This is a genomic window from Zhouia amylolytica AD3, assembly GCF_000511935.2.
Classification (GTDB): Bacteria; Bacteroidota; Bacteroidia; order Flavobacteriales; family Flavobacteriaceae; genus Zhouia; species Zhouia amylolytica.
Genome location: NZ_AYXY01000031.1, coordinates 1 through 57,671, shown reverse-complemented (window position 1 = coordinate 57,671; position 57,671 = coordinate 1). Strand labels below are relative to the sequence as shown.

Genomic DNA, 57,671 nt, shown 5'->3' with positions numbered 1-57,671 from the left:
TTCTCTCTAACAGGCGGTGATTCATATACCTTAGGCGAAGAAAGCAGATTAAGCTTTTTTGCATCGGCTAGTTTCGACAACAATTACAACTTTAAAGAGGGAGTTGCAAGAGGGGCTGTTAATACTCAAGGTGTTCCGAGAAAGGATCTTGATTATGAGGCATATGAATACAAAACGAACTCTACCTTGTTAGGTAACGTATTTTACAGAATTAACAACAACAACTCTCTTAAGTTCAACTCTTTGTTTATTAATTCAACAGGACAAAGTCATGACGAATACACAGGGGTTATAGACATTTTTGACAACGCTCCAAATGGAGGAGGTTACGTAAGAAGATCTACTTTTGACAGAACGTCTTTATTTGTAAACCAATTACTCGGTGATCACAAACTAAATGAACGTTTTGACCTAAACTGGGGTGTTTCTTATAACATTATGAAAAATGTTATTCCAGACAGAATGCAAAACACCTTAGTTCCGATCGATAATGATAATTTCGATGCAGGACTTACCGTTTCTGATTTAGCAACATCAGACAACCACAGATTCTATCAGGATCTTAAAGAGGATGAGTTAGCGGCTAATATTGAAACCTCTTATAAGTTTCATAAAAATAATGACGGTGAATATAAAGGTAAGCTATCTGTAGGTTATAGTGGGCGTTTTAAAAACATTGGATTTGAAGCAACTCAATTCAACTTCCGAATCAACAGAAATATTCAGCAACCACAGGTATTCACAGATAACCTTGATGCTTATTTTAACCAACAAAGCATCGATGCCGGATATTTTGACATTGTAACCTTTAGAGGTAGTGCGGGCATTCCTGGAGTTTTAGACCCACAAACCTATGACGGTGTGCAGTTTATCAATGCAGGATATGGAGCAGTTGAGTATAACTTCTCTCCTAAATTTACCGCTGTATTTGGACTTCGTGGAGAATATATTTTCCAGGAGATTGAATGGGAAACATCATTAGATCCGGAAGGTGATGATAGTGACTTTGACAGAATAGAAATTTTACCAAGTACTTCTTTGAAGTATAGTCTTAACGAAAAGCAAAACCTAAGATTTGCTGCTAGTAAAACATATACATTGCCTCAATTTAAAGAAAGAGCCCCTTTCCAATATGAAGAGGTAACCCAGGTGACTTTTGGTAACCCTGACCTGTATCCATCAACGGATTACAATGCAGACATCAAATGGGAGGCATTTCCAAATAATGACGAACTGATATCTGTTACTGGTTTTGGTAAGTATATCCAGAATCCGATTAATGAAGTAACTGTAGCATCAGCGACAAATGATGTGTCATATGTTAATACCGGGGAGTCTGCTATTGCCTTTGGTGGAGAATTAGAGATCCGAAAGAACATTATCAAATTCTCAGATGAGAATTTAAACAATAAGCTTTCATTCGGTTTCAATGCATCTTACATGTACACCAATCAGGATTTTGATGAACAAAAGGTAATTGACGAAACTAATCTTAGCGTTGGATTTTCAGATGAAGAAGGGAAACTAACCGGAGCTTCTGATCTTTTACTTAATGGAGACATTAGCTATTTAAAAGATTTTTCAGAGGATAAGAACCTTCTTGCTACACTTTCTTATAATTATTTTTCTGACAGACTTTATGCTATCGGGACAAATAACAGAGGGAACCTTGTAGATAAGGCTGTCGGAACATTAGATTTCATTGTCAAATCGCAATTAAACAAGAATATTGGCATTGGTTTCAAGGCACGCAACCTGTTAAATCCTACCGTAGAACGTATTCAGGAAACTCAGGATGTTACTGTATTATCCTATAAGAAGGGTATTGATCTAAATCTTTCTTTAACCTATAAATTTTAATTACAGTTAGTTAACATTAAGGTATTAACACGGCTGTTTAATTAATACTAAGATAATAGTTGCATAAGCACTAAGTAAAGTAAATACAATTCATTTGCACTTATAAAATACAACTAAATTAAATTAAGAAAAACATGAAAAAATTAGTTCTATCATTAATGGCTTTTTCAGCCTTATTCTTCACATCATGTAGTACTTCTGATGATGATAACACTGGAGGAGAAAATGTTGTAATTAATCCAGGTGATTTTAAAGGTGAATTAAAAGACGGTGAATCTTTAACTTTAAATCCAAGTGAAACTTATAACCTGACAGGTGCATTCATCGTAAGAGGTGGTGCGACTTTAACCATTCCTGCAGGAACAACCATCGAAGCATCGGGAGGTACAAGTTCTTATATTGCAGTTGCACAAGATGGACAGATATTTATTAATGGGACTGCAAACGATCCTGTTGTAATGACTTCTGCTGCTGCTAGCCCAGCTGCTGGAGACTGGGGTGGTTTAGTAATCTGTGGTAGAGCAAACACTAACAAAGGTGGTTCTACTGGACAAACTGCTACTGCTGAAGTATCTGATTTAACATACGGTGGTACTGTTGATAATGACAACTCTGGTATTATTAAGTATTTAAGAATTGAATATACCGGAGCTACATTTAACGGTGAAAAAGAATTTAACGGTCTTTCATTATTCGGTGTTGGTTCTGGAACTACAATTGAATACGTACAATCATTCGAAGGTGGAGATGACGGTATTGAATTCTTTGGAGGTTCTGTTAACGGAAGATACCTAGTGTCTACTAACAGTGGTGATGATTCTATTGACTTCGCTGACGGATGGAGTGGAACAGGAGAGTACTGGTATATCTCAGGAGGAGCTAAAGCTGGTATCGAAGGTTCTAACAACGGAGATGACGCTGCTGCTACACCAACTACTACTGCAACTCTTAAAAACATTACAGTTGTAGGGCCTGGATCTGAAGGTGGTATCTATGTTAAAGAAGGTGGTGGAATCTGGACTGTAGAAAACTTCTACATCTCTGATTTCGAAACTGGAATACACGTAAAAGGTGCAGCTGACGATGCCGTAGCTAACGGACATATTGATAATGACGAAATAAGTTTTACTAACGTTATTTTTAACAATGTAACTACTGAAACTTCTTATCAAGGTGCCAATACTGACTTTTACACTGTAGGCACTGGTATGGGTGCTGGTAACGGTGCTGACGTTCCTAACTGGGCTAACGGATGGACAAGATTCTAAGACGACCTTAATTTTAATATAAAAAAACCCGGCTAATGCCGGGTTTTTTGTTTTTAAATATTTTTTAAAATCTACTCAGGGTTTTCAACCGTAAATACATTCATATCATTCTTAAAATCTACAACAAACTACACAAAATTGAACTTTATTATTTATTTAACTGTTCATTTCATCGAGTTTTTTAACGAACAGTATATTATTTTATTATATTAGTATGCCCCAAAATTTAATCGCGTATGAAAAAACTTTACACCTTAATCATTTTTTGCATGTTTTCATTCATAAGCTACAGTCTCAATGTAGTTTATATTGAAAATGATGTTTCTTATGCTCCAGGTCATTATTACGACGACATCTACACTTTTATTGAAATCCCTGAAATACTTAAAACCAATTCAGGCTATACCAATGAAATAGATGGCTTTAAACTTTATCCTAACCCCGTTAAAAATGGAAAAGTTTATATCTCTTCTAAAAAGGACCTTCCAAAGTATATCACCATATATGACGTATTGGGAAAAGTTGTGATGAAAGAAAAACTAACCTCAAAAACGCTTAGTGTAAATGAACTCAACAAGGGTGTTTACATACTGAAAGCTGTGGAAGAGGATAGAGCAACGACAAGAAAGCTAGTAATCGAATAAAACTCAAACCTCAGACACATCTAAAAGGGATAGTAATATTGATAAAAATTTACTGATATTTGCCATGTAAATTATTCACATGGTAAGCAATGCTATTTTTAACATACAAACAGCAAAAGATTTTGAAAACGTCGCCCTTGATGTTTTTAATTTTCAATACCTGAATAATAGCGTATACCAACGTTTTTGTGATTACCTGAACACCAAGCCCGAAAAGGTTGAAAATCTTGAAGATATTCCCTTTCTACCTATCCAATTCTTTAAATCTCAAAAGGTAACCACCGACCTTCAACATACAGACATTATCTTTAGTAGCAGTGGAACAACCGGAACCGTCACCAGCAAGCATTTTGTCAAAGACCTTTCAATTTATGAAAAAAGCTATCGGAAAGCCTTTCAACACTTTTACGGCAACATTGAGGATTATGCTGTATTAGCCCTGTTACCTGCCTATTTAGAGCGCAAAGGATCATCCCTGATCTACATGGCTAACGACTTCATTAATCGCTCAAATAATGAACATAGTGGCTTTTATTTAAACGATCTGAAGCATCTTAAAGAAAAACTCGATCTACTGGAATCAAGAAATCAAAAAACACTGCTTTTGGGGGTATCATTCGCACTTCTCGATCTTGTAGAAACCTATTCATTACATCTAAAGAATACTATTGTAATGGAGACGGGAGGGATGAAAGGACGACGAAAAGAAATCATAAGAGCGGAATTACATCAAATTCTATCAAATGGTTTAGGGGTTCAAAAAATCCATTCAGAATATGGCATGACGGAATTATTATCTCAGGGATACTCTAAAGGGGATGGTATTTTTGAATGTCCACCTTGGATGAAAATCATTACCAGGGATACGGACGACCCGCTGAGCCTTCAAAAACCTGGTAAAACAGGCGGCATCAATGTCATTGATCTGGCCAATATTAATTCATGTTCGTTTATTGCCACGCAGGATTTGGGAAAAGTATTTTCAGATGGTAGTTTTGAAATAATTGGAAGGTTTGACAACTCGGATATCAGAGGTTGTAATCTCATGGCCCTTTAATCGCTATACTAATCTACCCGCTGACCAGTCAGAACCACCCATTTTCAATAAAAAAAAGCCTGATTTTCATCAGGCCTCTTATTAGTTTACTACCAAAACAAAGTAATTCTTCTTACCTCGTTGCAGGAGCACAAATTTGTTGTTAATAAGATCATCCGAAGTAATTCGATAATCTTCTTTCACTTTATTTTTATTTACTGAAATAGAATTTTGCTTCAATTCTCTTCTGGCATCACCATTGGACTTTAAAAAACCTGTTTTTGCTGACAAAGCTCCAATCATATCCAGACCTTCCTGAATCTCTTCTTTTGAAACCTCAGCCTGAGGAACACCTTCAAAAATATCTAAAAATGTTTTTCCATCCAGCGTTTTTAAATCCTCAGAGGTTGATTTCCCGAACAAGATATCAGAAGCCTTAATAGCATTTTCAAGATTCTCTTCACCGTGAACCATTTTAGTAATTTCTTCAGCTAGTGTTTTCTGTAGCCCTCTCAAATGAGGAGCTTCCTGATGAGAAGCTACCAAGCTCTCAATCTCCTCTTTTGACAAGAAGGTAAATATCTTTATATACTTCTCTGCGTCATCATCACTTGTGTTTAACCAGTACTGGTAGAATTTATAAGGCGAAGTTCTTTCTGCATCAAGCCAAACGTTACCACCTTCTGTTTTACCAAATTTGGTTCCATCAGCTTTGGTTATCAGCGGACATGTAAGTGCAAAAGCCTTCCCTGATGCAATTCTTCTGATGAGTTCGGTACCCGTGGTTATATTCCCCCATTGATCACTACCACCCATCTGCAGCGTACAATTGTTTTCATTGTACAAATGAAGAAAATCATACCCTTGAACCAACTGATAGGTGAACTCTGTAAAGCTCATACCCTCGGCAGATTCTGAAGACAATCGTTTCTTTACAGAATCCTTTGCCATCATATAGTTTACCGTAATATGCTTACCAACATCACGAATGAACTCAAGAAAAGAAAAGTTTTTCATCCAATCGTAATTATTAACCAACACAGCAGCATTTGGTTCAGCCGCATCAAACTCCAGGAATCTGGCCAACTGTCCTTTAATTGCATTTTGGTTATGTAGCAAATCATCTTCTGTCAAAAGATTACGTTCTTTTGATTTTCCTGAAGGATCTCCAATCATTCCTGTTGCTCCACCTATCAGGGCATATGGTTTATGACCACAAGCTTGAAAATGCTTAAGCATCATCACCCCTACAAGATGCCCAATGTGCAAGGAGTCGGCTGTTGGATCTATTCCCACATAAGCAGCGCGCATTCCTTCTAACAAATGCTCCTCTGTACCTGGCATCACATCATGTATCATGCCTCTCCATTGTAATTCCTCTATAAAGTTTTTGGCCATTGTTTTTATAATTTTACGGTAAAACAGCTGCAAAGATAAAGAATCGAACGATTTAACAAGAACGAAACCAAAAAAAGGAATCTTAAGATTTTCTTATCTCTAAGCGTACTGAACGTTAAAAAAAGCATTAATTTCGCCTTATGAATTTAGTTACCGGTGCTACAGGATTGGTTGGATCGTTTACGACTCTGGGCCTTCTAAAAAAGGGTGAAAAAGTACGCGCTCTGTATAGAAATAAGGATAAACAACTCCTTACCAAAAAAGTTTTCGAAATGCATAATGCCATTGATCTTTTTGACGCGATTGAATGGTACCAATCTGATATTACCGATATTCCACGTTTAACTAATGCCTTTATTGGCATAGATCATGTTTATCACTGTGCTGCCCTTATAAGCTTCAACCCAGGTGACCGAAGGAAACTTAAAAAGAGTAATATTGAAGGCACTGCCAATATTGTAAACCTATCTATCGATCATCATATAAAAAAACTGTGTTATGTAAGCAGTATTGCCACGTTAGGAAAACCCATAAAGGAAACTGCTGTTACGGAGAAAAATCACTGGAATCCTGAAGCTCCTAATAATGTTTATGCTGTGAGCAAATACCGGGCAGAAATGGAAGTATGGAGAGGTTCTCAGGAAGACTTAGATGTAATAGTTGTTAATCCGGGGGTAATTCTGGGGCCTGAGCATTTTGAAAGTGGCAGTGGAGCATTCTACAAAATACTTCGTAAAGGCGTTTCTTTTTATCCCCAAGGCGGTACTGGTTTTATCGATGTTGAAGATGTTGCTAAATACATGATCGCCTTAATGCATTCGAATATTAAAAATGAGCGTTATATATTAGTTTCTGAAAATACTACCTACAAAGAGGTTATCGATAGAATTGCTAACAAAACCAAAACAAAGCCACCTCATAAACCTCTTAAAAACTGGATCTTAAAGGTGCTTTGGAGGTTAGATTGGCTTAAAGCTGTATTTGGAGGTAAACGAAAACTAACTAAAAACACAGCACATTCCTTAAATTCAAGCACTTACTATTCGAGCGAAAAACTTAGAGAAACGCTTTCCAAAATAGGTTAATCCTCTTCAGAAAGTTCAGCTGGTGTTAAGCTATCATTCTTTTTAATAACTGGCGCATTTTTCTCCATCTCTATGGTTCGTTTATTACGCATAAGACTATCGGCCAAAGCCTTTTCTTCTTTTAGGCGTTCTTCGACTCTCTGGAATATTCGAAGATGAATATTGGGTTTTGAAGCATAATAAACACTACTCCTGGCCAATTGCAGGCTATCTATTTTATGCTTTTCATAAATAAACTCTTCAGGCTGGATCTCATTTTCTCTTAATACTTTCACATTTGAAGAACGAGCAGCGTTTAAAACCGCTATATCATAAAAAATAGCAACCATTTCATCTTCCTCTATCAAGTTTTCTGGTTTTTCTACCACATTCGTCTCACAAGAAACAAGCAGTAAAACAGTTCCAAAAACAATCAATATATTTTTTAGTATACTCATTTACGCAGTATTAATCTCTGTTAAAAGTCAGTCGCTTAGCATTTCTGTTTTCAGAAACCTGTCCTTCCTTATACGCCAAATAACCATTTACAAAGGTATGTGTTATTTTAGATTTAAACGCAGTTCCTTCGAAAGGAGACCATCCACATTTGTATAAGATATTTTCCCTGGTTACTTTCCATTCATCATTCAGGTCAACCAATACCAAATCAGCATAATATCCCTCACGAACGAAACCACGATCTTTTATTTGAAACAGCTTTGCAGGATTATGACACATTTTCTCTACAATCTTTGTCAAACCTACCTTCCCCCTGTGATAATTCTCCAACATAGCCGGCAACACGTGTTGCACCAATGGTCCGCCTGACGGGGCTTTGGTATAAACATTTTGTTTTTCTTCAAGGGTATGTGGCGCATGGTCAGTTGCTATGACATCGATACGATCATCGAGCAGCGCTTTCCATAATTCATCTCGATCTTCGGCAGTTTTTACAGCCGGATTCCATTTAATCAAAGTCCCCTTTTCTTCATAATCCGCATCAGAAAACCACAAGTGATGCACACATACTTCTGCGGTAATCTTCTTTTCTTCCAAAGGAATATCATTCACGAACTGATGAGTTTCCTTTCCGGTGGAAAGGTGAAATATATGCAATCTTGCACCGGTTTTCTTAGCCAAGGCTATGGCTTTTGAAGACGACAAATAACAAGCTTCTTCACTTCTTATTATAGGGTGATATTTAATTGGAATATCATCTCCATAAATACCTGTATAATGCTCTAAATTTCTTTTAATGGTGGCCTCATCTTCACAATGAGTACAAATAACCATATCAGTATTTGAAAATATAGTCTCTATGACCTGCTCATTATCTACCAACATATTCCCTGTGGACGATCCTAAGAACAGTTTTACTGCGGCACAAGATTTATTATCTAATTTTTTTAATTCTTCGAGATTATCATTAGTTCCTCCAAACATGAAAGAATAGTTCGCATAGGAAGAATTGGCGGCGATACTAAACTTCTCTTCTAACTTTTCTATGGTAGTTGTTTGGGGATTTGTATTTGGCTGCTCCATAAAAGTGGTAACTCCACCTGCAACGGCTGCTCTACTTTCGGTTGCAATATTTGCCTTATGGGTTAATCCGGGCTCACGAAAATGAACCTGATCATCTATAATCCCCGGCAACAAATAGTTCCCTTTGGCATCAATAACATTGGCATTTAAAGCACTAATTCCAGTTTCAATTTTAACAATTCGCTCTCCTTCAATCAAAACATCTACTTCCAGGATCTGCCCTTCATTTACAACCTTTGCATTCTTAATTAGTGTTTGCTGCCCCATTTTAATTAAATTTTTCTTTTCTGAATAAACTATTAAACTTCATTTTCAGCACGCCCCAGATAGCTTCGTATATAATCTTGCCATCCATTTTAGACGTACCCTTTACCCTATCGGTAAAAACAATCGGCACTTCAACCAATTTAAACTTCTGCAGGTGTGCCTTGAACTTCATTTCTATTTGAAAAGCATACCCTACAAACTGGATCTTATCCAGATCCAGACGTTCGATAACACTTCTTTTATAACAAACAAATCCTGCGGTTGGATCATTAACACGCATTCCCGTTATCAACTTCACATAAAACGAAGCCCCATAACTCAATATTATCCTTCCCATTGGCCAATTTACTACATTAACCCCCTTAATATACCTGGAACCGATAGCCAGGTCAGCGCCCTTATTAATACAGGCATCCAATAATCTTGGCAGGTCTTTTGGGTTATGAGAAAAATCAGCATCCATTTCAAAAATATAATCATAGTTGTTTTTAAGTGCCCACTTAAAACCATGAATATATGCGGTTCCTAATCCTGTTTTTTCCTGACGAACCTCCAAAAATAATTCGTCTTTAAATTGCTTTTGAAGCTCTCTAACTTTATCGGCGGTACCATCGGGTGAATTATCATCGACAATGAGTACATGATAATTTTGCTTTAAATCAAATACCGCTTTTATAATGGCTTCAATATTCTCTATTTCGTTGTAGGTCGGTATAATGACCAAACATTCTGATGTCATCTATTTGCTCTTAATGAATGCAAAAATAGTATAATTAAACTGATCGATTCAGATAATCGTTATTAATCAGTCTATAAAGAGAAGAAAGTTGAAATAATACCTATTTTTGTCACAAATTTATTTTGAATGCAACAAACAAAAAAGTCTGATCAAATCGTCTTGATTTTTTTAGCGGCTTTAACAGGTATCAATCTTTTACAGAGCCATTTAACTGAGCTTATTTTCGACGAAGCTTATTACTGGTATTTCGCAAAGGATTTAGCATGGGGATACTTTGATCACCCACCTGCGGTAGCATTTTTTGTAAAACTTGGCTCCTTGTTGTTTGATGGAGAGTTGGGAGTTCGTTTTTTCGCTCCATGGCTATTATCAGGGTCTATTTATTTTATTTGGAAGCTCATTGAGTCGCCCAAAAAACATGAACATGTTTTACTTTTTTGTCTGATTTCTTCTTCATTAGCTTTATTAAACGCTTACGGATTCTTTATGCTTCCGGACACCCCTTTAATTTTCTTTTCAACTTTATTCCTGTTTGCTTACCAGGGATTCCTGAAAAAAGAGCGTGTTCAAAATATTTTTTTACTGGCATTGAGCATGGCTTTAATCATGTATAGCAAATACCATGCGTTTCTGTTAATTGTTTTTGTAATCCTCGGTAATATAAGGATCTTATTAAACCTAAACTTTTGGAAAGCTATTGGTCTTTCCTTGCTATTTTACACACCTCACTTGGTGTGGCTTTTCGAAAACGATTTTGCTCCTTTACGTTATCATTTTTTTGACAGAGCTGATAGTTATTATAAAATATCATATACCACCGAATATCTTCTTGGGCTTATTGGCATTATGGGGTTTGCCTCGCCATGGATATACTATTCGCTGGTAAAAACTCACAGTCAAAACAAATTTGACAAAAGCTTAAAATACACTGTTTGGGGTATTATCATATTCTTTTTGTTCTCTTCTTTTAACCGGAGAACACAAGCTCAATGGCCAATGCTCATTATCATTCCTTTGTTCATATTCGTGTTTCGATATGCCATTAACCATCCGAAATTTAAAAAAGGACTGACCGTCGCCTCTTCTGTTTCATTAGTTGTTATTTGCTACTTGAGATTTGCAATGCTTTTTCCTTCGCTAATACCGTTCAGTTATGAAACCCATGGCAATAAAGCCTGGGCGATGGAGCTAAAAGAAAAAACAAATGGCCTCCCGGTCATATTCACCAATTCGTACAGAAATGCAAGCATGTACAGCTTTTACTCCGGGGTCGATGCTTATTCTTTAAATGATCTTAAGTTCAGACTCAATCAATACGATCTCGACACCTCTGAACTCAGGTTTCAAAACAAAAAAGTTGCTTACATTACTAATTCTGAAGCGTATTCTCCATCCTTCTCGGTACAACAAGCATTTAAAAACAGGACTTTAAAAGGTATTATAGTAGCTAATTTTAGTTCTTGGCGTAAATTGAAAATTGAGACAGAGACCCAGAACATTAAATCTTTTTCACAGCCGCAACCGATCACTATCATTAACCCTTATAATGTGAATATCCCTATTGAAAAGCTGGAACTTCACGGGGTCACATTAGATGAGAAAAAGCGTATTATTGACACTTTAAAAATTAAAGTAAATGACTATGATGCTCCAATCATAAAGGCTAATTCTTTTATGAATTTAAAGATTTCAATACTGGATCATACACCTGAAAATATTGAAAAATATTTTAGATTGAGTATATCCGAGAACGAGCTACCTTATGGATTTAATGGCGAAATTATTCCAATAAAATAGATGGAAAGTATTTTAAGACATACCACCGACTTAACTATTGAAAGTTTTTTACTCGTGGGCTGCCTTGTCTTAATGACGTTTGCCAAAGCAACAGATGAGGGTCGTTTTCCTCTATTTATCAGTATTTTTTATTCTGAAAAATACTTCAAAGTTTACAGCAAAGAAAAATCACACACCCATAATTGGTTTAATATATTTTTACTTCTTGTTCAGGTGATCACCCTGGGCTTTCTTTGCAAAATCTCTATCGACTTTTTCGATCTTTCGATACAAGCAAACATACTCACTATAACAGCATTCATCTTACTTGTTATCCTTTTTAAATATTATTTAGAAAAAACCATTGCCACGGTTTTTAACATAAATTCTTTCGCAGAAAGTTATCATTTTGAAAAGTTAAGCTACTTAAATTTAAGTTGTCTTCTAAGCCTTCCGTTTATTACGTTGCTGATATACAGCGATTTAAACAAGAAAATTTTATTTTTCTCAACGATTTCACTTTTTATTTTACTAAATGTTATTTCTTTTGTTTTAATATTAAAAAATCATCAAAAAATCATTCGCTACAACTTGTTTTATTTTATTTTGTATCTTTGCGCGCTAGAAATAGCCCCCATATTAATACTAGTTAAGGTATTATTAGGAAGAATCTAAAAAACGTAAGGTAAACTATGAAAGTTAAAACAATTTTGGTTTCTCAGCCTGAGCCCAAAGTAGAAAATTCACCTTATTCCCGTTTAGTTGAAAAACAAAAGGTGAAAATCGATTTCAGGCCTTTTATTCATGTCGAAGGAGTTAATGCTAAAGATGTTAGACAACAAAAAGTTGATTTGTCTCAGTTTACCGCAATCATCTTCACGAGCAGGAATGCTGTTGACCATTTTTTCAGAATTGCAGATGAAATGAGACACAAAGTTCCGGATTCGATGAAGTATTTCTGCCAATCGGAAGCGGTAGCGTATTACTTACAGAAATACGTTGTTTACAGAAAAAGGAAAATTTATGTTGGCAAGAGAAACTTTCCGGATCTTGCACCTTTAATTAAAAAATACAAAGACGAAAAGTACCTTCTTCCATCATCAGATGTTTTAAAACCTATTGTTCCTGAAACATTAGACGAACTAAAAATAGACTGGAAAAGGGCAATTTTATATAAGACAGTTGTTAGCGACTTATCAGACCTTAAAGATGTTTATTATGACATCTTAGCATTTTATAGTCCATCAGGAATTGAGTCTTTATTTAAGAACTTCCCTGATTTTAAACAGAATGAAACAAGAATTGCTGTTTTTGGAAACACAACCCAAAAAGCAGCGGAGGCCAGTGGATTAAGGATTGATATTATGGCTCCTACCCCTGACACACCATCAATGACTATGGCTTTAGAGAAGTACATTGTTGAAGCGAACAAAGGAAAATAATACTTGATTGGTTATACAATAAAAAAGCCCTTGAAAATTTTCAAGGGCTTTTTTATTATTAGTAGTCATACTATTCTGAATTATTACATTTTATTCAGCCAGTTACGAACATCTACTTCTTCTTTAATTATTGCTCCCAGCTCGCTGATTGCAACTCTTTTTTGTTCCATTGTATCCCGATGACGGATAGTAACAGTATGATCTTCTTTGGTTTGATGATCAACAGTAATACAAAAAGGCGTACCTGCAGCATCTTGTCTTCTGTAACGTCTTCCTACTGCATCTTTTTCATCATAGGTCACCATGAAGTCCCATTTTAGATCCTCAACGATCTGACGTGCTATTTCCGGTAATCCATCTTTCTTTACCAATGGCAAGATTGCAGCCTTGGTAGGTGCTAATACAGCCGGAATTTTTAAAACTGTTCTGGTAGTATCATTCTCTAAGGTTTCCTCCTGCAATGAATTTGAAAAGACCGCTAAAAACATTCTATCTAAACCAATAGATGTTTCAAGCACATATGGAACATAACTTTTATTTTCTTCCGGGTCGAAGTATTGCATTTTCTTACCTGAAAACTCCTCATGCTTTCCAAGGTCAAAATCTGTTCTGGAGTGTATTCCCTCTAACTCTTTGAAACCAAAAGGAAACTTGAATTCTATATCAGAGGCTGCATCTGCGTAATGCGCCAACTTTTCATGATCATGAAAACGGTAGTTCTCTTCGCCTAAACCGAGCGATAAATGCCATTTTAAACGCGCTTCTTTCCAATGCTCATACCATTTTAGTTGGGTTCCCGGCTTGATAAAGAATTGCATCTCCATTTGTTCAAATTCTCTCATTCTGAAAATAAACTGTCGAGCAACGATTTCATTTCTAAAAGCCTTACCGGTTTGCGCTATCCCAAAAGGAATCTTCATTCTACCAGTTTTCTGCACATTAGTGAAATTTGCAAATATTCCCTGGGCTGTTTCTGGTCTTAAATACAGATCCATTGCACTATCTGCAGAGGCTCCAAGCTTGGTTCCAAACATTAGGTTAAACTGCTTAACATCCGTCCAGTTTTTACTTCCAGTCTCCGGGTCGGCAATTCCTAATTCTTCAATTAGCGATTTTACATCAGCTAAATCTTCTTTCTCAAGAGAGGCAGCCATCCTCTTTATAATAGCTTCGGCTTTTTCTTTATAACCTATCACTCTGCCGTTAGTTGCTACAAACTGCTCTTCATCAAAAGACTCACCAAAGCGTTTTTTAGCCTTGGTTATTTCCTTGTCTATTTTCGCTTCAATTTTAGCTACATAGTCTTCAATCAACACATCGGCTCTGTACCTTCTTTTGGAATCTTTATTATCAATTAGAGGATCATTAAAAGCATCTACGTGACCAGAGGCTTTCCATGTTGTAGGATGCATAAAAATTGCTGCATCAATCCCTACAATATTTTCATTCATCTGAACCATGGCTTTCCACCAATAGTCACGGATATTCTTTTTTAATTCAACCCCATTCTGACCGTAATCGTATACGGCACTTAATCCATCGTAAATTTCGCTAGAAGGGAATACATACCCGTATTCTTTTGCGTGAGATATAACCTTCTTAAAATGTTCATCTTGATTTGCCATGCAACAAAAATAGCCTTTTGTAAGTAGATAGCAATGGCTATTTTAACTCGAAATTTGAACTTGCCAATAAATTAGATTCATGGTATACATTTACAATGTAATTTCCGGCATCTACAAGTTCATTTACCACAATAAAATCACACACACTTAACGGGGAGTTTTCAAATGGAACCACAATCTTTTTACTGTAGACGACTTCCTTACCATTTAGGTCGATAGTTTTATTATTTCCTAAAATTGTTCCATCAGGATCTGTAAATTGAACATAAAAGATCTGTTCTCCTTCCTGTAGCAATGTATTAGGCAGCACCACAAAACAAACTCTTAAACGATCTGTTTTGGAAATCCTGTTGGTTAGCAACATTCTTCCATTACTTCTTTCCTTATAGGCTGAAGCTTTTAAGCTTGCTATTTTTATCGGGGCTTTATTCAGTTCTTTTGACAACTCGATATTCTCACTAATTAAAGAGTCTGAAAAATCAGATAGCTGTTCGTTTGACTTCTTTAAGGTATTGGAATACCTAGTGAGTTCAACTAATCGAAGTTTCGCACTATCAATTTCTTTAGCAAGAAGTATATTTTCGCGTCTTACAGAATCTAACTCTCTGTGTAACCCCCTGTTTTCGTTTCTCAGCAACAACAATTCTCTTCGATACTTGTGAAGCAAGTTATAATCTACCTCTAAAACTTTAATTGAGTCTATTAATAATGTAATGCGTTGTTTATTTTCTCGAATCACTTCATTATTAACATCATTTTCTTCTGAAAGATTGCTTAAGTCGGCCTGAATTTGTTCCAGGTCCTGAATGATCATTGATTTCTCATTCTGAAGAAACGACACTTTTTCTTCACTCTCCATATAATTATAATACGAAAAGCCCGTGAGCACAATAATACATACGAACAATGCTATGAGTATAGCCTTCTGTCCCAGTTGTTTGTTTTGAACACTCATTAATATTGGTTAGATTTGAGACAATAACCAAATCAAACAGAATTGATTACCGCGATAAAGATAATAAATGATATTCAAAGTTTATTCTTTCCCGAAATTTGCTTTGGTTGCCACAATATACTAAATCCTAATGAAGAAACAATCTGTACCTGTTGCAGGCATAATCTAGCTCTTTCCAATTCATATCAAGCCTCTCCTAATGAGGTATTAAAAATTTTTCAAGGCAGGCTAAAACTTCAGCACGCCTCAACTTTATTACACTTCCACAAAAAGGGAATTACGCAAGAACTTATTCATAATCTTAAATACAAAGGACACCAGGATATCGGTGTTTTTTTAGGCAACTGGATGGGAAGTTTACTAAAAGAAACTGACTATTACCAAAACATTGATTATGTTATCCCCGTTCCATTACATCGCAAAAAATTAAGAAAAAGAGGATACAACCAGGTGACAACTTTTGCAAAAGCTATTGCTACAAAGATCGATGCTGAATTTAGAAACGATCTTATATCAAGGGTTAAGCATGCTTCTACCCAAACCATGAAAAGCAGAGCAAAACGATGGCAAGAATTAAAAACCAGTTTTAAGATTGTCAAGCCGAATGCATTTCTAAACAAACATGTTTTAATTGTTGATGATATCATTACAACCGGTTCTACAATTGAGGCCTGTGTTAAAGAAGTGCTGCTCCAAACAAATTGTAAAGTGAGCGTTACTTCCATGGCAATTACAATATAAATTTATCGTTAATGTGAAAATAGTTGTTAATTTGCACCTGATATAGTGAGGTAATATGAAAAACAATTTTTTTAGCATCTGTTTTAGTCTGGCAATACTTTTAAGTTTAATTAATTGTGCTAAAAGAAGCACCCCTACGGGCGGTGAAAAGGATATTACTCCTCCGGTAATGGTGAGTGCTTCACCTGAACCGTATTCTACTAATTTTGATGAAGAAGAAGTTAAAATCACCTTTGACGAATACATTAAGTTAAAAGACATTCAAAAACAATTAATTGTTTCTCCACCATTAAAATACCCTCCTATAATCACCCCTCAGGGTACAGCAAGCAAATTCATTAAAATTAAAATTCAGGACACCTTAAAAGAAAACACTACCTATGTTTTTAATTTTGGTCAAAGTATCACCGATAATAACGAGGGGAATCCGTATTCATATTTTAATTATGTGTTCTCTACGGGCGACTATATCGATTCTTTAAAGGTGAACGGTTTTATTACCGACGCCAAATTGAAAGAGCCGGATAATTTTGTTTCCATCATGCTTTACGAGGTAGATTCCACCTATTCGGATTCTACGGTTTACAAAAACCCACCAACCTATATAACGAATACATTAGATAGCCTCACAACTTTTCAGTTAACTAATTTGAAAGCCGGAGAGTATGCAATTTTCGCCATGAAGGATGAAGCTAATAATTATGTGTTTAATCAAAAGACTGATAAAATTGCTTTTATTTCTGACCACATAACCGTCCCTACCGATTCAGTTTTTAAGCTCAATCTATTTAAAGAGATTCCTGATTACCGCGCTGCAAGACCTTCTGAAGCAACAACCAATCGTATTTTATTTGGTTATGAAGGAAAACCGGACAGTATTAAGATTGATTTGTTGTCAGATACTCCTGAGGATTATGATTACAGAATCACAAAAGATCTTGAAAAAGACACCCTCAACTATTGGTTTACTCCCTTTGAGGCAGATTCTCTGATATTCACGGTTAGCCATAAAAAGCAAATAGACACTTTTACTATTAAGAGACGTAAGGCTGAATCTGACTCCCTGTTATTACAATCCACCATTAGTGGAAACCTTGGCTATTTCAAGCCATTTGGGATTCAGGCCAATACGCCTTTAGAAAGTATAGACAGTACTTTCATCTCTATCATCGATAAGGACAGTTTAAAAATTGCTTTCGATTATTCAATCGATAAGGAGCTGAACCAGGTTAATCTTAACTGGAAGATCGAACCTAGTCAACGTTACATCATTACAGCATTGCCCGGAGCCATTGAGGACTTTTATGGAAACACTAACGACACTCTTAATTACAATACTTCAACCAAAAGTTTAGCGGACCTGGGGAGTATCAGAGTTACGGTTAGAAATGTCAAAGAATTCCCTATCGTCGTACAATTAACGGATCAAAAAGGAGAAGTGAAGTTCGAAAAGTATGCCGAAACGGAACAATCCTTATTCGAATTTATGAATATTGATCCAGGAACGTATTTTATCAGGGTTATTCATGACGCTAATGGAAATGGTATTTGGGATACGGGTAATTATTTAAAAAAGTTACAGCCCGAAAAAATAAGTTATTTCCCTGGCGAAATTGAGTTAAGATCTAACTGGGAACTTGAACAAGAGTTTATACTAGATTAAAATCATCGCGATCCTCTAAAAACCGAAGTTTATTTCTAAGTTTATCGCTATTACTTTTAGTTAATACCGCATAGAGTACTTCCTCTTTTTCGCTATAGTTCAATTGATTTCCCAGGGCATCATATACTGCTGAATGGCCTGAGTGATTATACCCGTTACCATCGAGTCCGATCCGGTTTACACCCATCACATAGCTCATATTTTCAATAGCTCTTGCTTTTAAAAGTGCATCCCAGGCACCAATCCGCACCTCTGGCCAGTTAGCCACATAATAAAGCACATCATAATCTTCTGTATTTCGAGACCATACAGGAAAACGAAGGTCATAACAAACCTGAGGGCATAATTTCCAGCCTTTATATTGAATTATAGTTTTCTCATCCCCTTTCCCATAAACAAGATCCTCACCTGCCAATGTAAACGTATGTCGTTTATCGTAATGACCCAGGCTTCCGGATGGATATACAAAGACTAATCTATTGTAGTAACTATTTTTTACCTTAACCACCAAACTACCGGAAATTGCTGCTTTCTTCTTACTGGCGAGTTCCTTTAAAGCCAAAATTGTAGTACCTCCCATATCTTCCGCTACCTTTCCCGGGTTCATTGTAAATCCTGAGGTAAACATTTCAGGAAGGATGATTAAATCAACATCATCTTCAAGACCCTCAATTCTTTCGAACAACACTTTTCGGTTTGCTTTAGGATTTTCCCAAAGCAAATGAGTCTGAATCAACGCTACTTTAAGCTTATCTTGGCTCATATTATATGATTAATCTATAAATTTAATCATATAGCCTGAATTCGAAAAAGATTTCCATTAAAGTTAATCTCTCGACCTCGGGTTAAAGTCAAAGGGAGCAGTTTGAGGGGTTGTAATTATCCATTCTGCAGGATCGTAAACCGAATTTCCTTTCCTGACACTAAGTCTTCTGAATGCTTTTCCATTTTCGAAATCGTGTGATGTATCGCTTCCGTCCTCTCCCGGAATACCAAAAACATCTACTTTAGTACCTGCCAGATCCACAAGAACCATATTATCATCACCATTCGAACCTGCCGCACTACCGCTACCACCTTCCATATCTGCAAGAAAACCAAACACGCTCTCAAAATCTACTTCATCGGCAGCAATGACAATCGAAGATTGGGACTCAATGATTATCCCAGAAAGATCTATGACTGATGAATAATCAGGATTTGAATTTGTATATCTCCGCAATTCCCATCCTTCTAAATTCACATTTTCATCACCTATATTCGAAAGTTCAATAAACCTGCCATTCATGTCGGAACTATTATTTTCGGGGTCAGCAATTTCAGATATAATTACCTGATCACTTTCGTTAACGTAGCCACAATCGAGATAATCGCCTTTAAAATCGACATCAAATAAATCACGAATATACAACTGATATTCATCCCTGTATTTACTCAAAACAGCTGTAACACTACCACCTCCCTCAGGCAAATATTCCGGTTGAAAGTTAGCATATCCACTATTTCTCATCGTGATTGTATTTCCATCACAGTCCATCAAAATCCTTTCTGTCGTCTCTTTTTCTTCAGCGTAAGGCAACCCTTGACTCTCATCAGCAACCTGAATGCTGTCGAGTACTATAAGAGTACTTAACATACTTTCATCAATATCCGGAATGGTTGTTTTGACTGGTTCAATACCAGAAACATCATCACAATAATTAAAAATATGCGCTACGATCATCGCTCTTGGTAACCGACCTACTGAGACCGTCCCATAAGGGCTTTTATAGATTCCTCCCAGTTTAAACACACCATGCACTTTATCTAAATAAAGATTTTTTAATTGGATAGCTACCTTTTGCCCTAAAGGGTAAAATAAGTAACAATCCTGGAGGTCAATATTGACCTCAAAGCCTTCTGTCGGACCTTTAACTGATTCTTGAATATAGAGTGATCCATATATGTTTCCTCCCTCGTCACTCGAATTGACATAACCTTCAATGATTAAATCATCATGAATTTGCATCAACGTTCCATTATACATTGACTTCACATTGGCAAAAGTAGTATTCGCTGTGATGGCGTTATGACTCAGACAATTGCGATCATTTTTATAATCATCTGTCTTTATACATGAACAAACTCCAAAAACAACTAAAAGTTTTATAATACCTTTTTTCTTCATATCGTAAATACTTAAAAGCTAATTGATAGATTAACAAAGTAGGTACGTCCGTAGCCGTACCAATATTTAGGTCCAAACGAAGGCATCCTTCTGGCATTGTCTTCTTTCATTTGGCCAAAGTTTCCATTGCGACTTTGCTCAAAGCCTCCTGTTCGGAATTCCAGGTCAAACAAATTATTCACACTCGCAAAAAGACTGATGTATTTACCTTTATAAAGCCACGACTTACCTCCTACCAGGTTTAGCAAGTATACGTCTTCGAGTTGCTCTTGCCTTAACAATTTAGCTACAGCTTCCTCTGTGGCATCCAGGAAAGGCTCTTGTGATTCCGGATTTATTTTAAAGCTTTCTGTGCGGGTCACTGTAGCAATATCAATATAATTATCCCCCAGGAAATTCCCAGTCAAACTCAGCCACCAGTAATTAGGGTCTCGATATTCAATTCCAAAAGAATAGACCTTTTGCGGTCCGACGGCCAGTTTATAATCTTTGATTTTGGTGATCCCTAAATCTAAAAATCCATCGGGATGAATGACATCTTCTTCTCTTCCGGAGGTGTCAAAATTTATGGTTACATCGGCATTGTCAGCATAAGAGTAATTACCGTAACCTGCTACCGCGGATAATCGTACACTGGGTGATGCCTGATATGCTAATGCCAGCTCTCCTCCGAAATGCAGCTTATCGATATCGGCAACAACTTCCTGAACGAAATCATTCCCCACGCCGCCTTCGTAATAGAAAAAATTCACGTCGGTTACCTCTTCAAATTTGGTATAATACCCACTGATTCTTCCTTTTAGTTTAGCCAGTGAAATCAAATAACTCACATCGGTAGTTGTAACGGTTTCTGAACTAAGATTGGACACCAGGTCATTATGCTCTCTGGGATTCACAAAGGTACTCTGTAGGGTAGGCGGTCTATTAATATAGGCTCCATGAACACTCAACATATGTCTGCCCGTAAACTTGTAGAGCACCCCCATTTTAAGCGCGAAATCAGCAAATGAAGCTTTCATACTTTTTCCCATAGAGTTATCTTCATACCGCTCATTCAGGTACAAGCCGTTTCTTTGATAATGGGTATTGGAATAAGATCCTGCCAGATAAGCTTCCAGGTTATTGTAGCGTATCCGTGTTTGAATGAATGCATTTAACAACCGGGAGTTTATTTCGTAATTATAATTAAAGCGCTCACCTTCCAACTTTTCAGCCTCCCCTTGCAAATCATTTGAAGTATCCGTAAACGGATCAATATCTTTATGAAAATCAGCTCCCAGTAAATCTCCTATGATGGCATAGTTTTCAGAATTACTACCATAATATGCAACTCCAAGATCTACGCCTATGTGCTTTGAAACCTCGATATTGGCAAACGAAGTAAATGAAGCTTTATTGATATCTACCCTGTCATCATATTGGACATAAGATGCTTTTCCTTCATTATATATGCTGTTGTTGGCATCGTATAATGAAGGCCAATTAATCTGTGGATTTTTCAACAGACCTTCCTTAGCGATGTTTGCATTTTCATAATTAGGTCCAGCGGGGTTGTTGAAATAAAAACTAGGCAGGTACCTGTAATATACCGGATCTGGATTGGGTGCATTGTAATACCCTAAACGACCCTTTGCATAAAAACCAAACTGATACGCTACACTCGTTGTTATTGACAGGTTAGGAGCCTTCATAAAATGACTTAAAATCGCAAAGGGTTCATTGATCGACCTAAGCCTTGAATTCCTGATATCTCCATCCTGAACTCCCCAGTATGGGTTATATTTCTTGCCTAATAGATCGTGTACTTCTTTGGTTATCGGAGCTGAACTCCCCCTAATATTAGGGGCATATATTCCAAGAACATTTAAACTATGATTCTCACTAAGTTTCAATTCCGCACTGGCGAATAATGAATAAGCATCATAAATTGTTCCGTCGATAAAACCTTCCCTGGCTAACCGCTTTGATGCTGAAATACTATATGACAATCCATTATCCTGACTACCCGAATTATAGGTAACCATAAACCTCCCTGCGTAGGTTCGATTCGAACCTGATGCTGTGATTCTTAGTCCTTTTCGAAATGTAGAAGGTCTTATGACTATATTTGTTGACCCTAATAATCCTCCAAAAGTTGAACTGGCATTTTTTAAGCCCATGACAAACTCCTGATCTCCGGTTACATTGTTTAAACCACCCCAGTTGTTCCATTGTGGTCTTCCGTTGAATACTTTATTCATGGAAAGTCCATTAATTTGTACAACCCCTTCTTTAGAGTCATACCCCCTTACTTTAAAAAAGACCTGGCTGAAGTCGAATGCTGCTCTATTTAAATAAAGGTCCTTACTTGCTTGTAGCAATCCAGTAGTTGAGGCTACCTCGAAGTCATCTGATGTCAGTTCTTCTTCAGAAAGAACAATAACCGAATTGTTGTATTCCCGTATAATATTTAACTCCATGAACAAATCCCCTATAATTAGTGTGGAATCCTTACTTAGGGTAATGGGATATTTGAGATCGAGATAGTTTTTCCTTTTAAAGATCAAAAGGTGATCACCTTTATTGAGTCCTTTCAGGTAGAATTCACCCTCCAAATTGCTTTCCTGTTTTAAGGAAGTATTATCTACCGTAACAGTCACATTAGTCAAAGGTTTAAATGTCCTGCTATCTAACAATCTTCCTTCAACGCTTTGTGCATTGATATACGGACTCCCGACAAGCAAGAATAGGCAGGAGATGGAACCTCTAAAAATCAATACTTTAATATTCATAGTCATAATCATTTAATGTTGTAAATCTAATAAAATTATATTACTTTTCTTACAAATATTAATGATTATGACTACATACGTAACTCAAGTGGTATCGAAATTAAGAAAGGTGATTTATGTGGCGGTTGGTACAACCGGCCTCTTATTTGTACAGTTGACGCAGGCTCAGGAAGCTCGGTACCAGGTAAAAACCATTGCATTTTACAATGTTGAAAACTTATTTGACATTATTGATGACTCCTTAAAATTTGATGAAAGCAGAACCCCTGACGGTAAGGATCGATGGACGCGAAGGAAGTATGACGATAAAATCGAAAAAATTTCTTTTACCATAGCTCAAATAGGTCGAAATATTACGCAAACATCTCCGGATATTATTGGATTATGCGAGATTGAAAACGAATCAGTTCTATTGGATCTTATTAAAAGTAATCATTTAAGGGAATATAATTATGGAATTATCCATACAGAATCTCCTGATATCAGAGGCATCGATGTCGCATTCCTTTATAAGAAAAGCTGCTTTATTCCTCAGCAATTTGAGAGCCACCCATTAAAACTTATTAGTGAAAGCGGGGAAAGGGAATATACGCGAGATCAATTACTTGTTACTGGCAGGCTCGATAGTGAAAAAATACATTTTATTATTAATCACTGGCCTTCCAGAAGGGGAGGCGAAATAAAAAGTGCTCCAAAAAGAGCAAAAGCAGCGAAACTCAACAGGAAACTCATAGACTCATTAATAAACCTGAATATATCTGCTAAAATTATTACCATGGGAGACTTTAATGATGATCCAAACAGTCGGAGCATCCAAAAAGTATTAAATACAGGCGGGCACCTTAAAAGGCTAAAAGAGCATCAACTATTCAATCCGATGTACACAATGTTTAAAGCCGGATTTGGAAGCCTTGCATACAGAGACAAGTGGAATCTTTTCGATCAAATCATACTTACACCTGCCTTTTTAAAAGATGACGAAACCTTTTACACATTCTGGAAAGCAGGGATTTTCAATAGCGATTACTTAATTTCAAGAGAGGGAAGATACAAGGGATATCCTTTCCGCAGTTATGCCAACGGCAATTATACCGGGGGCTACAGCGATCATTTCCCCGTATACATTTACCTCATAAAAAAAGCGCCCTAGGGGCGCTTTAATATTTTAGTTAAACCAGTTTGCATATGGTATCCTCGACAATAGTAAAATAAAGCCTATGGTATAAAACAAGGCAATCTTAGCAAATTTACCTTTGGAGGCATCTTGTTTTTTATGTTTAGACCATCCGATCGTAATTAGTGCTACTGCAATAACATTGGTTAATGGATGCTCCACTAAAATCAATCTTGAAACAGGATTTCCCATAACGCCACCTTCACTCCACATTGCAAAGTACGGCGATGTAAAATACAGAATTAAGCCTAACAAGAATTGAATGTGTGTAAATATCAAAGCGAAAAGACTAATACGCAGATCTTTGCCCATGACAAAGTTTCTATTGCCATAATAACCAGAGATCGCATTAAAACTAGCAAACAAAAGCACTAATAATGTTAAGAATGCCCAGTAAGAATGTAAGGTAAGAACTGTAGAATACATAAAGGTTGTTTTTATTTTTTTCAAATGTAGTGAAATAAACAGAATTCATCTTCTTTTTAAATTCCCTAATCCCTGTTTACAATCTTCCAGATTCACGAAGGAATAAAGCTTGTTCTTCAAAGCAAATCCTTATTTTTGCAACTTCAGTAAAATTTTAAAGATGTCTAAGAAGTATACTATAACTGCAGCTTTACCATACACAAACGGGCCGATACATATTGGCCATTTAGCCGGTGTTTATGTTCCGGCCGATATTTACTCTCGTTATTTACGTTTAAAAGGGAACGATGTAGCCTTTATTTGCGGTAGTGATGAACATGGGGTAGCCATACCGATGAAAGCAAAAAAGGAAGGGGTAAGTCCGCAAGAAGTTATAGACAAATACCATGGTATCATTAAAAAGTCATTCGCAGATTTTGGAATTTCTTTCGATAATTACTCCCGTACTTCGGCTGAGATTCATCATAAAACTGCCTCTGAATTCTTCAAGAATCTATATGAGAAAGGAGAATTCATAGAGGAAGTTACCGAGCAATTATACGATGATGAGGCTAAGCAATTCTTAGCTGACAGATTTGTAACCGGAACCTGTCCGAAATGTGGTAACGAAGAAGCTTACGGGGATCAGTGTGAGCAATGTGGTAGTTCGTTAAATGCCACTGACCTGATCAACCCAAAATCTACGATAACCGGATCCAAACCAGTTTTAAAAGAGACAAGGCATTGGTTCTTACCATTGGATAAGTATGAACCATTTTTAAGAAAATGGATCTTAGAAGGACACAAGAAAGACTGGAAACCAAACGTTTACGGGCAAGTAAAAAGCTGGATTGATGAAGGTTTAAAGCCTCGTGCAGTAACTCGTGATTTGGATTGGGGGATTCCTGTACCAGTTGAAGGTGCTGAAGGAAAGGTTTTATATGTTTGGTTTGACGCTCCTATCGGTTATATTTCATCAACCAAGGAATGGGCTGAACGTGAAGGAAAAGACTGGGAGCCTTATTGGAAAGATGAAAACACCAAACTGGTGCATTTTATCGGGAAAGACAATATTGTTTTTCACTGTATCATATTCCCAAGTATGTTAGAGGCTCATGGCGATTATATACTTCCTGATAATGTTCCTGCTAATGAGTTTTTGAATTTAGAAGGCAATAAACTCTCCACTTCCAAAAACTGGGCTGTTTGGCTACACGAATACCTGGAAGAGTTTCCGGAGAAACAAGATGTTTTACGTTATGTATTAACAGCTAATGCTCCTGAAACCAAGGACAATGATTTCACCTGGAAAGATTTCCAATCTCGCAACAATAGTGAGTTGGTAGCGATCTTTGGTAATTTCATCAACAGGGTTGTGGTATTAACGAACAAATATTACGACGGTGTGATTCCGGAGCCTGGAGCCTTTAGTGAAGAAGATCAGAAGACGTTGGAGGAGTTGAAAGCTGCCCCTGGGATTATTGAATCATCCCTGGAGCGCTATCGCTTCAGAGAGGCCTCTCAGGAACTTATGAATGTAGCCAGACTGGGTAATAAATACCTGGCAGATGCAGAGCCCTGGAAGCTTATCAAAACCGACGAGGAACGTGTTAAAACGATTATGTTTACGGCCTTGCAAATTGCTTCTGCTTTGGCTGTTCTGAGTGAACCATTCCTACCATTTACAGCAACTAAATTGAAACGAATGCTAAACCAGGAAGGTTCTCTAAAGTGGACTGATGTTGCTTCTAAAGAGGTGTTAATTCCTGCCAATCATCAGGTAAATAAGAGTGAGTTGCTGTTCACTAAAGTTGAGGATGCTGATATTCAGAAGCAGTTAGACAAACTGGAAGCGACTAAAAAAGCTAACGAACAAGCTAATAAGAGCCTGGAACCTATAAAAGACACTATTACCTACGAAGATTTTGCTAAACTCGATATGAGAGTCGGAACCATCGTAGAAGCCGATAAAATGCCTAAAGCTAAAAAGCTTTTGGTTTTAAAGGTTGATACAGGACTTGACACCAGAACTATTGTATCTGGTATTGCCGAGCATTTTAAGCCAGAAGATATTGTAGGTAAAAAGGTAACTGTTTTGGTAAATTTAGCTCCGAGAAAACTCAGAGGTGTAGAAAGTGAAGGGATGATCTTAATGACTGAGAATGCTGAAGGAAAACTTGTATTTGTTAATCCCGATGAAGCTGATACACCTAGCGGGGTTACTATAAATTAACTAATAACGATGGGCATGTTAAAAATAGCTTATCATCCCATATACAAACATCCATTGCCTGAGGGACATCGATTTCCTATGATCAAATATGAATTGCTCCCTCAGCAATTACTCCATGAAGGCACTTGTGGTCCGGAGAACTTTTTTACCCCTGGATTTCCGGAAGAGGAGCACATTTTAAGAGTTCATGATGAGGAATATTATCGAAACTTGATTAACTTGAGCTTAGATGCCAGGGCCGCTCGCAAAACCGGATTCCCACTTTCCAAAGAATTGGTAGAACGCGAAGTTATTATTGCCGATGGTACTATTAAGGGATGTGGTTATGCGCTTAAGCATGGGATTGCCATGAATATAGCAGGAGGCACCCATCATGCCTATACTTCACACGGAGAGGCCTTTTGTCTGCTTAATGATCAGGCTATAGGGGCTCGCTACCTCCTTCATGAGAAGCTGGCGAAAAAAATACTGATTATTGATCTGGATGTACATCAAGGTAATGGTACGGCCGAAATTTTCCAATCGGATCGGGATGTGTTCACCTTCTCGATGCATGGTAAGAACAACTATCCTTTCCGAAAAGAAAGGAGTGATCTGGACATTGAACTTCACGATGGCATTCAGGATGAAGAGTATTTAACCATTTTAAAAGACACACTTCCGTCTTTAATAAAGAAGGTAAATCCTGATTTTGTGTTCTATCTTTGCGGAGCTGATGTTTTAGCCACGGATAAACTCGGAAAATTAGGGCTGAGTATTGAAGGATGTAAGGATCGTGATGCCTATGTCCTTAATTTGCTTCACAAAGCTAAAATTCCGGTACAATGCAGTATGGGTGGCGGTTATTCACCCGATATTAAATTAATTGTAGAAGCTCATGCAAACACTTACAGATTGGCTCAGGAAATTTACTTCTAGCAAAAAGTCTATTTTCTTTTTACTGGTCCTTTTAATTATATCAACTCATGGGTATTCCCAAGATAAGAACAGCCATGCTGATGATAAAACCACCTGGCAACATTTCACCTACGATATGGGCAATGTTTTTGGTGGGATGGGTTACGCATATAGCAGGCCTTTTCATTGGGATAAGAAAAGCTGGCTGACCTTTGGAGGTGTTGCCGGAGGTACCATGCTATTATACACTATAGACGAACCGGCGAAAACCTATTTTGAGGATCAAAAAGAAGACATCCCCCAATTTATAAGGGATTACGGATGGTATTACGGGAGTCCTCAAAACAACTATATGCTTACGGGCGTTGTCTACCTGACCGGTTTATTTACTAAAAATGAGAAACTACGAAGAACCGGGGTGTTACTCATCTCCTCTGCTTCAGCTGCAGGCTTGTTACAACAAGTAAGCAAATATACTTTTGGAAGAGCGCGACCGAGAACGGGAGAACAAAAGAATACTTTCATTCCATTTTCGGGTGATGCCGATTACCATTCCTTCCCATCGGGGCATACGATTCTGGCATTCACCAATGCTTATGCCATCGCGAAACAATTTAAGAGTCCGTGGGTGAAGGCAGGTATCTATACGGTTGGTTTGGTTCCGGGGATCTCCAGGTTATGGGAGGGTGCTCATTGGTTAAGTGATGTTGGCCTCAGTGTTGCCATAAGTATTTTTACTGTTGAAGCAATCGACAAATACCTCGACAGCAAATACGATGAAAAATACAATTCCAAACAAAAGAAAACAGATTGGAGTTTAAGTTTTGGCCCCGGCACTGTTGGCGTTGTTGTTCATTTTTGATCTGCTTCTAAATAGCCTATTGCGCTTAGAATTGTTCCTTTTATTGTGTAACTTTACGTAAATCGCAAAATATCATATTATGTTATCAGATAAAATTGAATCATTATTAAACCTACAGATAAGACGTGAAGCCGAATCGGCCCAAATCTATCTGGCCATGGCTTGTTGGGCAGAAGTAAAAGGGTTAGAGGGAGTTGCTCAATTTATGTACAAGCAGTCCGATGAGGAGCGTATGCACATGCTCAAGCTTATCAAGTTCATTAACGAACGTGGAGGGCACGCTAAAATATCAGAGTTAAAAGCTCCTAATATAACCTTTAAATCTTTCCAGGAGATGTTCAAGGAATTATATGATCATGAGGTATTCGTAACCAATAGCATTAATGAATTGGTACATGAAACACTTCAGCAGAAGGACTATACTACCCACAACTTTTTACAGTGGTACGTAGCGGAACAGATTGAAGAAGAAGCTATGGCAAGAACCATCCTCGACAAAATAAATATAATTGGGGACGATAAAAGTGGATTGTATCTGTTTGACAGAGACATCCAGCAACTATCGGTAACCAGCTCAGCTTCAAATTCTTTAGAATAAATTTTAACAACTGAAAATATGTTAAAGTTTATTTAGATTTAATATAAATAACTATATTTGTCCCAGCAAAACACGAATTAAGTTGGGCAAGAAGAAAGACAAGAAGAAGAAGGAGAAGAAAGAGAAAAAGAAGCTTGAAAAGATTGAAGCCAAAACAAAGAAAGGCTGTAAATCTAAATGCTGTAAAAAATATACCAAAGGAGAACACAAACGGTGCAAACGATGCCCGATGTTTGATCTTCTTAAAAAAGCTGCATAGCCATAAAAGACCGTCTAATACTATTTTAGACGGTCTTTTTTTATGCCTTCCCACACATTGCCATTCCTCAATTATTTATCGAAAATCTTATGTATCCAAGCAGTGAGCAATTAATATCCGAACCTAACATTATGCATGCCATTGGTCTACGCTATCATAAGGATATTATAGGAATATAATGGGATAATATGGGGATAACATGGGGATAACCTTGCTTTTTGTAAGAAATTACCACGCTTATGTAATACTGTTACCTTTTGGTATTCTGCATGGTTATTTAGTATATCTCAGGATGGAAAATTTTTTGAATACTGAAATTCGATTGGATCTTACCTGGGGAGATATGATTGCCATCAGGTTTTTGGCAACGGGATGTTATTAAACTAAAAAGGTTGTCTTTTCAGACAACCTTTTTAATGTATTCTAGTGCATGGTGTGTTCACCATCGTGACCATGATCGTCTGCCTTTTTCTCTCCAGACTGATTCATTTCCATTGCATGGTCGTATTGACAACATCCAGGCAATTCTTTATAAGCTTCTTCACTAGCATTTACTTTTTCAGTATCGTATCCTGAAGCTGCGATTGCTGCATGTATTGCATCTAAATCTGTTTTAGAATCATCGAAACTTACGTCGATCTTCTTTTTATCCTTATCCCAGGTAGCTTTATCTACTCCGTCAACACCTAGGGCTGCTGTTTCGATAGTTTTTTTGCACATGCCACAGTTACCTCTTACACCAAAAGAAACATCAGCCATAGCCATTTCTCCTGCATCACTCTGTACTTGCTCTGTTTCTGCTGTAGCATTGTTTTCTGCTTTTTTCTCACTTTTACATGCTGTAAAAGCAATAGCGGCAACCATTGCCACACTCATAATGATACGTCTCATAGTTTTAAATTTAAATTAATTATTATTGAATTGTTTTAGTTACTTCTCCACAACTTAACATGGCGTCGCCATAATAAGGGTTTAAAACCTTATCTTCTTTACTTAACCAATATGCGCCCTGGTTACTATCGGCCATTGGGCAATATTGCACATATAAGGTATCCTGTAATTCCTGAAAGTTACTCACCATGGCGATCATGTTCTCAGACAGGATTTTAAAATGGCTTCGCTGAGTTTCCAGATCTTTACTATTAGATACGGTTTCCAACATTTTACGGATGACATCCACATGTTGTTGTTCCATTTTACCGAGGCTTGCCGTTTTGATATCCGACAGAGCTCCAAGTGCATTTTTAGCCTCACCCTGAGCTTGCCCTGCATTAGATGCTACCAATACATCTTTTAGTTTCAAATAAGCTTCCATTACCGGCATAAAGTCTTCTTGAAAACCGGTGGTCAGGGTCATCTCCATGCTCATTCCATCTTCGTGGTTCATCATTGATTTCTTTCCTTGAAGCTGGGCTGCAGCATCGACGGTAAAAGTTCCGTTTATGACCACCTCATCTCCAAATTCAAGACCTTTGGTAATAACATAGCTATCTCCTGAGGTACTTCCGATGGTTACTTCTCTCATTTCAAAAACAGGCTCGTCTTTACCTGCTTTCACGTATACCAGGGATCTTTTACCGGTCCACAGTACAGCACTTTTCGGTACGCTTATGAAGCTTTTTCCGCTTTGTTCTACACCTTCAAAAGCTCCTTCCACGAACATCCCCGGTTTGAACAGTCCGTTTTTATTTCTGAGGTCGGCTCTTACAGTTACCGTTCTGGTGGTACTGTTCAGTACAGGATCAATAAAGCTCACTTTAGCCTCGAATTCTTCATTAGGGTATGCTTTGGTTCTGATGGTTATTGTTTGTCCTTTTTTAAGGGAAGCGATCTGATTTTCATAAGCATCAAACTCTGCCCAGACTGTTCCCAGGTCAGAAACCTTGTATAAGACCTGTCCTTGCTTCACATAGTCCCCTTCTTCCACCATTTTTTCCGTAACCACTCCAGAGGCATTGGCATATACCGGAATGTTTTCTTTAACCTTACCCGAAGCCGCTATATCCTCAATTTGCTTATCGGATAATTTCCAAAATTTGAGCTTATTTTTAACTGCTTTATACAATTGGGGTTGACTTTCCTTTAGTTTAGCTGCGGTAATCAACTCTTGTTGTGCTGAAAGCAATTCCGGAGAATAAATGAGTGCGAGAAGCTGGCCTCTCTTCACTTGTTCGCCCGTAAAGTTCACGTAAAGTTTTTCAATTCTTCCACTGAAGTGTACGGTTTGGGTTGCGTTTGCCTTTTCACTTTCTTTTATTTTACCTGACAGTCGCAACATGCCATCGGCATTAACTTCACCTACCACAGCAGTTTGAATATTTGCCAGTGCCATGGCATTGCTTGTCATTTTGAACTGATTTGCTGCCAGTCCGTCTGCTGCCGCATCTGCCGGAATCAGGTCCATACCACAGATCGGGCAAGCACCTGGTTCTGGTTGCATTATTTGAGGGTGCATGGAGCAGGTCCACATTTGATCTGCTTGTTCACCGGCGTGATCGTGTCCGTCCTCAGCAGCCGTTGACTGATTACCAAAAAAGATGTAACCAAGGGCCAACCCTGCTATAAAGATTACTATAAATACGATATACTTTTTCATTGTTCTGAATATTTTATTTAGTCAATGACTCTAAGGCAGCCTTACTATTGTGATATGCAGTAAGGGCCTGTAAGGTTGATAATTGATATTTTAAAATAAGTTGTTGTACCTCTAAAACCTGTTCGAAATCTATGGTTCCTGTTTGATAGGTCGTTAGGATCACCTGTTCAGCCTGTTTCGCCTGGTGCACATTCTCTGTCTGGGTACTGATGGTACGTTTGGCGTTATTCAATGCTGCGAGGTTATCTTCAAACAGGGTTTCCAGTTCATTTTCAGCATCTATCTTTGTATTTGCCAGAGCTTCCTGTTGTAACTGCAATTGTTTTCTTTTAGAGGTAAATTTCTTTGAAAACAATGGAATGGACAGATTCACCATAGGCATTACGATATCTTTTCCATTATCCGGCATCACCATATCTCTCTCATCCACAAACACATAATCTAATCCGACACCAATAGACGGGGCATTTTCTTTAGTAGCCGCCAGTTCCGATTGGGCGGTAGCTTCCTTCATTGCTTCAATTTTAAGCAGCTTCGGGTTATCAATAAGATTTTCTTTACTGAAAACCTCCTGAGTTACTCTTAAGGTATCTACGATCTTTACTTCTTCTAATATACTTCTATTCAGCAGTAAGTTAAAACCTTTTATATCTGAAACCAACTCTTCATTGACTACCTCTTTTTGATTTTTAAGTTCATTTATCTGAATTCGAATTTTTAGCACATCGACCATGGTGGTTCGGTTGTTTTCAAGTTCATTCAGTGCTAACTCCTCATAGGTCTTTAAGATATTCAGGTTTTCCTCAATAATTTCTATAGAGGCCTTTTTCTCATAAAGCCTATAATAGGCTTGTTTAACTTTCAGGGTAATATCTCGGGTGGTACTTTCCAGTTCGAAACGGTCACTTTCGGCTAAAGCTCCTGAAGCCTGTTTCTTTGCCTTCAAGGTTCCGAACCACGGAAACATCTGTGAAGCCGATAGTTTGGCTCTTTGCGGGCCCACCCTTGTTTCTGCTTCCTGAACAAAATATCCGCCTCCAATGGTGGTATTCGGAATACTTCCCACTTCGGATACTGCTACCAGACTACTTTCATAGGTTAATTGCTTCGCCTGCAATTTCGGACTATTCATTAAAGCTATATTGACATAGGCCTCGAGGTCTTGCCCCATTGCGGCAGTATTGACCATAATCAAAACACCTACCAGGCTCATCCATTTTTTTACGTCGCTTGTATTTTTCATATCACGCTATTTAAGCTTTCACACTTTTCAACTTTAGCCCCATTTCTTTCTTCCAGCTAAATAACACTGGTACTACAAACAAGGTGATCAATGCGATCAACATCCCTCCAAAGCTTGGAATAGCCATTGGAATCATAATATCACTTCCTCGTCCTGTAGATGTTAACACCGGCAGCAATGCCAACATGGTGGTTGCTGTGGTCATCAGACATGGTCGAATACGCTTTTCTCCAGCTTCTACTACAGAGGCTCTAATTTCACTAACCTCTTTAGGTTTATTTCTATCGAAGGTTTGGGTTAAATAGGTTGCCATTACTACTCCGTCGTCTGTGGCGATCCCGAACAATGCGATAAATCCGACCCAGACGGCAACACTGAGGTTGATGGTATGCATTTGGAAGAGTTCTCTCAGGTTGGTTCCGAAAATGCTAAAGTTCATGAACCAGTCTTGTCCGTAGAACCAGATTAGTACAAAACCACCGGCAAAGGCTACTGCGATTCCGGAGAAGACCATTAAAGAAGTTGCAACAGATCTGAACTGGAAATACAAGATCAGGAAAATTACCAATAATGATAAAGGTACTACCAGTGAAAGGGTTTTCTCAGCTCTGATCTGATTTTCATAAGTCCCGGTAAACTGATAGTTAATTCCCTTAGGAACGGTCAGCTCTCCGCTATCGATTTTATCCTGAATGGCCTGTTGTGCTTTTTCTACAACATCCACTTCTGCAAAATCATCTAATTTATCAAACAGCACATACCCTACTAAGAAGGTGTCTTCACTTTTGATAACTTGTGCTCCCTGTTCGTACTTAATGGTCACCAATTCACTTAAAGGCACAGGTGCATTATTATCGACAGGAACATATATATTTTCAAGGTCTTCCGGCGAACTTCTCAATTCTCTAGGGTAGCGCACTCGCACTCCATAGCGTTCTCTTCCTTCGACGGTTTGTGACAGCATTTTACCTCCAACGGCCACTTCTATAATCTGTTGTACTCTTTCAATAGAGATCCCATAGCGGATTAATTTATTACGGTCGATATCGAGGAGTAAGTATGGTTTACCGACAATACGATCGGCAAAAACCGCTTCTTTCTTCACCCCTTCAACACTTTTCAGAATGGGCTCCAGGGCGAGTCCAAAATCTTCAATTTGCTTGAGGTCTTGTCCTTTCACTTTGATTCCCATTGGGGCACGCATTCCTGTTTGCAGCATGACCAATCGGGTTTGAATTGGCTGCAATTTAGGTGCTGACGTTACGCCTGGCAATTTGGTAACGGTCACTATTTCATTCCAGATATCATCTGGTGACTTGATGTGTTCTCGCCAGTTTCTATAAAATTCACCATCTTCATCTTCTATCAGGTTGGCGGTATCGACCACGGTTCCAGAGCTTATGAAGTTCCCGTTTTTCAACTCAAACATACCTTCATCATTTACCTTAAACCGTACTCTTTCTCCTTCCTTATTCAGGATGTATTCCGGTTTATAGATGATCACATTTTCATACATGGAAAGTGGTGCAGGATCGAGTGCAGATTCAACTCTCCCTGCTTTACCCACGACAGTTTCAATTTCGGGAATGGTTGCTACGGCCATATCCAATTGTTGCAGTACTCGTTTATTTTCTTCCACTCCGGCATGCGGTAAGGAGGTTGGCATGAGTAAAAAGGATCCTTCATCTAATGCAGGCATGAATTCTTTTCCTGTATTTTTCATGATCAGAAAACCACAAACCACAATTACGGTTGGAATAGATAAAAACAAGATTTTATTGGCCAGGGCCCATTTTAGTATTCTCACATAATATCTTCTGAAGAGGGTAAATATCCCCAGCAATCCGAAGGCAATTACACCTACAAAAATCAGGTTGATAAAGATACTCCTATCAACGCCCAGCGGTCGCCAGTATTCCGCTAAGAAGTACACAATGGCAAAAGCTGAAATAACTACATTACTAAGGTTTGACTGATCTTTATTGATCTTCCCTTGATTTTTTAGCCAGGCAGAGATTCCGAAAGCCATTAAAATAACTCCTAAGAAATATCCTAAAACCAATATAAGGAGTCCGAGTCCCACCAGGATAATATTGATAATCTGAGCAATATTCTTTCTCGTTTTATTCTTTCTAAAAATAAAGGCAGCAAAAGGAGGTATCAAAAACAGGGCAACAATAATTGATGCTGTCAGGGCCATGGTTTTGGTAAAAGCCAATGGTCTGAACAGCTTCCCTTCGGCCCCGGTCATGGTAAATACCGGAATAAAGCTAATAATCGTAGTAAGTACTGCGGTTAATATGGCTCCTGATACTTCTTTGGTAGCATTGAACACCACCTGATTGATCGGAAGTTGATTACCGTCTTCATCCAGGTGCCTGATTATATTTTCGGAGAGAATTACGCCGACATCCACCATGGTTCCAATGGCGATGGCGATTCCTGACAGGGCCACAATATTGGCATCCACATGAAACAGTTTCATGGTAATAAACACCATAAGTACAGCCACCGGTAATAAACCGGAGATTAATATTGAGGCTCTCAGGTTAAACACCATGATAATAATTACCAATACGGTAATCAGCACCTCCATGGTGAGTGCTTCATTTAATGTCTGTAGCGTTTCCTGTATTAATTCTGTTCTATCGTAGAAAGGGACAATCGTTAGTTGCGAGGTACGGCCATCGGCTAATTCTTTTGATGGCAATCCGGCACTAATTTCATTGATCTTTTCTTTTACATTGTTAATCACCTCGAGCGGATTGGCGCCGTATCTTGCTACTACCACACCTCCTGCTACTTCGGCACCTTCTTTATCCAGTATACCTCTTCTTGGGGCGGGACCCAGTTTAACTTTGGCGATATCCTTCACCCGAATAGATACGTAGTCGCTTACGGTAACCACGGCATTCTCGATATCCTCGATGGACTTCACATATCCCAGTCCACGTACCAGGTATTCGACCTGGTTGATCTCGATGGTCTGTGCACCCACATCTCTATTGGATTCTTTTACGGCTTTCACTACGGCATCGAGGCCGATATTATATTGTTTCAGAAGTTCCGGATCTACATCTATTTGGTATTCCTGAACATACCCTCCGATAGAAGCAACTTCTGAAACACCACTTGCTGAAGACAGGGCGTATTTTACATAGTAATCCTGTACACTTCTCAGTTCGTGGAGATCCCACCCTCCTGTAACGTTTCCATTTTCATCTCTCCCTTCCAGGGTGTACCAGAAAATCTGTCCTAAGCCGGTGGCATCAGGCCCTAAACTTGGAGAAACCCCTTCTGGTAATAAGCCAGCCGGAAGGGAATTTAATTTTTCCAGAATTCGACTACGACTCCAGTAAAATTCCACATCTTCTTCAAATATCACATAGATACTTGAAAATCCGAACATGGAAGAGCTTCGAATGGTTTTCACTCCTGGTATTCCCAGCAATGAAGTTGTTAACGGATAGGTGATCTGATCCTCTATATCTTGTGGAGATCGACCGTCCCATTTGGTAAAAACGATCTGTTGGTTTTCTCCGATATCCGGAATTGCGTCTACTGCCACGGGATCTCTTGGCAATAGTTCTGTTTTCCAGTCGAAAGGTGCGTGTACCATTCCCCAGCCAACAAAAAGGCCTAAAAGAAGTACCGCTACCAGTTTATTTTCTATTAAAAATTTGATGCTTTTATTTAGCATGATCTACGTATTGAATAATTAAATGTTATCGTTTAGTTATAAACATCAACACAGCCTGGATCTCGATTAAACGGATTCCGGCGATACTTTAATACAATGAATCATTGCATTAAAATCAATACATCAATCAGATTAAAAAGACTTCATCAAGGATATGGATATCCTTGACTAGGAATGGAGGCGGGTAATTTTTATGAGGGATTACATTTTGTTCCAGCCCCTCAAATAGGTTAATATAGGTATAAACAAAAGAGGCTAAGAAAACCTGCTGTTGAAAATCGAGATCATTTACTGAGGTTTTTACTTCATCTTGTCCTTCGACCAATTTAATCTGGTCGGTACAACAAGAGGATTTTTGAAAAGAACACTCGTCATCTTTACTCGATTGTTGAAGTTGCATCCCACAAGTTTCAGCTTGTGTTACTACTGCCACATCCACTAAAAAATCACCACAATAGTGTTTGCTCACGGCAAAAGACACGGTTGAGAAGAGCACTAAAAGTGCCATGGTCATGGATGATATTTTATGGAAGTATTCCTTCATTTCGAAATCAAAAGTACAAAAAAAATGGTTTTACCTCGCTCTTTAACAAAAGTTTGAGTTTTTGTTCGCCCATAGACCTGGGGTTAATCGGTTAGAAGATTGCCTCTGTCTTTGAGTATTTTCTGTTTGGCATTAGCTGCAAAATTTCTTCCTATCGGGATTCTTTTATTATGAATCTGGATCATATTCCCTTCCAGTAATTTAACCTTATCGATCGCTATGGTATAGGATTTATGGACGCGGACGAAACATTCATCCGGCAATTCTTCGGTGATACTGCTAATGGACTTATGAGAGACATAGGTACCTTCGACCGTGGTTACTTTTATATAATCTTTTAAGCTTTCAATAAAGAGGATATCTTTCAGGTATACTTTAACCAGTTTTTTATCCACTTTCAGAAATAAGTGGCTGTCTTGTTTAAAGCCATTTTGTTCCCCTCTTTTTTCGGCCAGCACATTTTTTAGTTTGTTGATTGCTTTCAGGAACCTACTGAAAGGAATTGGTTTCACGAGGTAGTCCAGCACGTCGAACTCATAGCTTTCGAGGGCGTATTCTTTATAGGCGGTTGTTAGGATTATTTGCGGGTATTCAGGAAGCGTTTTAAGAAATTCCAAACCACTCATTCGGGGCATATTAATATCCAGGAAAATAACATCAATATTTCCTTTTTCCAGGGCAGGTAAGGCATCTATCGGATTGTTGAACACTCCTGCAATTTCAATATTCTTTAAATCTTCCAGATGTGTTTGAATTACACTAATGGCTAAGGCTTCATCATCGATTATAAGGCATCTGATATCCATGTGTTTTTTTACTTTATTGGTACTTGCAACAGTACTTCATATGTATCATCCTTGTCAAATATATCTAACTTATGCTTATTACCATATAAAATATCTAATCTTCTCTCTACATTTTTAACCCCGATTCCATTTATATTGTTCGATCTCGCATTGGCATTGAAGGTGTTTTTACATTTAAAAAGCAACTGTCCGTCGAGTCTTTCAAAGTCGATATCCAGGGTCATCCCATTGGTGTTTCTTAGTCCATGTTTAAAAGCATTTTCGATAAACGGGAGAAAGATCAGCGGGGCGACTTTTATATTATCAATATCTCCACTGATACCGATATTTATATCTACCAAATTACCAAAACGGATCTTCTCCAGTTCAACATAATTATCGATGTAATTGATTTCCTGTATAAGGTCTACTTTCTTTTTATTGGCATCATATATAATGTATTGCATTATTTCTGAGAGCTTTAGCACGACATCTGATGCCAGGGAGGATTTTTTAAGCGTTAGCGCGTATAGGTTATTGAGTGTATTAAAGTAAAAATGCGGTTGAATTTGCGATTTCAAGTATTTTAATTCTGTCTGATACTGCAGTTCTCTTAGTTGTTGATTTTGATTGCGTTCATAAATATAATCAGCGAAGAATTTAATGGCTGATGTTAGTCCGACCACGTATAATTCTCCAACCACTACGGCTACAATATGGTTAAACCCAAACGGTCTTTGTCCGCCTTCCGCTTCGGGCCAGATATCTTCGGTAACCAACCAAAAGTTAAGACCGGATCTAATTACGTAATGGGCTCCGAGGCAAATAACGAAGAGGACGGCATATTCTAAATATTTCTTTTTCAGAATAAACCTGGGGATCAAGAAATAAATATTGAAGTAGACCACCAATATATGTAAGGGAAACTCAACCAGATTTGATTTAAAGGAGTACCAGTAATCATCGAAGTAGCTTCCCCAGCGCACCACATTAAAAAGGAAATAGGCAATCCAGAAATACAAGTGATATTTCATGGGGATGGTTCTATTGGCGACTTGATCTTTCATTGAGAAATATGAATAAAAATGAACAAAATATTAAGTTTTCATCAGCAAATGAGGCGAAAATATACAACTATACGTGCTATAAATCAAAAAAGTGAAAAATATAAAAAATGCCATTTACGCAATGTCTAAAAGGTGCTGTTGTTTATTACGAAAACGTTGTCGTTTGTATAAAAAAAATTTTTAAGCATGGGCGTTACCCTACTTTGGAGCAAATAAAACCAAACAATATGAAACAAAATTTCTTAGCTTCAACTATTTTATTCTTTGTTTCCGTCTTCTGTTTGTCTGCTCAGGAAGTGGCCATTTCAGGGGTGGTAACATCGGCCCTCGACGGGAGCCCTTTGCCTGGGGTTAACATCCTTATCGTAGGGACCACTAACGGTACGCAAACGGACTTTGACGGGAATTACACCATAGATGTTTCAAAAGGCGAAACACTTAAGTTTTCATTTATCGGAATGAAGACCCAGGAAGTCGTTGTTGGAAATAACAGTACTATTAATATTCAACTTCAGGAGGATGCCCAGCAATTAGAGGGTGTTATTGTAACGGCTCTTGGTATATCTAAAGAGAAGAAAGCCCTGACCTATTCGGCACAGGAAGTAGGAGGTGATGAACTCACCAAAGTAAAACAGACCAACCCAATCAACAGCTTATCGGGTAAATCTGCTGGTTTAACCATCACCAAGAGTTCTTCAGGTTTAGGGGGTGCTGTGAAGGTTGTATTAAGGGGTAATGCCTCTACGACGAACAATGATCCGCTTTATGTTATCGATGGGGTTCCGATGTTAAACAACGGGAATGGTTCTAACGGAGCTGAACCCGGAACCGACATCTTCGGAAGTCAGACAGGAAACAGGGATGGTGGTGATGCCATGTCTTTAATCAATCCTGATGATATTGAAAGTATGACTGTTTTAAAGGGGGCATCTGCTTCGGCTCTTTATGGAAGTCAGGGTGCCAATGGTGTTATTTTAATTACCACCAAACGCGGTAAAGAAGGAGCGCTTTCAGTGAACTTCAACACCAGTTTCACTGTTGATAATGTGATGTCTTTACCAGAGCTTCAGTCTGAATATCAATCTGCTTCGGTGGATCAGCCTATTGCCGAGAACGGGCGTGTTACGGATCCTAAATCATGGGGAGCGAAGGCTGACGGCTTGAGCAATGATGCCAAAAGCTTTTTTAATACCGGGTATACTTCAATCAATGCATTGTCATTGACGGCAGGAAACCAAAAGGCACAGACTTATTTTTCTTATGCCAATACTTCTGCCAGTGGTGTAATTCCGGAAAACCGATTATTGAGAAATAATATTACACTTCGGGAAACTGCGAAGTTCTTAGATGACAAGATCGACGTTTCTGCGAGTATTAACTTATCAGACCAACGCATCTGGAACCGACCTACCAACGGTTTGTATTCGAATTCATTAACCGGACATTATTTACACCCTGTTGGTATCGATCGTGATATTTACAAGGACACCTTCGAATATTTCAACACCCAGACGAACATGATGGACCAATATGCTTCGTCATTTGATGAGAACATACAGCAAAACCCTTATTGGTTAACGTATCGCAGTCCGAGTAAGGATATCGCCCAGCGTGTTCTTGCGAATGCTTCGGTTAAATATCAAATCACCGATGCCTTTTCCATACAATCGAGAGGTAGTTTGGACAAGTCATTTTATACATTCGACAAAAGACAATATGCCGGAACTGATCCAGTTAACTCGGGAGAAAACGGAAGGTATATTTTGGAAAAAACAGAGAATACGCAGCAGTATATTGACTTCATTGCAAACTATGCGAGTGATCTGTCAGAGAATTTTTCTCTTACTGCTTTATTAGGTGCCAGCATGACCAAGTATCGTATTGGTGACAAGGTTTACCTTGATTCAGGTCGTGATGGATTAGGACTTAACTATCCGAATGTATTTAATATTGCCAATTTCGAAAACACGAACAACATTTATCAATCGGTTGGAAACCGCGAGGTACAATCGATATTTGCTTCCGCTAATTTTGACTATAAAGGTCTTTTATTTTTAGATGTTACCGGTAGAACCGACTGGTCTTCGACGCTAGTTAACACGGATTCGGAATCGTTCTTTTATCCATCTGTGGGGTTAACGGGTGTTTTGACTGAAATGATCTCTTTTCCGGAAGCGGTTTCATTTGCCAAGGTAAGAGCTTCATATGCGGAAGTTGGTAAAGACATTCCTGTTTATGCTACGGTACCGTTGTACGGTATCAATGCTACCAACACTGGTGTGAGTCCGGCTCCTTTTGCTCCTATTGAAGGAGAAACACTTGAACCGGAAAGACAAAAATCGTTCGAGATCGGAACGGAATGGAATTTCTTTCAGAGAAGGTTGGGAATTGATTTCACCTACTACAACACTAAAACACTTAACCAGATTTTCTTCATTCAAGCAGAGCCAAACCCTTATGGTTATCCTCAGAACATCGTAAATGCAGGTGAGATCACCAATAACGGGTTTGAGGTGGTTTTAAGCGGAAAGCCTATTGTTAATGACAATTTCAGCTGGAACACTGCCTTCAATTTTGCTCAGAACGACAACAAGGTTGTTTCGGTACACCCTTCTTTACAGGATGGTGAGGCTATCATTACGGCTCGCGGGGTTAACGGATATGAATATTCATTAATAGAGGGGGAAGATTTCGGTAGTATTAAAGCGCGATCTGTGGTAAGAGATGAGAACGGAACCCCTGTGATCAACGCTTCAGGTACCTTAATGGCTACAGACTTTGAAACGGTAGCTCATGCGCAACCGGACTTTACCTTAGGATGGAATAACTCAATTGATTATAAAGACTGGACCTTCAGCTTCCTTATCGACGGGAAATTTGGTGGTGATGTGATGAGTGTTACAGAGGCAGTGAATGACAAGTACGGAGTTTCACAGGCTACCGCAAATGCGAGAAACACTAACGGAGGTATGATCGACGTAGTTGATGAAAACGGGGCTCCTTCTCAGCTGTCGGCTCAAGAATACTACAATGCTGTTGGCGGCAGAGACGGTATGTTAGGAGAATATGTTTACGATGCTACCAATGTAAGCTTACGCGAGCTTTCTATCGGATACCGATTGAACATTGAAGATAGTTTTGTTCAGAACATGAATTTCTCTCTTATTGCCAACAACCTTTTCTTTTTCTATAAAGATGCTCCATTCGACCCTAATATTGCTGCCAGTACCGGTATTGGATTACAAGGTGTCGATATCTACAACCAGCCTTCTACGCGAAGTATTGGGTTAAACATTAACGTAAATTTCTAAGAAAATGAATCATATAATAAAATATACACTTGCTTCTTTAGCGGTACTCAGTTTAACCAATTGTACTGATAGTTTTGAAGACACCAATTCAAATCCCTATGGAATTACATTAGAAAGTTTAACACAGCGTAACAATCATATCGGGACTAAGTTCGCGCCGATGTTTGCTAATGTCATTCGTGTTGAACCTGCATGGAACTATCAGTTACAGCAAAATTTAAATGCGGATGTATTTTCGGGTTATATGACGGCTCCCACTCCTTTTGCCGGTAACATCAATAATCAGACTTATAGCCTGGTAAACGGGTGGAACGGATTCATCTGGATCGATGCCTATGATTCAAATAGCGGTAACGGGGTGATGCCTCATGCGAAAGACATCAATGACATTGTAGCGGCATCGGGGGACACAAGTGGCGAAAAATTTGTTCACCTTGCCAATATCATCAAGGTGATGGCCATGCATCGTGTATCGGATGTATTCGGGCCTATTCGCTATTCTAAGTTCAACGAATTTGCCACTTCAGGGGAATACGATTCTCAGGAAACTGCTTATAAGTCATTCTTTACGGATCTTGATGCAGCTATATCAGGCTTAGAATCTGAAGTAGGCAGCAGTCAGTTCGTCGACTTCGATCAGTCTTCTTTCCAGGGAGATATTGCCAAGTGGCGCATGTTCGCTAATTCATTACGATTAAGGTTGGCCATACGCGTTTCTAAGGTGGATCCGGCCCTGGCGAAAACTGAGGGAGAAAAGGCCCTGGCCAGCAATGCGGGTTTATTAGCATCCGAAGACATGGAAGTAGATATGGGCGGTTTTGTGCATCCGATAGAGACCATCAGTAATGTATGGGGAGATATTTGTATGAGTTCGGAGATGGAATCTATTTTAAAAGGATTCAATGACGGTCGTATCGAAAAGTATTTTTCTGCACCTGAGGATCCTTCATTGGGCGATTACAAAGGAATCAGAATGGGGATCGAGATCGAGGCCAAGTCGCAATACGGGAGTCATTCAAAGATCGGGGAGGTTATACAAGGTACTTCGAAGGTATGGATGACCTCGGCGGAGGTTCATTTTTTAAAGGCTGAAGCTGCTTTAAGAGGCTGGGCTGGTGCCGGAGATGCTAAAACAAATTATGAAAATGGTGTCAGAGCTTCTTTCGAACAACACGGTGTTGGCGGAGTTGACAATTATTTAGCTGATAACACCAGTACTCCTGCCGACTTTGTCGATGCTTTAAATGCAGCCAATGACTATAGTTACCCGAGTACGGTAACGATTGCCTATAACGAAGCGGGAAGCTTAGAAGAACAATTAGAGCAGATTATTACCCAGAAATGGATTGCGATGTTTCCTGACGGGCAGGAAGCCTGGAGCGAATACCGAAGAACCGGATATCCGCAGGTATTTCCTGTGGTAGTTAACAACAGTGGTGGTACAATTGACACTGATATTCAAATTCGAAGAATCAATTTTGTCGACAGTGAGAAGAACACCAATGGTGCTAATGTTGACATTGCTACTTCGTACTTGAAAGGTCCGGATAACGGAGGCACCAGGTTATGGTGGGACACTGGTAATTCTAACTTTTAATTGAAGTAGCACTCAAATATAATATCTAATAAGGGGCAGGTTACACAGCTTGCCTCTTATTCAACTGATTAAAAAAAGTACTATCTTAAAATACCGAAAAACCTATTTTAAATAGTCTAACCATTTCATTATGAAAAAGTATTCATTGTTCTTTCTGTCTTTATTGCTTTTACTCATTGTATTTTCCTGTACAGAGGATCGCAATATTGTTGTTGTTGACGATATCAACATCATACCCCAACCCAACCAAATTACACCAAAGGAAGGACACTTTTTCTTATCGAATCAAACATCTTATAACTTTGAGGATCTGAAGTTAGCACCCATAGCGGATCATTTCAAACAACAGCTTCAAGAACTGCACGGGCTTTCGATCGGAGCAAATGATGCCAGTGATAATATGATCGAAATGAAAATCGACTCTTCGCTAAGCTTAGGTCCAGAGGGTTATCATTTAGAAATCTCAAAAAACAAAATCGGCATTGCAGCTCCATCTCCGCGAGGGGTATTCTACGGGTTACAATCCTTACTACAAATGCTCCCAATGAGCACAGGAGGCTTTCCGAATGAAGCAATAAACTATCAAATACCGGCAACTGAAATCATTGATGAACCTGCATTTAAATGGCGAGGTTTAATGTTAGACGTATCGCGTCATTTTTATTCGGTTGCCTTTATAAAGAAACACCTTGACATACTCTCTATGTTCAAGATTAATAAATTTCACTGGCACCTTACGGACGATCAGGGTTGGCGAATGGAAATAAAGGCCTACCCGAAATTAACTAAAATCGGTTCTAAGCGCAAAGATGACGATGGATCTATTTATGGGGGTTACTATACTCAGGAAGAGATCAAAGATGTAGTGAACTACGCCAGGGAACGATTTATTGATGTGGTTCCGGAATTTGATATCCCGGGTCATATGATGGCTGCTCTGGCGGCTTATCCAAATTTAGCTTGTACCCCTAAGCACTATGAGGTAAGAACCTTATGGGGTGTAGAGACAAATATTTTATGCGCCGGAAAGGAGGACACCTATACTTTTATGTCGACGGTCATCGATGAAATGGCTACTATGTTCCCTTATGAATACTATCATATGGGTGGAGATGAAACTCCTACAGATAAATGGAAGTTATGTTCTTTATGTCAGCAAAAAATGAAACAGTATGGCTTAGCCAATGAGCATGAATTAAAGAGTTATGTAATGGCTGAAGTAGAAAAAATGCTTCATGCGCATGATAAGAAGATGATTGGTTGGGATGAGATCCTGGAGGGCGGGATTACTGCGACCACTAATATCATGTCGTGGCAGGGAGAAGAAGGAGGTATTAAAGCTGCTAATGCGGGCCATGATGTTATTATGACTCCTTCCAGTTATTTGTATTTAAATTTTTACCAGGGTGATCTCAATGTGGAGCCCATGGCTTTCGGGGGCGATGTTCCATTAAAGAAGGTATATCAATACGATCCTATCCCTCATGAGATTGAGGCAAGCAGGCAACATCATATTTTGGGTGCTCAGGCCAATGTATGGACCGAATATGTGGAGCAAGATTCGATGTTAGCTTATTTAATGTATCCCCGAGCCATTGCACTTTCTGAATCCTTATGGAGTAGGGAGCACGATTACGAAGATTTTTTAAAGAGGTTAAATCAGCTATATCCAAAGCTGGATGCATTGGAGGTTAATTATCATATTCCATTACCAGAGGGGCCTGAAACCAGGACTTTAAAGTTCCTTGACAGTATTACGATCCCGTTTCATACGACGCAGCCGGTAAAGATGGTATATACCACGGATGGCACCTCTCCAACGATGGATAGCCAGGTATACGAGGGGCCTTTCAACTTTAAGGAAAATACCACTTTAAAAATAGCGTCTGTACTAGATCACGGAAAGGTAAGTTTAGTAAATGAATTTAAGATCGTTAAAACCAAACTAAAGGCATCTTTAGATACGATTCCTGCGGGTCAGGGGCTTGAGATGAGTATTGCCAAAGGCATTTTCAATGATCCGGATCAGATTAATCCGGAATTATTCAAAAGCGCGGGGGTTATAGATTCATTAGCCGCGGCCAACAAAACCTATTATTGGGGGCATTCTATCGATTCGACCCAATTTAAGGCAGTGATATTGGAGGGTATGATCGAAATCCCGGAAGACCATCTGTACACCTTTTCCAGTTTACAGGATCGCATATGGATTGGTGACAGTTTAGTTATAGACAATGCCAACAGTATCAGGAAACACCCAAAACAAGGTATGATTGCATTGCAGAAAGGTTTTCATAAGTTGCAGATATTGTATATCAACAATATCAAAAAAGGATGGGCGACTGATTGGAATACCGTGGAATTACAGTTTAAGAAAAATAATGACAGTATATACAGAAAGGTAAAGTCTAACATGCTTTATCGTTAGTTAGTTGTTTAGTTTAACAAAAAAGGGTCGTGCTGCCACACGACCCTTTTTCTCAACTAACCCCAATTACTTACCCAGCATCAGAAGTTCATTGCAACTGATCTCGGTAATGTAACGTTTTGTGCCTTCTTTAGTTTCATAACTGCGGGAAGTTAATTTACCATCGATGGCTACTTCTTTTCCTTTGTTCAAGTACTTTTCTGTTATTTCAGCGGTTTTACCCCAGGCCACTATATTATGCCATTGCGTTTCCTGAATTAATTCACCCTTAGCATTTCGATAACTATCATTGGTCGCTATGGAAAATTTGGCCAGTTTCTTGCCACTTTCAAGGTTAATAATTTCCGGATCGTTTCCGAGGTTTCCGATGAGTTGTACTCTGTTTCTAAGTGTTTTCATGATATAAAAATTTAAATGAACTATTATTTGTTCTGGTTTCGTTAGGCAAATATGAATGAGGTGGGTTATGATAATCGTATAATAAGCAGTTACTTTCGTTTATAAGCGATTGTAAACGTTTGTAGTCGGTTATAATTCATATTTTTTTTTGTATTTTTAGGACCCCCTTAAACCTTGAAATAATGATTATTAATTTAAAGAATGAGATCTGGAAAGACCTCAGTAAAGACGTTTGGAAGAAAAACGAACGTTATAAGGTCTCCAATTACGGTCGGATCATCAGCTACAAAGCGGATCCGGACGGAAAACTTTTAGAACCTGGAAAGGTTGGTGGATATCCTGCCACAACAGCAATTAAGAAAGATGGCAAAAATGAGATCATCTTTATTCACAGGGCTGTTGCGGAATTATTCTTAGAGAATCCTGAGGAAAAGAAGTTTGTTATCCACAAAGACTTTGTCAAGGACAATAATTTTGTGCAGAACCTGGAGTGGGCAACCCAAAAGGAATTGACCAAGCACAATAGCAAAAATCCAAAAGTTATCGCTGCTAAGGAGCGTCAAAAGACGAAGCCTACCTACAGCAAGCTGAACGAAGCCAAGGTAAGGCTTATCAAAAGAAAAATTAACGACCCCAATCGCCGAACTCGATTGCGACTTATTGCCAAACAATTTGGAATATCTGAAATGCAATTATACCGGATCAAATCGGGAGAAAACTGGGGTCATGTAGAACCATGACAAAATGAAGTTTAAGGCCACTGTTGTACTTTGCTTACTTAATTTTTATGCGTTTTCACAAACTGCCAACACTTTAACTATAAGTGAGGATCACACTCCTGTTAAGGCAAGTATTGAGGAGGTAGCATGGCTTGAAGGGTATTGGCAAGGCGCAGCATTAGGCGGAACTGCAGAGGAAATATGGAGTGCTCCTATGGGTCGCTCCATGATGTTTTCCTTTAAGCTAACCGCCAATGATGAAGTGGTATTCTACGAACTTGGTTATATTAAAGAAGTTGACCATTCTCTCCTTTTGCAATTAAAGCATTTTGACAAGCATCTTCACGGATGGGAAAAGCAAGATGAAACTGTTGATTTTCCGTTTATTTCCAAATCGGGGAATCGAATCTATTTCGACGGACTAACCTTTGAAAAGCGGGGTGCTCGGGAAATGATTGTTTATGTGGCCTCTAAAGATAAATCGGGTGCACTTTCTGAACTTGTATTTAATTACAAAAAGAAATAGTTATGGAGCGTGTTTGTCTTGAATGCAATACCAAAATAAATGGCAGAGCTGACAAGAAATTTTGCAATGATTATTGCCGTAATGCTTATAACAACAGGTTAAATAAGAAAAGTAAAAACCTCATCAGGAACATTAACAATCGACTTAAAAAGAACTATCGAATTCTCGAGGAATTGAATCCGAACGGAAAACGCAAGACGACCAAGTCGATGCTTTTAGACAAAGGCTTTGACTTTGAATATGTCACAAACCTATATCATACCAAAAGCGGGACCACCTATTACTTCGTATACGACTTAGGTTACCTTCCTTTGGATCATGATTATTATATGCTTGTGAAACGAAACGGTTGATAAAGTATTTTTGTACAAATATCAGTTTTTACCAGTTTTGACCGCTTAAACGCAGTGCGGCTTTAACGATATCCTTTCTACTTATCTGACCGACAAGTCTCCCATCCTCCACTACCGGAAACCTTCTTCGGTGTCCTTTATAAAACTGGGATGCAGCGTCAAATATACTCACATCGTTTCTGATGGTTTCCACATCTTTTGTCATAAAGTGCTCGACATTTTTTTCCAGAATAGGCATATTGAAATATCGGCTTTCTGATATCTGCTTCATACAATCGGCTTCTGAAATTATACCGACTAAATTTCCCATATCATCCACTACCGGTCCTCCGGAAATGCGATGCTTTATAAACAGCTCCATTACTTCCAGAACAGATTGTTCCGGTTTGAATGTAATAAGGTTCTTCGTCATATAATCCTCGACCAATATTGGCGCTTTATATTCCTTTTTTACCTCTTCTCTCGGCCCTTGAAAACTCTTAATCCCCATAGTATTACATTTTAAATAGTTTGGTTAGCTTTTTAAATTTACTGAATTTTAACGTATTAAATAAATAAAAATTAACCAAAGCTCAAAATTTTGATAACTTTATAAAAAAAACCAGATGAAGAACCTTTCCGCTGTATTCTCTTTTTTTCTTATTGTACTTGCCACTTACTGGAGTTTTCATTCACTAATGCCTCAGAGCATTTCTAAGTCCACTACCCCTGATGATCAATTTTCGACGGAACGTGCGCTTTCTCATGTACTCCAAATTTCGAAGGAACCTCATTTTGTCGGGGCAGCGAATCATAAAGTTGTGCGGGATTATATTGTAACGGAGCTGCAAAAACTTGGGCTTAAAGTTGAGTTGCAAGAGGGATATACCGGGGGTGACTGGGGGAATTTAAGTAAGGCGACCAATATTATTTCAAAAATTGAAGGAACCGGTAACGGGCGCTCGCTGGTCTTGATGACTCATTACGACAGCAATCCGCATTCATCACTGGGAGCTAGTGATGCCGGTAGTGGCGTTGCTGCCATTCTTGAGGGAGTGAGGGCTTACCTGGCTACAGACAAAAAACCCTTAAACGACATCATTATACTCATCACCGATGCTGAAGAACTCGGCTTAAACGGAGCTCAGCTTTTTGTTAATGAACATCCGTGGACTGAAAACATCGGGGTAATCCTGAATTTTGAAGCCCGGGGTAGCGGTGGACCGAGTTATATGCTTATGGAAACCAACGGAAGTAATTCGAAACTCATCGAGCATTTCGTTGAGGCCGATCCGGAATTCCCGGTAGCCAATTCCCTGGCCTATAGCATTTACAAGAAGCTTCCTAACGATACAGATCTTACTGTTTTCAGAGAGGACGCTGATATTGACGGTTTTAATTTTGCTTTTATAGACGATCATTTTGATTATCATACGGCGATGGACAATTACGAACGTCTGGATCGTAACACGCTGGAACATCAGGGCAGTTACCTTATGCCATTGTTAAATTATTTCAGCCAGGAAAATCTAAGTGATCTTAAATCGGATACGGACTTTGTGTTTTTTAACGTCCCATTTTTTAAGATGGTAACCTATCCGTTCAGCTGGATCTTACCGATGCTCATTCTTTCTGTTTTGGTCTTTATCGGCTTAATCATAGCAGGCATCCGAAGCAAAAAGATCGTTTTAAAAGAGGTCGGCATAGGCTTTTTGGCATTTGTTGCTGCCGTTGCCTTATCAGCGCTTATTGGTTTTTATGCCTGGCCGCTATTAAAAGGGCTTTACCCACAGTACAATGACATTTTACATGGATTTACTTATAATGGTCATTCCTATATTGCATTTTTTGCGATGTTGAGTATTGCTATTTGTTTTGGCATATACAGCAGGATTAAGGAGGTACGACCTGTTAATCTTCTGGTGGCTCCTATTTTGTTCTGGCTGGTTATATGTGGCTATGTAGCTTTCAATTTGGAAGGTGCCAGTTTTTTCATCATACCTGTTATCGCTGCACTGGTTTCCTTTGGCATCTTATTACGTCAGGAGAAGCCCAGTATCTTATTGTTGACTCTTTTGGCTATTCCGGGACTTTTCATCCTTGCACCATTTGTTCAGATGTTTCCGGTGGCGTTAGGATTAAAAATTTTAATTGCCAGCAGTTTACTAACCGTTTTAATCTTTGGGCTGAGCCTTTCGGTCTTCGGGTTTTACAAGAGTAAGAAAACTTTAGCCATTATCTTTTTCATCATAGCCATATTCTATTTCGGGAAAGCTCACGTGCATTCAGGGTTTGACGAGAACAGACCAAATCCGACCAGCCTGGTTTATTTGCTGGATGCCGATGCTAATAAGGCCACGTGGAACACTTATAATACAGCTCTGGACTCGTGGACTTCAAAATACATTACGGATGACAGGGTGACTTCTACGGAAGGGCATCATTTCAGTAGTAAGTATAAAACCGGTTTCACTTATTCTTCGGAAGCACCGGTAAAAAATATTGACCTACCAGACATTCGGATGAAGCAGGATACGGTGATCAATAATGAGCGTCATGTAAAGATTTGTATTACTCCTCATCGCCATGTGAATCGATTAGAGCTTTTCTCATCGACTCCATTTATTGAATGTCATGCAAATGGAATTGTTTTTGATAAAAACTACCTTAAAAATAGGGGCGATCGTTTACTTACGCATTATATTAGCCACAATGAAGACACGGAACTCTATTTGGTTTCCAAGGTGAATGAACCTATAGAAATTACGTTGTACGAGTCTTCTAACGATCTATTAAACGGCATTGATTTTAACATACCACAAAGGGCTTCCGATGCTATTCCGATGCCTTTTGTTCTAAACGATGCCATTATAATTAAAAAAACAATTCGTATTGAATAACAAAATAGCCATATTGGGTTGTGGATGGCTTGGACTTCCACTGGCAAAACAATTCGTTAAAAGCGGATATCTTGTTCATGGCTCGACCACATCTGAAGACAAAATCAATCTCTTAAAGGATTCAGGAATCACCCCTTTTAAGATTGCGCTACACGAAGATCATATCGAAGGGGATATGGATGCATTTCTCGAAGGTGTTGAGACCATCATCATTAATGTTCCTCCTAAGCTCAGAAGGGCTTCTGCGGAAAACTATGTCTTAAAAATCGAGACCCTAATTAAAGCCATTGAAAAGACGGCAGTTAAAAAAGTACTTTTTGTGAGCAGCACCTCGGTTTATGGCAATAGTAAGGAGGTAATTACTGAAGAAAGTCGTCGTGAACCGACCACTGAGAGTGGACGGCAACTTGTAGAAGTTGAAGACTTTCTAAACGAACAAAGCAATTTTAAAACCACTATCGTTAGATTCAGTGGGTTGATTGGCGATGAACGGAATCCTGCTAACTTTCTTTCGGGTAAAGAAAACCTTCCGAATCCGGAGGCTCCGGTGAACCTGGTCCATCAGAATGACTGCATAGGTATTCTCATAAAAATACTTGAAGGTGAACACTGGAATACGAGCTTTAATGTGGCGTATCCCAGGCATCCTTCTAAGGAAACTTATTATCATCAAAAGGCAGTGGAAAAGAACCTTGAACCGCCACAATTTAATCATAGCGGTGAATCATCGGGGAAGACTATTGCCTCTGACAGGGTGATCGAGGTATTGAATTATCAGTTTACAACTGACATTTAAAGCTTTAGCAAATCATTTGGAAAATAATTCAAATATTTTAATAGTTTTGGAAGCTGTTAACTATTAGCGCAAATTGAACTCATTAATCAATAATATTTAAAATGAAGAAATTTTTATTGGTCTTTATTGCAGGTACGGCCTGTTTCAGTGCTGCTGCACAATCTAACACAGAACTAAAGACACATTACGAAGCTTATTATAAGCAAATGAAAACGCAGGGTGATATGCGAGGGGCTATTAATGCGCTTACTCATTTAAACGTTCTTAATCCGAGTCAGGAACGCACGGATACCTTAGCTTATTATTATGCCAACAGCGGTCAGAACTTACAAGCAGTAAAACTTTTAGGAACTGAAAAGGATCCTCAGGCGTCTGACCTGGCAGTAGAAGTAAAAGCTGCAGCACTTAAGGCTTTAAATCAACCACAACTGGCTGTTCAGCAATACGATATTCTATTTGGTCGAAAGCCTGATGTATATTTGGCTTATGACCTACTGGACCTGAACCTTCAGATCGGGAAGACGGCTGAAGCAAAAACATATCTTGATTATGGTATTGCCAATGCAAAGGATGATGAAATGTTACCTTTTTACCAGAGCAATCCTCCTTACCAGGTGCCGATAAAAGCGGCGTTCATCTACCAGAAGGGATTGTATGAATACAACCAGGACAAATCACAATTGGACACTGCTATAGCGACTATAGACGAAGCTTTGGCGATCGCTCCTAATTTCAAATTAGCGCAACAAATCAGAGAGATCTTAGTAAAGCAAAAAGAAGCTCCTGCTACTCCTGAAGCTTCAGACAAGCAATAATAATTTTCATATTAAATAAAAAAACCGAGCTAAAGCAGCTCGGTTTTTTTATTTATGTTTTTTTCAATTACCAGATCTTCACACGTTCTTCAGGAGCCAGGTACATTCCGTCATTTTCAGTAATATCGAAGGCATCGTAAAAGGCCTCAATATTTAGTAAAGGTTGTGTGGCTCTGTAGCGTCCCGGAGAATGCGGGTCGGTTTTCACCTGATTCTTCAAGGCTTCATCCCTGGATTTTGTTCTCCATACAGTAGCCCAGGACATAAAGAAACGTTGTTCAGGGGTATACCCATCTATTTCTCCAGGGTTCCCGTTTTCTTTTAAATGAATCTGGAGTCCGTCGTAAGCGGCATTTACCCCTCCCAGGTCTCCAATATTTTCACCCAAGGTAAATTTACCGTTGATATGTACTCCAGGAAGCACTTCTATTTTACTGTACTGAGCTGCTAGCGAGTCTCCAAGGCGGTTAAACTCTTCAAGGTCTTTATCTGTCCACCAGTTTACCAGGTTTCCATCGGCATCGTAATCGGCCCCACTATCGTCAAATCCGTGAGAGATCTCATGACCTATTACGGCTCCAATACCTCCATAGTTTACTGCTGCATCTGCGGTAAAGTTGAAGAATGGTGGTTGCAGGATGGCTGCCGGGAATACAATTTCATTATACGAAGGATTGTAATAGGCATTCACAATTTGTGGCGCCATGAACCATTCTGATTTATCGACCGGTTTCCCCAGCTTTTCCAAATCTCTTTTGAAGTTCCACTCAGCTGCATTCAATCCGTTTTGCAAGTAGGAACCTCCGTCTTTGGTACTTTTAACTACGAGATCAGAGTAATCTTTCCATTCATCAGGATATCCTACTTTGATGGTAGTCTTGGTAAGCTTTTCTATGGCTTTTTTCTTGGTTTCTTCATCCATCCAAGGCAAGGCGTTTATACGAGTCTCGTAGGCTTTAATGATATTCTGGATCATTGTTTCCGCCTGTGCTTTTGCTTCCGGCGGGAATACTTCTTCCACATATAGTTTACCCAGTGCCTCTCCTAAGGTCCAGTTGATCGTTTGCAAGGCTCTTTCATCACGAGCACGTTGTTCCTGAGCTCCTCTGAGTGTTTTGCTATAGAACTCCCAATTTGCGTATTCGATCTCTGTAGTCAGCATTGATGCCGCATCGTTGAGGGCGGTCCACCTAAGATATGCTTTAATATCCTCTATATGATCATTAGCAATGGTATTGGACAGGGATTTGAAATAATCTAATTGCGAGATATTTACTGTATCAACACTTGCTGCTCCTATTCCTTCCAGGTATTTTTCCCAATTCACCGACGAGGCCATTTTCTGAAGATCGGTAATCGCTGTCGGATTATAGGTTAAACTTGGATCTCTGCGCTGTACTTTATCTAGTCTTGGTTTTGCCAATTTGGTTTCGAATGCCAGAATTTGCGCTGCTTCTTTTTGTGCTGTCGCTTCATCGTATCCGATAAACTGAAGCATTCTGGTTATGTGGGCTGTATATTTATCACGGATTTCCTGAGAATCTTCATCTTCTAAAAGGTAGTAATCTCTGTCTGGCAAACCTAAGGCTCCCGCTCCTATAGAGGCTCTGTTTTTGTTACTGTCTTTGGCATCTGCTCCTACTCCAAATCCGAATAGGCCGGCTCCTCCTTTTGGTTCCATTTCTATGAGAAATGCCTGTAGGCCGTCGATATCTTCTATGGCATTTATTTTATCTAAATACGGTTGTAATGGTGCTACTCCCTGCTCGTTTCTCGAAACAGTATCCATAATGGATTGAAACAGATACACTGCTTTCGCCTGATCGGAGTTAGGATCGAGATTGGGATCGTTCACTGCTTGTTTCAGGATATTCAGGGCATCTTCATCTGTTTTCTGACGAAGCTCATAAAAGCTACCCCATGATGCTCTACTAGGTGGAATTTCGGTATCGTCGAGCCACTTTCCGTTTACGTAACGGAAGAAATCGTTTTTTGGACTTACTGTGGTATCCATGAGTTCAAGGTTGATACCCGGAATTTTTTCTGCCACAGCTACCTCTTCTTTTTTGGCATCTGTTTTACAAGCCACTACTGTTGCGATGGTTAGTGCTCCAAGGGCAACGGGCTTTAGAAAATTAACTTTCATAATTTGTGATTAGATTTTAGTTGTATGCAATGTAAACAAAAACCTAATTCACTTTCCAGTTCTCGAAGAAATTAACAGATGTTTATGAGGAAAATTCTCATCTAAGGTCCTTATTGTTTCAGACTGTTTATCAACTTATTATCAAAGTTTTCTTTGATTTGTATGAGCTGGTCAACATTTTCATTTGGTACGGCAATGGAGAGTACATATTGTGCTATTTTCCATTGGCCATTTACTTTTTTCAGAACGCCGGAGCCTCTGCAAATTTTCATTTGGGTATCGAGTAATTCATCGAACCAGGCACTATTTTGATCCGAACTCAGGTAAACGTTTCTTTCGAGCGCCTTAAAGCTCCATGCTTTTCCTTTATCGAAGAAGGGCTTTGCAAATTTTTTGAAGGCTTCGAGCTGCCAGTTCTCGGTGGGATCGGTTCCGATAAAGACGGCATCGTTTGTCATTTTTGAAAAGTAGCTATCGAAATCGGCTTCTGCGGCAGCGAGGTGCCAGGCGTCTATAAGGGTATTGATCTCTTTTTCTTGCGCTGGTAACTGCTGACTGAAAAGTAATATCGGCAATAGCAGGCATATAAGTTTACTCAGGCTCTTCATTTTGGTTCTTGGTATTTTCTATTTTTTGGTCGATGGAGTCAATGGTTTGCAGCACCTTTTCATAGGCTTTTTCCCTAAAAGATTCACCCATCTGAGCTTCGAGTTCGTTATAAGCGGTAACGACGGAAACTTGCAGTTTGTTTAATTCTTTATCTCGTCCCTGATCGTCGGATACTGATCTTGTTTTCAGAATGAATGTTTTTAGTACTAACAGTCTACTTTTAATTGCAGGGATCTGTAGTTTTTCAGGGAATTCTGATTTTTCCAATTCCTCCATTAACCTGATAAGTTCATCTAAGGACAAGGATAGGTTATCGGCTTGCAATTTCTGGAACTTGGTCATTTCTTCATTGAAAAGTTCCCACGCTTCCCATTCCCCTATCTGCTCCTGAACGCTGGCATCAAAAGTCATTATTTCGGGTACAGACTGCTTGGCTGCAACCTCCTGTTGCTCTCCTTGTTCTGCTCCCTGCTCTGTATCCTTTTTATTACCGCATGATACGATGAGGAAGGATGACAGTAATACTAATACAATGTATCTATTCATAGATGCGAATATAGTACATTTTTAAACTTTAGAGACTCCGCAAAAAGAAACTAAACAACGGTTTATTTATTTCGTATAGTTTCTTTTTAAGGCTTGATGTATAGATATTTTCAAGAAATAGTATCATAATCTGAATGTAATGACTAAATTTGCGTCCATATTTTAAAACACAACAGGTAATGCCAAATATTTTAATTATTGGTGCTTGCGGGCAAATAGGAACTGAACTAACGGTTGCACTAAGAGATAGATATGGTAAAGACGCGGTAATTGCTTCAGATATCCGTGAAGGTAATGAGGAATTAATGCAGGCCGGTCCTTTTGAAATTTTAGATGCTACTGACAGCGCGGCTATTGAGAAGATTGTTGAAAAACATCAGATTACAGATGTTTATTTAATGGCGGCGATGCTTTCTGCGGTTGCGGAGAAGCATCCATTAAAGGCATGGGATCTGAACATGAATTCTTTACTTCACGTGCTGAACCTGGCTCGTGATAAGAAGATCGAGAAGGTGTTCTGGCCAAGTTCGATTGCTGTTTTCGGTCCGACTACTCCAAAAGACCATACGCCACAGCGTACGATCATGGAGCCTACAACAGTTTATGGTATCAGCAAACAAGCGGGAGAGCGTTGGTGTGAGTATTATTTCAACAAGTATGGGGTTGATGTACGAAGCATCAGGTATCCTGGTTTGATCAGTTATAAGACGTTACCTGGTGGTGGTACTACGGATTATGCGGTAGATATTTATCACAAAGCATTAACAGACGGGCAATACACCAGCTTTTTAGATCAAGGCACCTATTTACCTATGATGTATATGGATGATGCTATTCATGCTACCATCAGTATCATGGATGCGGATCGCGAGGCTGTTAAAATACGTTCGTCATACAACTTAAGCGGAATGAGCTTTGCTCCGGAAGATATGGAAGTGAGCATTCAGAAGCATATTCCGGATTTCAAACTGGATTACAATCCGGATTTCAGACAAGATATTGCAGACACATGGCCGAATAGTGTTGACGATAGTGCTGCTCAAGAGGATTGGGGATGGAGCAGTAAGATTGCTCTTGATGAAATGACTGAGATCATGCTTACTAATTTAAAATCTTATTACAAGAAGGAGTCGCTTTAGATCTTTCTTTATTAACATATAAACGCTCTTTGATTCCTGTTTTATTACGGAATTGGAGAGCGTTTTTTATTTGACATTCCGCACTTG

Annotated in this window: 48 protein-coding genes (1 of these 48 running past the window's edge); 26 read left to right on the top strand and 22 right to left on the bottom strand. The window is 38.7% G+C overall.

Translation table 11 applies throughout. The features are described 5' to 3' along the window. The 4 genes from P278_RS15550 to P278_RS15535 form a co-directional block, all read left to right on the top strand. Positions 1 to 1,860: the 3' portion of a TonB-dependent receptor gene (locus P278_RS15550; RefSeq protein ID WP_038268845.1), read on the top strand. 915 nt of this gene lie to the left of the window's left edge; the window shows 1,860 of its 2,775 coding nt (coding positions 916–2,775); its start codon lies beyond the left edge, outside the window; its stop codon occupies positions 1,858 to 1,860. A 134-nt stretch (positions 1,861 to 1,994) separates the two neighbouring features. Next, positions 1,995 to 3,128, top strand: coding sequence for a hypothetical protein (locus tag P278_RS15545; RefSeq protein WP_038268844.1), 1,134 nt, complete (start codon positions 1,995 to 1,997; stop codon positions 3,126 to 3,128). Positions 3,129 to 3,364: 236 nt separating this feature from the next. Next, complete coding sequence (locus tag P278_RS15540) at positions 3,365 to 3,772, top strand: T9SS type A sorting domain-containing protein (protein WP_051413623.1); 408 nt, start codon at positions 3,365 to 3,367, stop codon at positions 3,770 to 3,772. A gap of 79 nt (positions 3,773 to 3,851) precedes the next feature. Continuing rightward, positions 3,852 to 4,829 carry a LuxE/PaaK family acyltransferase gene (locus tag P278_RS15535; RefSeq protein ID WP_038268843.1) on the top strand — a complete coding sequence of 326 codons (978 nt, stop codon included), beginning with the start codon at positions 3,852 to 3,854 and terminating at the stop codon, positions 4,827 to 4,829. Positions 4,830 to 4,910: 81 nt separating this feature from the next. Here P278_RS15535 and tyrS read toward each other — a convergent pair whose 3' ends face one another. Further along, complete coding sequence (tyrS, locus tag P278_RS15530; RefSeq protein WP_038268842.1) at positions 4,911 to 6,206, bottom strand: tyrosine--tRNA ligase; 1,296 nt, start codon at positions 6,204 to 6,206, stop codon at positions 4,911 to 4,913. Positions 6,207 to 6,346: 140 nt separating this feature from the next. Here tyrS and P278_RS15525 point away from each other — a divergent pair, with 140 nt between their 5' ends. Continuing rightward, complete coding sequence (locus P278_RS15525) at positions 6,347 to 7,291, top strand: NAD-dependent epimerase/dehydratase family protein (protein WP_051413622.1); 945 nt, start codon at positions 6,347 to 6,349, stop codon at positions 7,289 to 7,291. Here the strand turns inward: P278_RS15525 and P278_RS15520 are convergent. Genes P278_RS15520 through P278_RS15510 form a run of 3 tightly spaced genes read right to left on the bottom strand, consistent with a single transcriptional unit; the run spans position 7,288 to position 9,818 of the window. Further along, positions 7,288 to 7,728, bottom strand: coding sequence for a DUF4296 domain-containing protein (locus tag P278_RS15520; protein WP_051413621.1), 441 nt, complete (start codon positions 7,726 to 7,728; stop codon positions 7,288 to 7,290). The two genes, P278_RS15525 and P278_RS15520, sit on opposite strands and share 4 nt — an antisense overlap. A 10-nt stretch (positions 7,729 to 7,738) precedes the next feature. Then, positions 7,739 to 9,079 carry a dihydroorotase gene (locus P278_RS15515; RefSeq protein ID WP_038268840.1) on the bottom strand — a complete coding sequence of 447 codons (1,341 nt, stop codon included), beginning with the start codon at positions 9,077 to 9,079 and terminating at the stop codon, positions 7,739 to 7,741. Between the two features lies 1 nt (position 9,080). After that, positions 9,081 to 9,818 carry a polyprenol monophosphomannose synthase gene (locus P278_RS15510; protein ID WP_038268838.1) on the bottom strand — a complete coding sequence of 246 codons (738 nt, stop codon included), beginning with the start codon at positions 9,816 to 9,818 and terminating at the stop codon, positions 9,081 to 9,083. Between the two features lie 126 nt (positions 9,819 to 9,944). Between P278_RS15510 and P278_RS15505 the strand changes: the two genes are divergently transcribed. The 3 genes from P278_RS15505 to P278_RS15495 are packed head-to-tail and all read left to right on the top strand — an operon-like array spanning position 9,945 to position 13,036. Continuing rightward, positions 9,945 to 11,615, top strand: coding sequence for an ArnT family glycosyltransferase (locus P278_RS15505; RefSeq protein ID WP_038268836.1), 1,671 nt, complete (start codon positions 9,945 to 9,947; stop codon positions 11,613 to 11,615). After that, positions 11,616 to 12,269 carry a DUF4271 domain-containing protein gene (locus tag P278_RS15500; protein WP_038268835.1) on the top strand — a complete coding sequence of 218 codons (654 nt, stop codon included), beginning with the start codon at positions 11,616 to 11,618 and terminating at the stop codon, positions 12,267 to 12,269. 17 nt (positions 12,270 to 12,286) lie between these two features. Further along, complete coding sequence (locus P278_RS15495; protein ID WP_038268833.1) at positions 12,287 to 13,036, top strand: uroporphyrinogen-III synthase; 750 nt, start codon at positions 12,287 to 12,289, stop codon at positions 13,034 to 13,036. Between the two features lie 83 nt (positions 13,037 to 13,119). Here P278_RS15495 and P278_RS15490 read toward each other — a convergent pair whose 3' ends face one another. Further along, positions 13,120 to 14,661: a glycine--tRNA ligase gene (locus tag P278_RS15490; RefSeq protein ID WP_038268831.1), complete on the bottom strand. Its 1,542-nt coding sequence runs from the start codon at positions 14,659 to 14,661 to the stop codon at positions 13,120 to 13,122. A 37-nt stretch (positions 14,662 to 14,698) separates the two neighbouring features. After that, complete coding sequence (locus P278_RS15485) at positions 14,699 to 15,616, bottom strand: coiled-coil domain-containing protein (protein WP_038268828.1); 918 nt, start codon at positions 15,614 to 15,616, stop codon at positions 14,699 to 14,701. Positions 15,617 to 15,658: 42 nt separating this feature from the next. Here P278_RS15485 and P278_RS15480 point away from each other — a divergent pair, with 42 nt between their 5' ends. Continuing rightward, entirely contained in the window at positions 15,659 to 16,357 is a 699-nt protein-coding gene (locus P278_RS15480; RefSeq protein ID WP_235444306.1) for a ComF family protein, read from the top strand. Between the two features lie 55 nt (positions 16,358 to 16,412). Next, on the top strand, positions 16,413 to 18,020 hold the full coding sequence (locus P278_RS15475; RefSeq protein WP_038268825.1) for an Ig-like domain-containing protein: 1,608 nt from the start codon (positions 16,413 to 16,415) through the stop codon (positions 18,018 to 18,020). Here the strand turns inward: P278_RS15475 and P278_RS15470 are convergent. The 3 genes from P278_RS15470 to P278_RS15460 all read right to left on the bottom strand — a co-directional run bounded on the left by P278_RS15470 (position 18,007) and on the right by P278_RS15460 (position 22,958). Further along, entirely contained in the window at positions 18,007 to 18,783 is a 777-nt protein-coding gene (locus P278_RS15470) for a nitrilase family protein (protein ID WP_038268824.1), read from the bottom strand. The two genes, P278_RS15475 and P278_RS15470, sit on opposite strands and share 14 nt — an antisense overlap. A 63-nt stretch (positions 18,784 to 18,846) precedes the next feature. After that, positions 18,847 to 20,187 carry a DUF5689 domain-containing protein gene (locus P278_RS15465; protein WP_051413620.1) on the bottom strand — a complete coding sequence of 447 codons (1,341 nt, stop codon included), beginning with the start codon at positions 20,185 to 20,187 and terminating at the stop codon, positions 18,847 to 18,849. A gap of 11 nt (positions 20,188 to 20,198) precedes the next feature. Further along, entirely contained in the window at positions 20,199 to 22,958 is a 2,760-nt protein-coding gene (locus P278_RS15460) for a carboxypeptidase-like regulatory domain-containing protein (RefSeq protein ID WP_038268822.1), read from the bottom strand. Positions 22,959 to 23,025: 67 nt separating this feature from the next. On the opposite strand from P278_RS15460, the gene P278_RS15455 reads away from it, so the two are divergent. Continuing rightward, entirely contained in the window at positions 23,026 to 24,108 is a 1,083-nt protein-coding gene (locus P278_RS15455; RefSeq protein WP_038268821.1) for an endonuclease/exonuclease/phosphatase family protein, read from the top strand. Positions 24,109 to 24,123: 15 nt separating this feature from the next. Here the strand turns inward: P278_RS15455 and P278_RS15450 are convergent, their stop codons facing one another. Then, positions 24,124 to 24,558 (bottom strand): hypothetical protein, encoded by a 435-nt coding sequence (locus P278_RS15450; RefSeq protein WP_038268819.1) that lies wholly within the window; start codon positions 24,556 to 24,558, stop codon positions 24,124 to 24,126. 109 nt (positions 24,559 to 24,667) lie between these two features. On the opposite strand from P278_RS15450, the gene metG reads away from it, so the two are divergent. The 5 genes from metG (at position 24,668) to P278_RS16690 (ending at position 29,386) form a co-directional block, all read left to right on the top strand. Then, positions 24,668 to 26,770: a methionine--tRNA ligase gene (gene metG, locus P278_RS15445; protein ID WP_262507907.1), complete on the top strand. Its 2,103-nt coding sequence runs from the start codon at positions 24,668 to 24,670 to the stop codon at positions 26,768 to 26,770. A gap of 15 nt (positions 26,771 to 26,785) precedes the next feature. Next, a complete protein-coding gene (locus tag P278_RS15440; RefSeq protein WP_038268816.1) occupies positions 26,786 to 27,688 on the top strand; it encodes a histone deacetylase family protein in 903 nt (300 codons plus the stop codon). Beyond that, positions 27,648 to 28,529 carry a phosphatase PAP2 family protein gene (locus P278_RS15435; protein ID WP_051413619.1) on the top strand — a complete coding sequence of 294 codons (882 nt, stop codon included), beginning with the start codon at positions 27,648 to 27,650 and terminating at the stop codon, positions 28,527 to 28,529. The genes P278_RS15440 and P278_RS15435 overlap by 41 nt, the downstream gene beginning before the upstream one ends. A gap of 79 nt (positions 28,530 to 28,608) precedes the next feature. Then, positions 28,609 to 29,127 carry a ferritin gene (locus P278_RS15430; protein WP_038268814.1) on the top strand — a complete coding sequence of 173 codons (519 nt, stop codon included), beginning with the start codon at positions 28,609 to 28,611 and terminating at the stop codon, positions 29,125 to 29,127. Positions 29,128 to 29,209: 82 nt separating this feature from the next. Then, positions 29,210 to 29,386 carry a hypothetical protein gene (locus P278_RS16690; RefSeq protein ID WP_175496531.1) on the top strand — a complete coding sequence of 59 codons (177 nt, stop codon included), beginning with the start codon at positions 29,210 to 29,212 and terminating at the stop codon, positions 29,384 to 29,386. Positions 29,387 to 29,809: 423 nt separating this feature from the next. On the opposite strand, the gene P278_RS15420 is transcribed toward P278_RS16690, so the two are convergent. The 7 genes from P278_RS15420 to P278_RS15390 all read right to left on the bottom strand — a co-directional run bounded on the left by P278_RS15420 (position 29,810) and on the right by P278_RS15390 (position 39,321). After that, the gene (locus P278_RS15420; RefSeq protein WP_038268810.1) at positions 29,810 to 30,277 is read right to left on the bottom strand and encodes a heavy-metal-associated domain-containing protein; all 468 of its coding nucleotides are present in this window, start codon (positions 30,275 to 30,277) and stop codon (positions 29,810 to 29,812) included. A gap of 22 nt (positions 30,278 to 30,299) precedes the next feature. After that, on the bottom strand, positions 30,300 to 31,982 hold the full coding sequence (locus tag P278_RS15415; protein WP_038268809.1) for an efflux RND transporter periplasmic adaptor subunit: 1,683 nt from the start codon (positions 31,980 to 31,982) through the stop codon (positions 30,300 to 30,302). A gap of 13 nt (positions 31,983 to 31,995) precedes the next feature. Further along, on the bottom strand, positions 31,996 to 33,225 hold the full coding sequence (locus P278_RS15410) for a TolC family protein (RefSeq protein WP_051413618.1): 1,230 nt from the start codon (positions 33,223 to 33,225) through the stop codon (positions 31,996 to 31,998). 10 nt (positions 33,226 to 33,235) lie between these two features. Further along, positions 33,236 to 36,925, bottom strand: coding sequence for an efflux RND transporter permease subunit (locus P278_RS15405; protein ID WP_038268808.1), 3,690 nt, complete (start codon positions 36,923 to 36,925; stop codon positions 33,236 to 33,238). Between the two features lie 127 nt (positions 36,926 to 37,052). After that, positions 37,053 to 37,469 (bottom strand): HYC_CC_PP family protein, encoded by a 417-nt coding sequence (locus P278_RS15400; protein WP_038268806.1) that lies wholly within the window; start codon positions 37,467 to 37,469, stop codon positions 37,053 to 37,055. 83 nt (positions 37,470 to 37,552) lie between these two features. Then, on the bottom strand, positions 37,553 to 38,275 hold the full coding sequence (locus P278_RS15395; RefSeq protein WP_038268805.1) for a LytR/AlgR family response regulator transcription factor: 723 nt from the start codon (positions 38,273 to 38,275) through the stop codon (positions 37,553 to 37,555). 8 nt (positions 38,276 to 38,283) lie between these two features. After that, complete coding sequence (locus P278_RS15390) at positions 38,284 to 39,321, bottom strand: sensor histidine kinase (protein ID WP_038268804.1); 1,038 nt, start codon at positions 39,319 to 39,321, stop codon at positions 38,284 to 38,286. A gap of 227 nt (positions 39,322 to 39,548) precedes the next feature. Between P278_RS15390 and P278_RS15385 the strand changes: the two genes are divergently transcribed. The 3 genes from P278_RS15385 (at position 39,549) to P278_RS15375 (ending at position 46,657) form a co-directional block, all read left to right on the top strand. Further along, positions 39,549 to 42,632 (top strand): SusC/RagA family TonB-linked outer membrane protein, encoded by a 3,084-nt coding sequence (locus tag P278_RS15385; RefSeq protein WP_038268803.1) that lies wholly within the window; start codon positions 39,549 to 39,551, stop codon positions 42,630 to 42,632. A gap of 4 nt (positions 42,633 to 42,636) precedes the next feature. Beyond that, on the top strand, positions 42,637 to 44,229 hold the full coding sequence (locus tag P278_RS15380) for a RagB/SusD family nutrient uptake outer membrane protein (RefSeq protein WP_038268802.1): 1,593 nt from the start codon (positions 42,637 to 42,639) through the stop codon (positions 44,227 to 44,229). Between the two features lie 130 nt (positions 44,230 to 44,359). Then, positions 44,360 to 46,657, top strand: a complete 2,298-nt coding sequence (locus P278_RS15375; protein WP_038268800.1) for a family 20 glycosylhydrolase — start codon at positions 44,360 to 44,362, stop codon at positions 46,655 to 46,657. A gap of 66 nt (positions 46,658 to 46,723) precedes the next feature. On the opposite strand, the gene P278_RS15370 is transcribed toward P278_RS15375, so the two are convergent. Further along, complete coding sequence (locus P278_RS15370) at positions 46,724 to 47,056, bottom strand: single-stranded DNA-binding protein (protein WP_038268797.1); 333 nt, start codon at positions 47,054 to 47,056, stop codon at positions 46,724 to 46,726. A 182-nt stretch (positions 47,057 to 47,238) separates the two neighbouring features. Here P278_RS15370 and P278_RS15365 point away from each other — a divergent pair, with 182 nt between their 5' ends. The 3 genes from P278_RS15365 to P278_RS15355 are packed head-to-tail and all read left to right on the top strand — an operon-like array spanning position 47,239 to position 48,654. Then, positions 47,239 to 47,796 carry an NUMOD4 domain-containing protein gene (locus tag P278_RS15365; protein ID WP_038268794.1) on the top strand — a complete coding sequence of 186 codons (558 nt, stop codon included), beginning with the start codon at positions 47,239 to 47,241 and terminating at the stop codon, positions 47,794 to 47,796. A gap of 4 nt (positions 47,797 to 47,800) precedes the next feature. Next, positions 47,801 to 48,301, top strand: a complete 501-nt coding sequence (locus P278_RS15360) for a DUF6265 family protein (protein WP_038268792.1) — start codon at positions 47,801 to 47,803, stop codon at positions 48,299 to 48,301. A 2-nt stretch (positions 48,302 to 48,303) separates the two neighbouring features. After that, complete coding sequence (locus P278_RS15355) at positions 48,304 to 48,654, top strand: hypothetical protein (protein ID WP_038268790.1); 351 nt, start codon at positions 48,304 to 48,306, stop codon at positions 48,652 to 48,654. Between the two features lie 28 nt (positions 48,655 to 48,682). Here the strand turns inward: P278_RS15355 and P278_RS15350 are convergent, their stop codons facing one another. Further along, on the bottom strand, positions 48,683 to 49,144 hold the full coding sequence (locus tag P278_RS15350) for a CBS domain-containing protein (protein ID WP_038268788.1): 462 nt from the start codon (positions 49,142 to 49,144) through the stop codon (positions 48,683 to 48,685). Positions 49,145 to 49,259: 115 nt separating this feature from the next. Here P278_RS15350 and P278_RS15345 point away from each other — a divergent pair, with 115 nt between their 5' ends. The 3 genes from P278_RS15345 to P278_RS15335 all read left to right on the top strand — a co-directional run bounded on the left by P278_RS15345 (position 49,260) and on the right by P278_RS15335 (position 53,144). Then, a complete protein-coding gene (locus P278_RS15345) occupies positions 49,260 to 51,533 on the top strand; it encodes a M28 family peptidase (RefSeq protein ID WP_038268786.1) in 2,274 nt (757 codons plus the stop codon). Continuing rightward, entirely contained in the window at positions 51,526 to 52,329 is an 804-nt protein-coding gene (locus P278_RS15340; protein ID WP_038268783.1) for an NAD(P)H-binding protein, read from the top strand. Before P278_RS15345 ends, P278_RS15340 begins: the two co-directional genes overlap by 8 nt. A gap of 101 nt (positions 52,330 to 52,430) precedes the next feature. Then, on the top strand, positions 52,431 to 53,144 hold the full coding sequence (locus P278_RS15335; protein WP_038268781.1) for a hypothetical protein: 714 nt from the start codon (positions 52,431 to 52,433) through the stop codon (positions 53,142 to 53,144). A gap of 67 nt (positions 53,145 to 53,211) precedes the next feature. Here the strand turns inward: P278_RS15335 and P278_RS15330 are convergent, their stop codons facing one another. From P278_RS15330 to P278_RS15320, 3 genes are all read right to left on the bottom strand, one after another. Further along, entirely contained in the window at positions 53,212 to 55,290 is a 2,079-nt protein-coding gene (locus tag P278_RS15330) for a M13 family metallopeptidase (protein WP_038268779.1), read from the bottom strand. 110 nt (positions 55,291 to 55,400) lie between these two features. Then, positions 55,401 to 55,898: a nuclear transport factor 2 family protein gene (locus tag P278_RS15325; protein WP_051413617.1), complete on the bottom strand. Its 498-nt coding sequence runs from the start codon at positions 55,896 to 55,898 to the stop codon at positions 55,401 to 55,403. Beyond that, complete coding sequence (locus tag P278_RS15320) at positions 55,882 to 56,445, bottom strand: hypothetical protein (protein WP_038268777.1); 564 nt, start codon at positions 56,443 to 56,445, stop codon at positions 55,882 to 55,884. The genes P278_RS15325 and P278_RS15320 overlap by 17 nt, the downstream gene beginning before the upstream one ends. A 179-nt stretch (positions 56,446 to 56,624) precedes the next feature. Between P278_RS15320 and P278_RS15315 the strand changes: the two genes are divergently transcribed. Beyond that, positions 56,625 to 57,584, top strand: coding sequence for an NAD-dependent epimerase/dehydratase family protein (locus P278_RS15315; protein ID WP_038268776.1), 960 nt, complete (start codon positions 56,625 to 56,627; stop codon positions 57,582 to 57,584). Positions 57,585 to 57,671 lie beyond the last annotated feature (87 nt).

What these genes read in the sequence shown, in the direction of transcription:
- P278_RS15545 (WP_038268844.1), top strand. Translation starts at nt 1,995, where the DNA reads ATGAAAAAATTAGTTCTATCATTAATGGCTTTTTCAGCCTTATTCTTC.
- P278_RS15540 (WP_051413623.1), top strand. Translation starts at nt 3,365, where the DNA reads ATGAAAAAACTTTACACCTTAATCATTTTTTGCATGTTTTCATTCATA.
- P278_RS15535 (WP_038268843.1), top strand. Translation starts at nt 3,852, where the DNA reads ATGGTAAGCAATGCTATTTTTAACATACAAACAGCAAAAGATTTTGAA.
- tyrS (WP_038268842.1), bottom strand. Translation starts at nt 6,206, where the DNA reads ATGGCCAAAAACTTTATAGAGGAATTACAATGGAGAGGCATGATACAT.
- P278_RS15525 (WP_051413622.1), top strand. Translation starts at nt 6,347, where the DNA reads ATGAATTTAGTTACCGGTGCTACAGGATTGGTTGGATCGTTTACGACT.
- P278_RS15520 (WP_051413621.1), bottom strand. Translation starts at nt 7,728, where the DNA reads ATGAGTATACTAAAAAATATATTGATTGTTTTTGGAACTGTTTTACTG.
- P278_RS15515 (WP_038268840.1), bottom strand. Translation starts at nt 9,079, where the DNA reads ATGGGGCAGCAAACACTAATTAAGAATGCAAAGGTTGTAAATGAAGGG.
- P278_RS15510 (WP_038268838.1), bottom strand. Translation starts at nt 9,818, where the DNA reads ATGACATCAGAATGTTTGGTCATTATACCGACCTACAACGAAATAGAG.
- P278_RS15505 (WP_038268836.1), top strand. Translation starts at nt 9,945, where the DNA reads ATGCAACAAACAAAAAAGTCTGATCAAATCGTCTTGATTTTTTTAGCG.
- P278_RS15500 (WP_038268835.1), top strand. Translation starts at nt 11,616, where the DNA reads ATGGAAAGTATTTTAAGACATACCACCGACTTAACTATTGAAAGTTTT.
- P278_RS15495 (WP_038268833.1), top strand. Translation starts at nt 12,287, where the DNA reads ATGAAAGTTAAAACAATTTTGGTTTCTCAGCCTGAGCCCAAAGTAGAA.
- P278_RS15490 (WP_038268831.1), bottom strand. Translation starts at nt 14,661, where the DNA reads ATGGCAAATCAAGATGAACATTTTAAGAAGGTTATATCTCACGCAAAA.
- P278_RS15485 (WP_038268828.1), bottom strand. Translation starts at nt 15,616, where the DNA reads ATGAGTGTTCAAAACAAACAACTGGGACAGAAGGCTATACTCATAGCA.
- P278_RS15475 (WP_038268825.1), top strand. Translation starts at nt 16,413, where the DNA reads ATGAAAAACAATTTTTTTAGCATCTGTTTTAGTCTGGCAATACTTTTA.
- P278_RS15470 (WP_038268824.1), bottom strand. Translation starts at nt 18,783, where the DNA reads ATGAGCCAAGATAAGCTTAAAGTAGCGTTGATTCAGACTCATTTGCTT.
- P278_RS15465 (WP_051413620.1), bottom strand. Translation starts at nt 20,187, where the DNA reads ATGAAGAAAAAAGGTATTATAAAACTTTTAGTTGTTTTTGGAGTTTGT.
- P278_RS15460 (WP_038268822.1), bottom strand. Translation starts at nt 22,958, where the DNA reads ATGAATATTAAAGTATTGATTTTTAGAGGTTCCATCTCCTGCCTATTC.
- P278_RS15455 (WP_038268821.1), top strand. Translation starts at nt 23,026, where the DNA reads ATGACTACATACGTAACTCAAGTGGTATCGAAATTAAGAAAGGTGATT.
- P278_RS15450 (WP_038268819.1), bottom strand. Translation starts at nt 24,558, where the DNA reads ATGTATTCTACAGTTCTTACCTTACATTCTTACTGGGCATTCTTAACA.
- P278_RS15440 (WP_038268816.1), top strand. Translation starts at nt 26,786, where the DNA reads ATGTTAAAAATAGCTTATCATCCCATATACAAACATCCATTGCCTGAG.
- P278_RS15435 (WP_051413619.1), top strand. Translation starts at nt 27,648, where the DNA reads ATGCAAACACTTACAGATTGGCTCAGGAAATTTACTTCTAGCAAAAAG.
- P278_RS15430 (WP_038268814.1), top strand. Translation starts at nt 28,609, where the DNA reads ATGTTATCAGATAAAATTGAATCATTATTAAACCTACAGATAAGACGT.
- P278_RS15420 (WP_038268810.1), bottom strand. Translation starts at nt 30,277, where the DNA reads ATGAGACGTATCATTATGAGTGTGGCAATGGTTGCCGCTATTGCTTTT.
- P278_RS15415 (WP_038268809.1), bottom strand. Translation starts at nt 31,982, where the DNA reads ATGAAAAAGTATATCGTATTTATAGTAATCTTTATAGCAGGGTTGGCC.
- P278_RS15410 (WP_051413618.1), bottom strand. Translation starts at nt 33,225, where the DNA reads ATGAAAAATACAAGCGACGTAAAAAAATGGATGAGCCTGGTAGGTGTT.
- P278_RS15405 (WP_038268808.1), bottom strand. Translation starts at nt 36,925, where the DNA reads ATGCTAAATAAAAGCATCAAATTTTTAATAGAAAATAAACTGGTAGCG.
- P278_RS15400 (WP_038268806.1), bottom strand. Translation starts at nt 37,469, where the DNA reads ATGAAGGAATACTTCCATAAAATATCATCCATGACCATGGCACTTTTA.
- P278_RS15395 (WP_038268805.1), bottom strand. Translation starts at nt 38,275, where the DNA reads ATGGATATCAGATGCCTTATAATCGATGATGAAGCCTTAGCCATTAGT.
- P278_RS15390 (WP_038268804.1), bottom strand. Translation starts at nt 39,321, where the DNA reads ATGAAAGATCAAGTCGCCAATAGAACCATCCCCATGAAATATCACTTG.
- P278_RS15385 (WP_038268803.1), top strand. Translation starts at nt 39,549, where the DNA reads ATGAAACAAAATTTCTTAGCTTCAACTATTTTATTCTTTGTTTCCGTC.
- P278_RS15380 (WP_038268802.1), top strand. Translation starts at nt 42,637, where the DNA reads ATGAATCATATAATAAAATATACACTTGCTTCTTTAGCGGTACTCAGT.
- P278_RS15375 (WP_038268800.1), top strand. Translation starts at nt 44,360, where the DNA reads ATGAAAAAGTATTCATTGTTCTTTCTGTCTTTATTGCTTTTACTCATT.
- P278_RS15370 (WP_038268797.1), bottom strand. Translation starts at nt 47,056, where the DNA reads ATGAAAACACTTAGAAACAGAGTACAACTCATCGGAAACCTCGGAAAC.
- P278_RS15365 (WP_038268794.1), top strand. Translation starts at nt 47,239, where the DNA reads ATGATTATTAATTTAAAGAATGAGATCTGGAAAGACCTCAGTAAAGAC.
- P278_RS15360 (WP_038268792.1), top strand. Translation starts at nt 47,801, where the DNA reads ATGAAGTTTAAGGCCACTGTTGTACTTTGCTTACTTAATTTTTATGCG.
- P278_RS15355 (WP_038268790.1), top strand. Translation starts at nt 48,304, where the DNA reads ATGGAGCGTGTTTGTCTTGAATGCAATACCAAAATAAATGGCAGAGCT.
- P278_RS15350 (WP_038268788.1), bottom strand. Translation starts at nt 49,144, where the DNA reads ATGGGGATTAAGAGTTTTCAAGGGCCGAGAGAAGAGGTAAAAAAGGAA.
- P278_RS15345 (WP_038268786.1), top strand. Translation starts at nt 49,260, where the DNA reads ATGAAGAACCTTTCCGCTGTATTCTCTTTTTTTCTTATTGTACTTGCC.
- P278_RS15335 (WP_038268781.1), top strand. Translation starts at nt 52,431, where the DNA reads ATGAAGAAATTTTTATTGGTCTTTATTGCAGGTACGGCCTGTTTCAGT.
- P278_RS15330 (WP_038268779.1), bottom strand. Translation starts at nt 55,290, where the DNA reads ATGAAAGTTAATTTTCTAAAGCCCGTTGCCCTTGGAGCACTAACCATC.
- P278_RS15325 (WP_051413617.1), bottom strand. Translation starts at nt 55,898, where the DNA reads ATGAAGAGCCTGAGTAAACTTATATGCCTGCTATTGCCGATATTACTT.
- P278_RS15320 (WP_038268777.1), bottom strand. Translation starts at nt 56,445, where the DNA reads ATGAATAGATACATTGTATTAGTATTACTGTCATCCTTCCTCATCGTA.
- P278_RS15315 (WP_038268776.1), top strand. Translation starts at nt 56,625, where the DNA reads ATGCCAAATATTTTAATTATTGGTGCTTGCGGGCAAATAGGAACTGAA.